The organism is Vibrio tasmaniensis (genome assembly GCF_024347635.1).
In the GTDB taxonomy this organism is placed as follows: domain Bacteria; phylum Pseudomonadota; class Gammaproteobacteria; order Enterobacterales; family Vibrionaceae; genus Vibrio; species Vibrio tasmaniensis.
The window spans coordinates 979,604-1,037,274 of the sequence record NZ_AP025510.1 but is presented as its reverse complement, the minus strand read 5'-3'; the positions used below and the strand labels follow the sequence as shown (position 1 = coordinate 1,037,274).

Below are 57,671 nucleotides of genomic sequence, written 5' to 3'. Positions count from 1 at the left end.
CGGGTAGCGTCCTTTCTCGAGCTCACTCAAAATACCCCAAGCGGTTTGACCACCAACGTAGCCATCAAATTGTTGGAAGAATTTAATGGTCGTCATGCGGTCAGCACTTTCGCCCGGACGCCAAGCTGGCGGCATAGAGATCAAGCTTACGTTGCGTGTCGCACCCATTGGGCGGCGCATTTTAAGCTCAAAGTCTAAAATGATCTTTTTACTCGCACGAGATGAGAACTCAGCATCACCAAAATTTGGGATTGGGTGAACCAAGCGACACTCAAGTGGCGTATTCGCCACCATCTCCCACGTCGACTGTTGAGGAGATGCTCCGTAACGCTTTTCTTGTGCCAATACCGATGACGACATAAGTAGCGAAAATAGCATTGAACCTGTTATGAGTTGTTTCTTCATAAAGTGGAGTATCTCTTAAGCAATTCGTTTAACAATGCAGCCAATTGCCGCATTTTTCTCTCACGTTTGAATATGCAATTATCAAGCCGATATAGGTCGGCTAATTTATGATTTATTGCCCTTCCCTAGTTTTTATCACCGCTATTATCTGCAATAATGCAGCCTTAATCACACATATTTGGGCTAACATGACTGTAGAAAACGAAGCTCTGACCCTAAAAAAACGCTTTCGTGGCTATTTTCCAGTGGTCATCGACGTGGAAACCGCAGGGTTTAACGCTGAAACCGATGCATTATTAGAAATCTGTGCCATTACACTAAGAATGGATGAGAACGGAGATCTGCACCCTGCATCAACGCTTCATTTTCACATTGAGCCTTTTGAAGGCGCAAATATAGAGCAGGCAGCATTAGACTTTAACGGAATTAAAGACCCATTTAGCCCATTACGTGGTGCTGTGTCGGAACAAGAAGCCCTTAAAGAAATCTACAAGCTAGTGAGAAAAGAACAAAAAGCTTCAGATTGTAGTCGTGCAATCATGGTCGCTCACAATGCTACGTTCGATCTAAATTTCGTCAATGCAGCAAGTGAACGTTGTAAGCTTAAACGCGTCCCTTTCCATCCTTTTGCTACTTTTGACACTGCAGCTCTTAGTGGTCTTGCCTACGGCCAAACCGTTTTGGCTAAAGCTTGCCGCACTGCAGGGATGGAATTTGACAACAAAGAAGCACACTCTGCTTTGTATGATACGCAAAAAACCACAGAGTTATTTTGCGGCATTGTAAACAAATGGAAAGCCCTTGGTGGTTGGCCTCTTGTTGACGAAGAATAAAAAATAGAGTCGGTAAACGTTCACTCGTATTGCCGTCATAAAAAACACAACATCCCGAGAATAATATGAACCCTGTTGTAATTTCAGTTTGCATCATGCTTGTTTTAGCTTTGATGCGTGTAAACGTTGTCGTGGCTCTCACGTTCAGTGCAATTATCGGTGGCGTAGCCTCTGGTATGGACTTGAACGATGCTGTCGCGGCTTTCGAAAGTGGATTAGGTGGCGGTGCAACTATCGCACTTAGCTACGCTATGCTTGGTACATTCGCTGTTGCTATCTCTCGTTCTGGTATCACAGACCTACTTGCTCAAAGCGTAATTAAGCGCATTCACGGCAAAGAGAACAGTGCGGCATCTAATGGTCTAAAATACGGCATCCTTGCGTCTTTGATCTTAGTGACCATGTCTTCGCAAAACGTGATTCCTGTGCATATCGCCTTCATCCCAATTTTAATCCCACCTCTATTAGGCGTATTCGCAAAAATGAACCTAGACCGTCGTCTGATTGCGTGTGTACTTACTTTTGGCCTGATTACCCCGTATATGGTTCTACCTATCGGTTTTGGTGGCATCTTCCTAAACAACATCCTGCTTAAAAACCTTCACGACAACGGTCTTGAAAACGTAGTAGCAAGCCAAGTACCAATGGCGATGTTGTTACCGGCTGCAGGCATGATCTTTGGTCTTCTTACGGCAGTATTCTTTACTTACCGTAAGCCTCGCCAATACAAAGAAACGTCTCATACTGTTGTTTCAACCGAAGTGAAAGAGATCAACAAGAAGCACATCCTAGTGGCTGCTGCGGGTATTGTTGCTGCACTAACGGTTCAACTATCGACAGGTTCTATGATCATCGGTGCTTTGGCTGGTTTCATGGTATTCACCTTCGGTGGTGTAATCGCTTGGAAAGAGACACACGATGTCTTCACTAAGGGCGTTCACATGATGGCAATGATCGGTTTCATCATGATTGCAGCGGCAGGTTTTGCAGCGGTAATGAAGCAAACGGGTGGCGTTGAATCTCTGGTTGAAGCGCTTTCAACCAGCATCGGTGACAATAAACCTCTAGCGGCACTGCTTATGCTAATTGTTGGTCTATTGGTAACTATGGGCATTGGTTCTTCGTTCTCTACGATTCCAATCCTTGCAACTATCTACGTTCCTCTAGCGGCAGCATTTGGTTTCTCGCCAATGGCAACAATCGCGCTAGTAGGTACAGCAGCAGCACTTGGTGATGCGGGCTCTCCTGCTTCTGACTCAACATTAGGTCCAACATCGGGTCTTAATGCTGATGGTCAACACGAGCACGTATGGGAAACCGTGGTACCGACGTTCCTACACTACAACATCCCACTGATCGTATTCGGTTGGATTGCAGCTATGGTTCTGTAATTCGATTCTGTCGTAAAGAGCCCTAAGCTATCTATTACAAAGACCGCCTCGTGCGGTCTTTTTTGTATCTGGAATGTCTTCCTCTTCTCTTGTTCTTTAACTCTCAGCCCATGACCACCGCAATAAACTCATTGCATCGAACAAAAGAAAAGGCTTACTCCTACGAATAAGCCTTAGAAATCATTACGCCAATATGAACAGCTTTCACTGAATTACGCAGCGGGAGCGTTATTCACAAGTATCTCGCGAATAGACTTAAGCGTCGCTTCCGTTGAATGGTAATCCAATTCAACTTCACTAAAGATACCGTTCACCTCAAGCATTAAGCTTGGGTAAGAATGCACTCCCATCGCCTCTTTAAAACCTAACTGGTCATCTAACTCGCTTTCCAAAAGTTTACTAGAAAGGTCATTTTCAAACTGTTGTACATTCATCCCTAGCTCTTGAGCTAACTGCAAATGCGTTTCTTGGCTATGAGGCAACATCGCACGAAGGTAGTAAGCGTGTTGGATCGCTTCAAGCATTGCTTCGTAGTGATCCTGAAAACCAGCGGCGATCACGGCACGACACGCAGGGTAAGTACTGCGAACCGGTTGGCATTCAGTCCAAAATTCATGATTAAATTCCGTACCCAGCTTAGCTTCAATCTGCTTCCAAATCGCTTGAAGCTTGCCTTTCATCTCTTCTGACATCGGCTCTTCAGAATCTGGAGCCAAACCACCGACTACGTAGTTAAACTCAATGCTCGCTGGCAATTGTTGTTTTAATAACTCAAGCGTTGGCTTGTAACCCCAACACCAGCTGCACATTGGATCATGCACATAATGAAGTTTTACGTTCATTGTTCATTCCTTATCGAGTCTTTGTTGAACCATTCAAACGAAAAAAGGAGCCTAATTAAGGCCCCTTCCATTCAATATTTAAGCACCAAGGCCTAAAGCTTACTCAGCGTCGTCGCCAGCTACTTTAGCAGCGGCTTCTTTAACGATTGGCTGAAGCTCACCTTTTTGGAACATCTCAAGAATGATATCACAACCACCGATTAGCTCACCTTCAACCCAAAGTTGTGGGAACGTTGGCCATTGTGCGTAAGCTGGAAGCTCTGCACGGATGTCAGGGTTTTGTAGGATATCTACGTAAGCAAATTTCTCACCACATGCCATTAGCGCTTGAGACGCTTGAGAAGAGAAACCACAGCTAGGTAGCTTAGGAGAACCTTTCATGTACAGTAGAATAGTGTTTTCTTCAATTTGCTGTTTGATTTTATCGATAGTTTCCATTGCTTCCTCGTTAATGGATTACGGCTTTCATTGCCTTTATTCTACCCCAAACCAAAAGAATAAAAACCATATAAAAAAAGCGGTTAACAAGTTAGGCTAACAATTCCCACAAAAGTGATGAATTAAGCTTTTAATAAAGTAAAAACTTGCTAAACTATATCGCAAGTCAGCAAATTGACCGTGGTTGGCAATATAGCGAGCCATGAATAATAATATCACTGGAAGCAATCGAAAGAGTTAACTCTTTCATATCAATGGAGAATTGAGCAATGGCATTTGAACTACCGGCTCTTCCTTACGCGAAAGACGCGCTAGAACCACACATCTCAGCAGAAACGCTAGATTTCCACCACGGTAAGCACCACAACACTTACGTTGTTAAGCTAAACGGTCTTATCCCAGGTACTGAGTTTGAAGGCAAAACACTAGAAGAGATCGTTAAGACTTCTACTGGTGGTGTTTTCAATAACGCAGCTCAAATCTGGAACCACACGTTCTACTGGCACTGTCTTGCTCCTAAAGCAGGCGGCGAACCAACAGGCGCTGTTGCAGAAGCTATCAACGCTGCATTCGGTTCTTTCGAAGAATTCAAAGCGAAATTCACTGATTCTGCAATCAACAACTTCGGTTCTTCTTGGACTTGGTTAGTGAAGAAAGCTGACGGTTCTCTAGACATCGTTAACACTTCTAACGCTGCTACTCCTCTAACAGAAGAAGGTGTTACTCCACTTCTAACTGTTGACCTATGGGAACACGCTTACTACATCGATTTCCGCAATGTTCGCCCTGACTACATGGCTGCATTCTGGAACCTAGTAAACTGGTCTTTCGTAGAAGAGAACCTAGCTAAGTAATTATTACTTACGCTGCGCTATTTATAGCGAGTTATCTATTGAAAGCTCATGCCTCGGCGTGAGCTTTTTTGTACCTGTCGTATTCTAATCAATGCCAACATTGCGAAACGAACCAGCAGATCGAGCCTACTTTTCAACCTATTCTTACCTTTATCAATCGCTCTACATAAATTCGTTATTTGCCTGTAATTAAACTCTAAAGTTTGCCGACCCCATGCCGTTAAAGGTGTATCGAATGAGAGGCAACATGCAAATACATACTTTAGACAAAGCAGGAATCATTAACGAACTGAAGTTCGGCATCGGGATCAGCCAAGCGGTTGAGCAAGGTCGCCGTGCAGATTTTGCGTTGCTGTTATCTATGTTTTCTAATGATGTTCGCGATTGTACTCCCATCGACACGATTGACGTCACTGAAACGACTGAAGATCGCCTACGCAAGCAATTTGGCGTAGCAGAGCCGCAACAACTGCGTTCGAATCAATCGTCGTATGAAATTTCAGCGAAACAATCGAATCACTTTCATCAAGCTAGCCTTGCCAGCGCCAAACTAAGCCACTATTTGAAACCTGAAGCACTTGCTTTCATGCCTGAAGATACGGCCGACTTCCCCGAAGAGGTTTACCAAAACCTTTCTGGTCATGACCGGCGTAAACTCGCAAATAAACAGCTGCCTGATTTACCAAATGCGACGCTCTACAACGAGCTATCGACAGCTCAACGTCAGTATCAGATTCAGGCGCAAGTATAGCCGCTGCCTAGCCTTCCTCTTTCTCGCTCAATATTCACGACTACTCTTTGTTCGATCTCGCTTTTTGAATGATTGATGTCGGCAATATGAACCATCACCTTTGGTCATCATCAAACCGAAGATGTCAATTACCACTTGAAGTTACTGCAAAATGTGACGTGCCACAAAGTTCATAAAAAGTTATCAATGGGTACACCTTAGTTTGAGCCAATTCACACCCGATGTATGAAATTTAACCCATTCTTATCCGACACGGACGATTTGTTTAGGTACTGGGATGGAAATAAAAAGCTCAATCATATTGGTAACATCTGCCGGCTCGCGACTGGGAGGGACGATTGCGAACCACTTTGTTAACCTTGGAGCCACTGTCATCCTTTGTGATAAAGACGCGGAAGCACTTCAGGTGACTTATTTACAATGCGCCCGCTTCTCCGACTCTGTTTACCATTACACGCTCGCAGGGAATGACAACCAAGCGATTCTCAGCGTATTTGATTTTATTCAAGCCACCTTCAACACGACACCCGATGTTCTGGTCAATAACTGGATAAGCTCCCCAATGCCTAGTCTAATTGGCGATCAGCCTGTAAGTAGCTTTATCAATGGCCTGTCAGCTATGGCATCGACCCTTTTCTCTTTTGGGCAAATCAGTGCTGAGAGATTACGAGAGCAAGACAAAGAAGGCGTGATTGTGAATGTGATATCTCACGATGACTTTCATGATGTGTCAGGCTTAGAGAGCGCAAACTCCATGATTACCGGCTTTACCCACAGCTGGGCCAAAGAACTGACGCCATTTGGTATTCGAGTCGGCGGCGTTGTTCCTGCCGTCCATAACTCCGAAGGCAAACTCAATGGATGTCACTGGGCACAACTTCAAGACGAACTGACCAGAACAACGGAATACATCGTCTCTAATGATTACTTTAGTGGACGGGTTGTAGCTGCAGAGGTGTAAACGCAAATAGCTGGTGCAATACAACGAGCGCTCATTATATAGTTTTCGATTACACTTACTAAAGAACTTACAACGAGTAAGAAAAGTTACCCAAGCTATCAGGAAACAGACTTTTTTCATGTAAGAAAACACCTACAAACTATCATTTATACTTTATATTCATAGAGTTAACCTTCCAATCAACAACTAATCGATTTTACAGTTCACCACATATTTTCTATCTTTACCGCGAAACTATTCATCACAGGTAAAGGCTTGATCTTATGTTCAACCGTATAAAAAAAATATCCCACAAATTTTTACTTTTAATCGTAATTAACTCTCTTTCTGCGGTTGCAATTGCACTTGTTTCATTCAGCTCTATGAATGATATTCAAGGTAGCTTCTATTCATTTAATGACCTCAACCATGACGCAATCAATGCTTCAGATATCCAAGAGAAGTTACTGATGGCACGCATCAATGCCCTAACCTACCGAATGTCTCAAGATGATACACATATTGATAAAGCAATATCCTTGATCACCTCAACTGAATTGGAAATGAAAACTGCACTTAATAAAATGACTAACCCTCAAGAAAGCGCACAATCATTAGCCATTATTGACAACCTTGATTATTACGAACAATCATTAAAACGAGCGGATGAGCTTATGAGGGTTCAAAATGATTTAGTCAGTAAATTAGTCTCCATTGATCATGCAACAAAACAGATGATAGGAACACTGAAAAGTGAAGCCGCAGAAAATTTGGAATTGTTCAAAGCTATATCGCAAATCGAACACTACTATAGAGATGCTGTCCAGCAATCCACAGAGTATTTACTAACCCACAACTTGGAAGATTATAATAATTATTTAAAATCACACTCTAGCTTGCTCTCTGAAATTACAGATTTTAATATTGGTTTTCCAGAAGTGAAGATATCTCGATTAATCTCCCTTGAAAAAACCATGTTCAGTAAGATGTCTGAAGTAAAAGAAGCTCAAAGCAAAATGAAAGCTCTTTGGAATAATGAATTGAACTTGACGGGAACAGAGATCGCAGAACAACTTCAAACCATAAGTGCGAATGCTTTTTCTCTACAAAAGAATCACGCACTTCAAATACAAGGAGAAATAGATAACTCTATCATCTGGCTAATCACCATCATTAGTGTATCACTTCCTATTGTCTTCATACTTGGCCATTTCATGTCGCAAAGTATTACCCAACCAATTGCATTTGCTCGTAATCACACCCACAGAATGGCTTCTGGTGAATTAATGCAATGGTATGAAGTTGAAGGTTCCGACGAAATATCACAAATGAGTGTGTCACTACGAGATATGGAAGTGAAGTTTTATTGCATAGTTAAAGAGATCACCCAGTGCTCAGAGCAATTAGCCTCAGCATCTAAAGAGCTTTCTGGAATCAACCAGCAAGTTTTAACCGGTTCACAAGAACAACAATTAGAAACTGAGCAAGTTGCTACCGCTATAAATGAAATGTCAGCTGCAATCAATGAGGTAGCAAGTGGTGCAAACATGGCTTCAGAAGAAGCTGAATCTGCTACACAACAAGCAGATGTTGGGCACAGTATCATGGTTAACGCCATGACTAAAGTTTCAGATTTAGTCGTTCAAATGGGTGACTTAAGCATCGAAGTTAGCACTCTGAGAATCGGCACAGAAGAAGTCAGTGACGTAATGGATGTGATTCAAACAATCGCAGAACAGACTAATCTACTCGCATTAAATGCAGCTATTGAGGCAGCAAGAGCTGGTGACCAAGGTCGAGGATTTGCTGTTGTTGCCGACGAAGTAAGACAGCTCGCTCAACAAACTCAAAAAGCGGTCGAGAAAATTGGTGGGCAAATATCCACATTACAAAAGGATACCCATCAAGTGGTCAACTCTATTAATGCAAACCAAACAATGCTGACAGATACCGTGACTGAAGCAAAGTTAGCTAATGAAGCATTCTCTACAATCAAGGAGCAGATTAATCAAACTAATAATCTTAATAGCCAAATTGCAGCGGCAACAGAGGAGCAAAGCACAACCGCTGAGATGATTAACCAAAGTATTATTACCGTTAAAGATCGAGTTGAACAAACGGTATCAATGACCAACGATAACAACCAAGCTTCAAATGAATTAGGTAAAATGTCAGTGACTTTAGCTGACAACATTAGTTTCTTTAAGCTTAAGTGATCCTCCTACTTACCTGACACTAAAGCAGATTTACATAGAATGAGTGCAAACGACCCTCATTCTATGTATTGAAAATGCACCAACTCATGAGCGCTCTTTCTTTCTATTTCGTCAAGTGAGGTGTTCCAAACATTCCTTTATAAATTCGATATATTAACGGTTCCTTGAATTCACAGAGATTAAATATGTCAATCACTCAACCTAAACGTTGCTTAGTCATTGATAGTTTTCCACTTGTTCGTGAGACATTAAGCCAGCATTTATTAAGCATCGATAATGTAACTGAAGTTAAAGAGTCCAGCTCAGTCGCCGATGCCTTATCTCAACTGAAAAAGGAACAGTTCGACCTATTAACAGTGGATGTGGAGTTAGGTAGGGATAATGGTTTTGAGCTAATGAAGCGTGCGAAAGCAACAGGTTATCAAGGAAAGATTCTATTTATCTCAAGGTTCGACTACAGCCTTCATTCTGCACTAGCAAAAAAAAATGGCGCTAATGGGTACATCAGTAAAACAGAACCTACTCTTATTGTACGTGATGCAATGACTCATATTCTTCGCGGATACAACCTGTTCAAACAAGATGATTCTAACGTCGATGTTAAGGCTAAGAACCTATCAAGCAGAGAATTGACAGTGTACCACTACCTAATAGATGGCTATAGCAATAAGCAAATTGCGGAAATACTCTTTCTAAGTGAAAAGACCATAAGCACTTATAAATCACGAGTACTTTCAAAGTTTTCCGCGTCTACTGTCGTAGAATTGATCAAAGTGAGCGAGTTCATGTCGGTGCAGAACAATCACTAAACGACAATATCTTGAATAATATCAATCAAGGTATCGTGCAACGGATGAGTTCTATTAATCAATCGACAACACGTGATAATTGGGATGTCGAAGGCAAACTCACTTGGAACTTCGATACTTTTAAGATCAGAGTGTTCAACTACTCGCTCTAAACTGATCACTGCCATGCCATTTTGATTGACTAGCTGGCATGCGATAGCAATATCGTCCGTTTTAGCTTGGTAATCAAAAAAAATACCCTTTTTGGCACAAGCTTCTGAAAACCAATGCCGCTCATCATTCCAACCCGGAACACGGAAGAAAATGAAAGGAAGTTTGATAGCTTCATCCCATGAACTCACAGGGCTGTCAGAAGCAACAACAACGACGGTTTTGATCTCGGCTAAACGAGACTGATAAAGGGATTTTCTACGTTCTTCATGAAAGAAGTTGATCCCTATTTGTATACGGTTATCTAAAATGTCATTTTCGGTTTGGGATGACCATGTCTCAATAGAAATTAAAGGCTTAGGGAATTTTTTTCTTATGGCATTATAAATTTCTAAGCCATAACGTTCCATAGTCAACGAATGAATAGCAATTCTAATTGTTTCGCCATATTCAGCAGCAACAAATTTCTGGGTTTGACGCAATGATTGATTCAATAATTCTAACCCTTGATTGACACCAGGCATGATGCCGTCAAGAAAATGGGTCGGCTCTAATGAACCTGAAATACGAACAAACAAGGGGTCATCAAAGTGCGTTCTTAAATGAGCTAAACGCTTACTTACTGCACTCTCCGTGACGCCTAGTTTTTTCGCTACAGTCTTCATGCTTCTATGTCGGTATAACAAAGAAAGCTCACGCAGAAGGTTGTAGTTCAAATCATTAATCATACTGAATCCCAAAAATTGAAAAATTCTATTTGGATAGCTTAACTTAGCTTAATAAGCTTCTCCATAGATTGGGAGTTTTATTCATCAAGGTTTTTGTCCTTATAAAGCTCTGAATCGGCTCGGCTTATAGCAGACTCTAGAGTCTCCCCCATCAGTTGCTCAACCACTCCAACGCTGATACTGACTTTTACATGGCTAAAGGCCACACTTGATGAAGAAACGGCACTATTCAATTTTTCAGATAAGATCCCTGCAACCTCAACATCACAGTTAGGTAGTAATGCCAAAAACTCATCTCCTCCGGTTCGAATTAAATAATCACTTTCCCTAAAGATACGGCTCATACAGGCTGCAATATGTTTAATGGCTTCATCACCGACTGCATGCCCATATGTATCATTAATCGACTTTATTTTGTTTCCATCTATAGCAATAATGGATAATGAGCCTATATCAACGGCTTGCTTAAAAGATGCATCTCTAAAAATTGAACGATTATATAGCCCAGTAAGTTCATCACTTGTAGCGATTCTTTCTGCATCTTTTAACTTTTCTTTTTTCATACCTAATTCATTAACTTTCCACAACAGTGTAAATATGAAACAGAAAATAATCCCGTTAATCCAAAACGTATCAATTAATAGTTTTGCAAATGGGATTTTGTAAATCAATATAGAACGATTATCGGTTATAAACTCTAATACATATGAGAAATTTGATAACGGATAATCAAGTTCCTCGATAACTGTCGCTTTATAAACTCCTCTCATCTCTGTACTCAATTCTTTTCCCGATAATAACTCTTCGCCATCTAAATATAGATCAACGATAAATTCCCCGATAATCAAACCATCAGAATATACAGGAGTTGATATACTTAATGTCGTTCTACCGGTCAGTAAATCTGTATATATTGGTGATACAATAATTCTGTCTATGAGTTGGTTTTTAGTAGCGTATAACGTGCAAGTCCCACTTTGTTCACATCTTTTCTTTGAAAAGAAATCACTTGTCACTTCAAGGTTGCTGAACTCTCTTGTAGAAAAGAGACGCTGATTATCTAATGAGCGATAGAGAACAGTGATATTGTTATTGATGCTTTGCGGGACAAGACTAACTACCTTGCTCATCGTTTCATATATAATAACCTCTTGTTCTGATAAGGTTGAGTCAATAGCACTGTATCGATATATCGCGGAAGACCCTTTAAGTACAGGTTCTGCCATTGATGGACTACTTTCTTGATTAATTTTTTGTTCGGTTAGCATACCAATCAATATCAAGTTTGATTTATTACCAATGAGTACGTTTTTTATGGACTGGAATTTCACCGACTCTTTCTCAACAAAATCATTCACTGAAGATAAAACAACAAATACGGAAATAAATAGAGATAACACAACAGAAGTAAGTAAATTATCTCTAAGTCTTTTTAGCACCGTAACCATTTAATATTCACTCGCTTTGATCAGGTCTATAACACTAGTTACTTTATACTTGTCTAAAATTCTTCTTTTATAGGTACTCACTGTTTTTGAACTTATTGACAATACATCCGCGATATATTTATTTGATTTACCTTGGACTAAATAATTAAACACTACCGTCTCTCTTTTAGAGAGTTCACTTTTCCCAATTTTTTCACTTGTATTTCTAAATTTAAAAATTGAATAACCTTTAACAATACTATCAATGGCATCAGCTATTAAATGTAAATTCTCTGACTTGCAGAGATACCCATCTGCTCCCATTTTAAATGCTGTATTAATGTGAATAGAATTATCACTAGATGAAATAAATAAAACTCTACCGGTATACCCATGGGCTTTTGCTCTTCTCAAAAAGTCGAAGCCATCGGAATCACCTAAATTGACATCTAAAACAAGTAAATTGATAGCATTGTTTTTTAATACTTTATGAGCTGTACTACTGCTGTGAACACAGGTTACTGACTTAATATAATCTGTGCTTTTTAATAATGTCTCAATCGCTACACAGACTAAAGGATGGTCGTCTACCACCAAGCAGTTAACTTCCTCGCTATGCATCACAGTTATTGTTCCTTGTCGCTGCACATAATGATGTGATTTCTTCTATCGGAACGGGCTTACCGGTGAAGTACCCTTGACAAATATCGACACCAAACTGATGCACAAGATTCCACGTATTCTGGTCTTCTATTCCTTCTGCCACAGTTTGAATATTTAGCTTTTTTGCTAGGTTCGCAGTTGCTTCAATAATGGTCTTTTTTGTTTCGTCATTGATACAATCTGTCACAAATCCCCTATCAATTTTCATCTCAGTAAAAGGTAAATGAGCTAATTTAATAAGTGACGAGTAACCAGTCCCAAAGTCATCGATAGAAACGCCAACTCGATTTAGACGTAACCTAGCTAAATTTTTGAGTATGTTAATGTTGTCGTTATAAGCATCAGTTTCAGTCAACTCAAGCACCAAATTGGCGGGGTCTACATTAAACTTCAGGCAAGAGTCGAGTATATGATCTGAAAAGTGGCTATCATCAATATTGGCTTGTCCAACATTGATGGATACTGAACAAACAATATAGCCTAGTGAAATATCGGTGAGTACGTTAGACAAAACCGCATCAAACAGCTCTTTATCCATTCCGAACATTTCTATTTGAGAAAGAAATAGACTAGGTGGAATTAAACCTTTTCTAGGATGCTGCCAACGAACTAAAGCTTCCACACCGACAAGCTTACTGCTATTAAAGTCAAATTGAGGTTGATAATGATTAATAAACTGTCCCTTATTGATAGCCTCTTGCAGTTCCAATTGACTAGGCAAATATAGATCTGAAATTGCTCCTTTCTTCGGTCGGCTATTTAAAAAGTCATTGAGTAACGAGTTCAAATCCATAGTTTGGCAAGGTTTGCTTAACTCCTGAACAAAACCGAATTTCAATCTATGGCAAAGGTAACCAACGGTATTTAATACCGACACATCAACTGCACTTAAAATAGCTATCCCGCCGACATAACCAATATTATTTAATTCAACCAGTAGCTCTACACCATCAATGTCAGGCATACTCAGGTCAACAAATATCAAGTCATATTGATTTACCTTACTAAGTTGAATTGCATCTTTCCCAGATAGACAACTGTCTACTTCTGTCATTCCTATATCACGTAAAAGCCATTCCAGTACATGAACCTGCAATGGTTGGTCATCGACAATGAGTATATTTATGTTATCCATTATTTTGACACCACGCTTTAATTCTATTGATTTCAACATTCATTTTTCCCTTTAGCTCTTCCCTGATAGCCTCAATTTCTGAACTAGTCGATGTTTCTAATTCGCCTGCATGTTTTCCTAATTCGTCAACCCCAACAGAGAAGCAACCTCCTTTAATTCGATGTGCGATTGAACGTATTTTCATTTCTGATTCAGCAAGGCTTAACGCCTGGAGATCTTCTTCCATTGACACCTTAAAAATATCGGCGATAGTAATGGCCTCTTGATGGGGGAATGCACCTAACCACTGGATTTCTGGATATAGTTCTTTAAATTTTTTGTTTTTTTTCTTTTGTAAGTGATTTAAAGGCCGATAAAGATCTTCTATTCCGTAAGGCTTATGAAGAAGAACGTCGAATGAGTTTTGTCCATTTTTCTTTTCGGTAAGTCGAGGATCTTCTGCCGTGCAACCTATAATTAACAGATTGGCTAATTTTTCATTGGAGCGAGTAATAAATGCCAATTCATACCCGTTTAATATTGGCATGTGACAATCCGTAATCAGCGCATCAAACTGACTCTCAGGTCGATTCAGTAACGCGTATGCTTCTTGTCCATTGACACATACCACTGGGTCAATCCCCATTTCTTTCAGCTGCATTTTCATCAGATGCCGGTTGATAGCGTTATCTTCTGCAACCAAAACTTTTAGATCTAGAGTTTCAAATTCTCGCTGAGTATCGTCCTCAGCATTCTGTTCAACATTAAGGTTTTTATGCAACTCAGGCTTAGTAACAACACTTACAGGTAAGGTAATTTCAATTAAAGTACCTTGGTTTCTCGCACTTTCAACCATAATTTTTCCGCCCATATTTTTCACAAGTTGATCAACAATACTTAAGCCTAATCCTGTTCCTCCATAACTTCGTTCAATTGAATTATCGGCTTGTGAAAATGGTTTAAACGCATCGGATAACTGCAGTTTTGACATACCAATTCCGGTGTCTTTTATACTGAAATGTAGCGTATCTGCGAAAATATGACTGCGAATATTGATGCTTCCAGTCTTAGTAAACTTAATCGCATTAGAGAGTAGATTATTTACAATTTGGGTGAATCTCACTCCATCAACCATGATGACGCTTGAATCGTTTTGAACAATATTGACAGTAAATTGTAGATCTTTTTCTTGGGCTCGAGATTCAAACGGCTTAGTCGTTTCATTCACCAGCTGTAAGAAATTCAGTTCTGTAGGCTCAATTGAAAGTTCATTCGCATTCAGCTTTGAGAAGTCCAATATTTCATCGACTAATCGGTTCAGGTGCACACAGGATTGCTGAGCTAATGGTGTAATAAGAGCAAGTTTTTCATCTTTATTGAGGCGATCGATCATTTCCAACGAACTGCTTAACGCTGCAATCGGCGTTCTTAATTCATGGCTCATAGTGGCGAGAAACTGCTCACGCATTTTGGTAGCAAGCTCTGATGCTTTTTTCGCTTCAATCAATTGTTCTTCATACTGTTTCTGCTCTGTCACATCATTTAGAACTGAAAGCACATAACCTTTCCCACTGATCGGTGAGTTAAGTTTCTTCCGTGTTCTTTCAACCTGTTCGATACCGATCAAGCAATTCCGAGCTTCGTAGTTATCGGTCAATGATGTGTCACCTTCTATGACCGATTTTGAAGTACGGACAGCACTATTATCACAATCATTTTTGACCAATAGTGAGCAACCGACACACTTATTCGCTAAGTAATATTTGCAATTAGTATGAACAATTTCATTTTGTTCATCTTGAATGAAAATAGTACTAGGTAGCTCTTTAACAATGCTCTTCAACCATTCCTTTTCTGATTCAGCTGACTCTGCAAGTTGCTGTGTAACTCGCATTTTCAACTTCAGGTTTGCGATTACAAAATAGATTAACGTACCCAAGATAAAAATGAAGAACGTGAGGCCGCCACCGATGATGTAGACATCTTGCTTATCAAAACCGTTTATAACTTTAAACTGGCGATATCCATGCTTTAGTTTTTCAATTTCACTGTTATCAATGGTATTCAGAACACTGTTTATTAATGTCTGCAATAACAAGTTACTCTTCTGCATAACAAAAACGAGGTCGAGTTCGATTGCCAGATCAGGGTCAAATAAGAACTCATCATTTTTGTCTTGTATAACTAAAGACTGCGTTATGTCTTGTGGTAGATATGCTACTTCTATCTGGTTATTGGTTAGGTCATCCAGAAGCTTTTGTACATCGTCATATGGAATCACATCCCCCTTTACAATCATTTCTATATATGCAAATTTTTTGGAACTGGAGTTAGTTAATACACCAGCTTTCGCATCCCTATTTGGTGACTTAAATAGCCGAGCGATAATCCCTGGGTTCTTAACTACAGGCCAATAAACCTGAGTAAAAAACGGCTCAGAGGTAATATATTTTTGGTCATCAACGCCAACACCTTTTACTATCGGAAACATTTCAATATCACCTCTATCTAGCTGCTGCCAAGTGACGCCTTGATCTGATTGCTTTAGCGAGAATTGCAAACCTGAACGAGCTTGTAGCAGCTCCATAAAATCATGGAAATATCCATCAACTTGGTTTTTAGAATTTTTGAAAGACAACGGATAAAGATCAAATGGCATTGAGTATTCAATGCCAGTATCAATCTTTCGAGTTTGTTTATAAGCACGAGCAAGCTGTTCACTAAGGTGATATGGGTTTAATGAACGAATAGATGGTTGATTCAAGCCTTGTCTTTCTAGCTTAAGAACTTTATCTATTAATGTTAGAAGTCGTTTTTTATTTTTATTACCAATGGCATGAACAGCATCGGTTTCTAACCAGTCAGGCATTTTGACAGCACCACGAATAACATCATGGTCATTAAGGTAAGAATTGATAGAAACAAAATTTGCTGCAATAGCATCTACCACACCGCTATTCACTAAAGCGATTGCCTGATCAAAATGCTTAACAGAGACAATGTTAGAGATTTTTTTTTCTTCAAGAATTCCACAATAAACCGAACCCTCGACACAACTCCAACTAAGCAATTGCGGTGAAATAAATTGCGCTTTTTTATTACGGTGCCACGTAGCTGCACTGCCTTGGTAAAAAGGGGCTGAAAATATAAATACATCTCCTCTATCTTTTGTGTATCTAATACCTAAGGCAATATCTACGCTGCCTGCATCAACCGCATCCAATAAAGAGACTACAGATGGGTAAGACCGATATTTAAGCTTAACCCCTAGTATTTGAGCAATATTCTGCATGTAGTCATTATTAATGCCAAAAGACACACTTGGCTCATCATCTATAACGTACGGCGCCCAAGCATGTGATAACAAACCAACAGAGATCACTCGGTGTGTTGCTAGAAAATCACGATCTAGTGCACTAAGTGACAATTCTTCGACTTGAGAATATGAAGAAAAAGAGACAAAAACCAGGGATGATAAAAGAATGAAAAAACGCATAGAAACACCGAACTTGACTAAGAAAGTTAGATTACCGCCTGGTTCAGACAAGTCAATTTACCCCAGCTTAGCTGTTAAACTTAAGCTATTGATTGTTAGGAGTTAATTTGTTTTTTGTAGGGCATTTCCTACCCCAAAAGCATCCTCACCCTACAACCTTTATATTTCGACATTTTCAAGTTTACACATTCAAACCACACCTCTTTCAGAGGTCCTACTACCTTGATTTCTCTTTACTACAAGTCACACATAAAAAAAGCCCCAACCTTTCGGTTGGGGCTTTGAATTTCCCGATAGATAAGTATCGTGCTAGCGAAAACCTATCTCAAACTAATGCTTACTTATTATGCGTTAGCTTTTTCTTTTTTAGCTTTTGGTGCTGCTTTTTCTTCAGCTGGCTTTTGGTCAGCTTTCTTCAAAATTACAGTCGTACCTTCAAAAGTTTCACCTTCAACGTATGCTTTACCGAAGTAAGACGTTGTTAGAACTTCTTTAAGCTCAGTGATTAGAGGGTAACGTGGGTTAGCACCTGTACACTGGTCATCGAACGCTTCAACAGCTAGCTCGTCTAGTTTAGCGATGAAGTCAGACTCGTTAACACCCGCAGCTTGGATAGACAGTGGGATGTCTAGGTCAACTTTAAGCTCTTCTAACCAAGTCAGTAGACGTTCAATCTTCTGCGCAGTACGGTCACCAGCTTGGCTTAGGCCTAGGTGGTCAGCAACTTCAGCATAACGACGACGTGCTTGTGGGCGGTCGTACTGAGAGAATGCTGTCTGCTTAGTTGGGTTATCGTTCGCGTTGTAACGAACAACGTTTGAGATAAGTAGTGCGTTTGCAAGACCGTGTGGTAGGTGGAACTCAGCACCAATTTTGTGAGCCATTGAGTGACATACACCCAGGAATGCGTTCGCAAAGGCAATACCAGCAATCGTTGCAGCGTTGTGTACTTTCTCACGAGCGATTGGGTCTGCTGAACCGTTTTTGTAGCTTGATGGTAGGTATTCTTTAAGCATCTTAAGAGCTTGTAGAGCTTGACCATCTGAGTATTCGTTCGCAAGAACTGATACGTAAGCTTCAAGAGCGTGAGTTACTGCATCGTAACCACCGAACGCTGTTAGAGACTTAGGCATGTTCATTACTAAGTTAGCATCAACAACAGCCATGTTTGGCGTGATTTCGTAATCCGCTAGTGGGTACTTAGCACCAGTCTTGTCGTCAGTAACAACTGCGAATGGAGTAACTTCTGAACCCGTACCTGAAGTAGTAGTGATACATACTAGCTCAGCTTTCTGACCCATTTTAGGGAACTTGTAGATACGTTTACGGATGTCCATAAAGCGCATTGCTAGTTCTTCGAAGTGAGTTTCTGGGTGCTCGTACATAACCCACATGATCTTAGCAGCATCCATTGGAGAACCGCCACCTAGAGCAAGGATTACGTCAGGTTGGAAGCTCTTCATTGCTTCAGCGCCTTTCTCAACAACAGACAGTGTTGGATCCGCTTCTACATCGAAGAATACTTGAACTTCAATACCCTGTGCTTTCAGGATTTGTACTACGTCATCTGCGTAACCGTTGTTGAATAGGAAACGGTCAGTTACTAGGAATGCGCGTTTCTTACCTTCTAGGTCGCTCATTGCGATTGGAAGGCTACCACGACGGAAGTAGATAGACTTAGGTAGTTTGTGCCACAACATGTTTTCAGCTCGCTTCGCTACAGTTTTCTTGTTGATAAGGTGCTTAGGACCTACGTTCTCAGAGATAGAGTTACCACCCCATGAACCACAACCTAGAGTTAGAGAAGGTGCAACGTTGAAGTTGTACAGGTCACCGATACCACCGTGAGTAGTAGGGATGTTAATTAGGATACGAGCAGTCTTCATCTTGTCACCGAAGTAACGGATGCGGTCTGCGTTAGTATCTTGGTTAGTGTAAAGACCAGATGTGTGACCGATACCACCGATTTCAACCATAGTTACAGCTTGAGCAACAGCATCTTCGAAGTCGTCTGCACGGAATAGACCTAGAGTAGGAGACAGTTTCTCGTGAGCGAATTCGTCATCGTAAGAAACTTTACCAAGACCTTCACCTACAAGTACTTTTGTATCAGCAGGAACTTTAACACCCGCCATTTCAGCGATTGCTGGAGCAGGTTGACCTACGATTTTAGCGTTTAGGTTGCCGTCGATAAGCAGTACTTTACGTACTTTATCAGCGTCAGCTTTAGATAAAACGTGAGCTTTGTGAGAAGCGAAACGCTCTTTAACTTCGTCATATACTTCGCCAACAACGATTGCTGCTTGCTCAGAAGCACATACAACGCCGTTATCGAATGTTTTAGACATAAGGATAGATGCTACAGCACGTTTGATGTCAGCTGTTTCATCGATAACTACAGGAACGTTACCAGCACCAACACCGATAGCAGGCTTACCAGAAGAGTATGCCGCTTTAACCATGCCTGGACCACCAGTAGCAAGGATAAGTGCAATACCGTCGTGCTTCATAAGCGCGTTAGAAAGTTCTACAGATGGTTGGTCAATCCAACCGATGATGTCTTTTGGAGCGCCCGCTGCTACTGCTGCGTCTAGAACCAGTTTAGCTGCATCGTTCGTTGAGTTCTTTGCACGTGGGTGTGGCGAGAAGATGATGCCGTTACGTGTTTTAAGAGAGATTAGAGATTTGAAGATTGCTGTAGAAGTTGGGTTCGTTGTTGGAACGATACCACAGATGATACCTACAGGCTCAGCGATAGTCATTGTGCCTAGGCTTTCATCTTCATCAAGAATGCCACATGTTTTTTCGTCTTTGTATTTGTTGTAGATAAATTCAGATGCAAAGTGGTTTTTGATAACCTTATCTTCAACAATACCCATTCCAGATTCAGCAACTGCTTGTTGAGCAAGTGGAATACGAGCGTGGTTAGCAGCAAGAGAAGCTGCGCGGAAGATTGCGTCTACTTTCTCTTGAGAGAATGTTGCAAACTCTTCTTGTGCTGCTTTAACGCGTGCTACTAGAGCATCAAGTTCCGCTAAGTTAGTTACAGGCATGGTGGATCTCCTAAAATAATAAATATTAAAAACTTTTTATTAATTTCGCTGCTTGCTTTTAACCTCAAACAACAACGTTCTTAGTAAATTGCTTTCAGGGCTGAGTATATTATTTCACTGTGTGAAAAAAATTGACCCAGATCAGTTACCCAAAAAGAATTAACCAAAAAGTAGTAAGGCAATCGCAAAAACCGACTTAAGATCATGATTTATATAGATTAAAATCACACTTTTAGTTAGTTCAAAAAACAAGCAAACAGACAAATTTTTTCTACATTGCGTAACAAACTGTAAAAAAGTTTCATTTTTAGTCAGTTAAATTACATGTATACAGCTATATTCGTGCTACTGAGAGTATATCCATACCGTTGCACGGGCTAGATTTTGACATAATTTTTATTAAATTCGTGCGATGGTTAACAGTTACTCGATAATAAATTACAAAATGAAACACTAACGACCAACTTGCAACAAGGCCAATACAAAAGCGATATTCAATTAGTTTTTCTAAAAATAATCCCCTATTTCAGGTTAGTTTTTTTCATTCGTGCAAATCCAATTTGTCCCTTACATTACGCGCTCTGACTATTCACAGAATCAAACCTTCAACCTTAAAATTCGCTAACTGGAGATCGCTCTCATGCAAGGCTTAGAACTCGCTATTTTTATGCAATTCTTCCTTGGGCTTGTTGCTGCCGTAAACCCAATCGGCATCATGCCTGTTTTTGTTTCTCTTACTGCACATATGCCACCAGAAGAGAGGAACAGGACAGCCTTACAAGCCAACATTGCTGTTGCCGTTATCCTAATAGTGTCGCTTGTTGCTGGGCAAATGCTGCTTGATATGTTTAGCATATCGCTAGACTCATTCCGAGTTGCAGGTGGGTTGCTATTATTGAGCATCGCATTTTCGATGATGAGCGGTAAGCTCGGTGAAGATAAACAGAACAAACAAGAGAAATCTGAATACATCAGCAAAGAGCAAATAGGAGTCGTTCCTCTTGCTATGCCCTTAATGGCGGGACCTGGGGCAATCAGCTCTACCATTGTTTATGGGTCTCGTTACCCTGCAGCCATTGATACTGTGGGAATTGGTATTAGCATCATCGCGTTTGCAACCTGCTCTTGGCTTCTGTTCCGTTCGGCGCCGGTTATCGTTCGCTTTTTAGGTCAAACAGGTATCAACGTGATCACACGTATCATGGGCTTGATTCTTGGCGCATTGGGCATCGAGTTCATCGCCAATGGCCTACGTAACCTGTTCCCAGGTTTGGCATAACGTTTAACGGCATTCCGGTTGCTCTATAAAGGGCAGCAATATTGAAATATAGATGAGGCGAGTAAAGCGATTGGGCTTTCACTCGCCTCGTTATTATGAAGCTTGTATAATGACTGTTAATACATTTAACAAAAGATGAATCTCTCCTTATGTCACGCAAGCCACTCAAGCATCATTTGTACGTCATTATCTTTGGTACTCACACGCCAGCCGGACGGGCATTTGATATTTCTCTGATCGTTGCAATCTTGGCTTCGCTATTGGTTCTGATCTTAGAGTCCATCCCTAATGTCATGACCGAATGGTCACAACAGCTGCGTTATATCGAATACACCTTTACAGCACTCTTCACTCTTGAATATTTGTTAAGGCTCTATTGTTCTCCGAAACCAAAATCTTACGCCACCAGCTTTTATGGTGTTGTTGACCTCTTAGCGATTCTTCCGACCTACCTAGCGATCATCTTCCCAGGCGCTTCATTTATGGGTGTGGTGAGACTGCTGCGTGTGATGCGTATCTTCCGAATCCTAAAACTGGTTCGCTACCTGCAAGATTCAAACATTCTGTTACGTTCACTGTTAATGGCAAGACGAAAGATACTGATCTTTTTCAGCACAGTGGGCATCTTAGTTGTTATCTTCGGCGCGCTTATCTTTGTTATTGAAGGGCCAGAAAACGGCTTCACAAGCATTCCCCACAGTATTTATTGGGCAATAGTAACCATTACTACGGTTGGCTACGGTGACATGATCCCTCAAACCGCGTTAGGTAAAGCGATCGCATCTCTGACCATGCTACTGGGTTACTCTATTTTAGCGGTACCGACAGGGATTATTACTGCAGAGCTCAGCAACGAGATGAACTCGCACAAAGAGTTGGTAAAGTGTCCAAACTGTAACCGCGCCGGCCATGATTCGGATGCTATGTATTGCAAACACTGTGCGAGTGAATTGGCAGACCCCGACAAGCGTGTCGTCACTGACGAGACAGAATAAAAATAAAAAAAGAGCTCTTTTTAATTTGCGAATCGTAAATATGAAGCAATTAGCAACCGCTGGTTTCTGTCACTACTTTAGCTTCTGCGCCACTGCTGTCTGAAAAAGCATGTATTTCATAACGTGCATAACACTGAGTAGCTTCTATCTCTTCTTTACTTGCATAAGTCGAATTTCCTTCGATTAATTCTGACAAAGTAAAGATCATATACACGGGTGCCGTGTTTCCAGGGCGATAAGTATCGTAAGGCGCCCAAACAAACTCTGTACCGTCAGATATTTTATTCGAAGCATCTAGTTCTATAAAGAGAGGCATCCCTTTGGGTTTAACTGCTGGGAACCCATAGTGATACTGTCTACCGCTGTCATCTTCGGTTGCTTTATCAGCCCACTGATCGCGTTCGAACCCCTCAAGAATCCCCTTCCCATAGCCAATTTCTGAGGCACCCCTCAAAGCTGCTCCAACACCTTCTATAACTGAAGCTCTAGCATCATCCTGAATGTTTAAAAACTTAGGTGCTGCGACAACCGCTAAAACACCTAAAATAACGATAACAACGACTAACTCAATAAGAGTAAAACCTTTTTGGGTTGCTTTCATTTTATGACTCCAATCTTAATCCACACTAAATGTAAGGCTTAAATGTCAGAGCTTTGTTATATGAAACAAAAAAAAGCGCCCAGAGGCGCTTCTTCATTAAATATTCTCAAAAATGAGAGCTACGCTTTCTCAGCAAGGATAATGCGTAAAGTACGGCGTAGTGGTTCTGCAGCACCCCAAAGTAATTGGTCACCTACCGTGAACGCATTTAGGAAATCGTTACCCATCGACATCTTACGCAGACGACCGACTGGTACAGACATTGTGCCTGTTACTTTCGCTGGTGTTAGTTCCTGTGCCGTGATGTCGCGGTCATTAGGAATCACTTTAACCCAATCATTGTGCGTCGCGATGATCTCTTCGATCTCATCCATTGGCACGTCTTGCTTAAGCTTAATAGTTAGTGCTTGAGCGTGACAACGCATTGCACCGATTCGTACACAAGTGCCATCAATTGGGATTGGCTGACCATCTAGACCAAGAATCTTGTTCGCTTCCACGCCGGCTTTCCACTCTTCTTTGCTTTGACCGTTTTCGCGCTTCACATCGATCCAAGGAATCAGTGAGCCCGCAAGCGGAGCACCGAACTGATCGGTTGGAAATGAAGATGAACGAATGGTATCAGCGACTTTCTTATCGATATCAAGAATTGAACTTGAAGGGTTTGCTAGCTCTGAACTTACGCTATCGTTGATCACACCCATTTGTGAGATCAGTTCACGCATGTTCTTAGCGCCCGCACCGGAAGCGGCTTGGTAAGTCATGGCACTCATCCACTCAACCATGCCTTTCTCGTATAGACCACCCAAAGCCATAAGCATTAAGCTCACAGTACAGTTACCGCCAACGAAAGTGTTAGTACCACCGTGGATGCCTTGTTGAATTTGAGCCAAGTTAACAGGATCAAGAGTGATGATTGAATCCGCGTCCATACGTAAAGTAGAAGCCGCATCAATCCAGTAACCTTTCCAACCCGCTTGACGCAGTGCTGGGTATACTTTTGATGTGTAGTCTCCACCTTGACAGGTAATCACCGCATCAAGTTGTTTTAGGCTATCAATATCAAAAGCGTCTTGAAGTAGACCCGCATCTTTACCGCCTAAAACAGGGGCTGGAATGCCAATCTGAGATGTACTGTAATAAACAGGTTCAATCAAGTCGAAGTCTTTCTCTTCAACCATACGTTGCATCAGTACAGAACCAACCATACCGCGCCAACCAACTAGACCTACTCTCATCGCTCACTCTCCATGTATAAATTAAAAATTGCTATCCCCCATCTATAAGTTTTTCAGAAACAGAACTCAAGTGCTTTTTGTCAAAAAGTGTAACTTTTTCGTTTCTTTTAAGTGAACGCAATGATTCATGCAGTTATCTTTGTATCGACATTTAATCTCCACCTCATTGATAAAACGCCCATTATCCTCAAATTCAAACATTTGCATCGTCAAAACAGCTTAATCCCACTCGCGTCACAAACAGTAAATCCCTCTTTTTAACCAATACTATCCAGAATAATACTTCACAAAACGAAAACAACGTGCGACAAGTTTCAACATGTAACAACCATGAATTTAACAATATTTCAGATAATGAAACCACGATTAACTGCGTTAGCAGTCAAATATCACAACTTGGACGTATTTTTTCGATATAATAACCTAATTACTGTAGTGTCCGTTTTGCACCACACACCATAACGAAGCACTATAAATGCTCGAAATCACAAGAGGCTTTTATGAAGCAGAGTAAAACTCGCCTACCGAACCTATTGCAGGTATTCATCGCGTTAGGATTATTTCTATCCCTTGCTTTTTCCTTTACAGCAAAGCTTGACCTTCCAATTCAACTTGCCTTGTATATTGGTTGGTTCATTATCATGGTTCTTGGTATTCGCCTTGGCCACGAATACAAAGACTTAGAAAAAGCAGCACTCAAAGGAATATCCAATGGCTTAGGCGCGGTTTTAATACTTTTAGCCGTTGGCGCTCTTGTTGGTACATGGATCTCAGGCGGGATCGTACCTACTATCATTTACTATGGTCTGAAAGCTATCCACCCTTCTATCTTCCTTTTAGCGACCATGATTATCTGTTCTCTAACCGCGTTAGCTACTGGTACTTCTTGGGGCGCTGCAGGTACGGCCGGTATTGCGATGATGGGTATTGGCCAAGGCCTAGGTGTTCCAGCACCAATTACTGCAGGTGCAGTACTGTCAGGCTGTTACTTCGGCGACAAGATGTCTCCACTTTCTGATTCAGTAATATTGGCTTCTTCAATGTCTGGTGTTGAAGTGGTTGAACACATCAAGGGCATGCTTCCAGTTGCGTTAATCAGCTACATTATTACTGGCATCATGTTTACTGCGTTTGGTTTCCACTACGCAGGTAACGTTGACATGAGCCAAGTAGATTCTGTCATCAAAGCAATGGAAGTTCAGTTCTACATCACACCTTACTCATTTGTCCCAGTGCTGATCGTGCTTGGTCTGTTGGCTTTCCGCATGCCTTCATTCCCGGTAATCAGCTTCGGTTCTCTACTAGGTATTATCTGGGCAGTCATGATCCAAGATATCGATTTCCTAACGGCATTCAATACTGCTTGGGCACCGTTCTCTATCTCCTCTGGCGTAGAGTTTATTGACTCGATTCTTAACCGTGGCGGCATGTCTTCAATGCTGGGTTCGGTAGCGGTGATTGTGTTTGGTTTAGGTTTTGGTGGCTTACTGGATAAAGTGGGCGTATTAGAGACGATTGCTAAGGTGTTCGAGCGCCGAGTAAATAGCGCAGGCTCTCTAGCAACAAGCACGATCGGTACGGCCTTCATGGGTAATGTATTCGGTTCTGCAATGTACGTGTCGTTAATCCTAACGCCAAAAATCTGCGCGAAAAACTACGACCGTTTAGGTTATCAACGTAAAAACTTATCTCGTAACGCTGAGTTCGGTGGCACGTTAACTTCAGGCATGGTTCCTTGGAGTGACAACGGTATCTACATGGCGAGTATTCTTGGTGTCGCAACGCTGTCTTACGCTCCGTTCATGTGGTTGAGCTTCATCTGTATCCTCGTGACTATCGTAACGTCTTACATGGGTTGGTTCGTTGATAAATGTGAACCAACAGCACCAGCGCTTGAATCTGAAGAAGCCGCTGAACTGAGCAAGCAACAAGCTTAAGCTAATGTTTTGATACTTTAAGGCTTTAGTGCGTAAGCACAAAAATGTTGATGATATAAATGCCAAAAGAGCGCCCTAGAGCGCTCTTTTCTTATCTACTGATTTATCTATTTGTTCATTTATGTATGGTTCGCTTGCCCAACCAATAACCTATGCCTAGGGGTGCAAAGAACACCACCAAAATAAACAGGATGAAGTAGATAATCACACCTTTGATTAACTCCATCAGCTTATCTATCGCGAGAACAACCACTTCTTGAGAGACGCGATCAAGGTCTTGCGTAAACAATTCCCTTTCTGAAGTCACAATGCCTGCAATTTCAATGCGCTCTTTCGCAACCATTTCGACCAAAGCTTCTCTTTCACGTATCACCATTTTTTCTAACGCCACACGTTCTTCAGTGAGCATCGCTAATTTTTGATCTGTCTTATCACTCAGGTCGTTGAGTAGAGGCTGCATTTCTGTCGACATAATCGAAGCTAGCGTTTGCATGTACTCAGGGTTATTCTCAATGAAGTCCTGCATGCTTGCTGATGTTTGGCGAAGGCTTTCCAACGTCATCGATAAGTCCTCACCCGTTAGCGAGCTATTCATCGCCACCAACTCAGCTTTCCACGTCATCAATTTTGGCGTTTGATCAGCCATTAGGCTTAAGCGGTCTGATGCATCGCTCATGGCTTCTGGCATAGTACCTAGGCTCTGAACGATTTGAGATTCGTCTTTACCCAGATAAGCCAGCCATTCGCGATAAGCAGGCGTACTTCTGAAGGTAAGATCTTTAAAAGGATTACTCGCGGCAAACTCTGCGACGAATGCTTTGCTGCTCTTGAAATCACTCGAGCTCAATACACCCTTTGCCAGTTTCTCTGCTTCTTGGTCAAGAGAATGAGCAGTCTCTACCGCATTATCCGTCACGAACAGATCCGCGCCATCGCCTTGGCTATAAAACTGATTCATTTGGGCTGTGAAAACCCATGAGTCAATTAATGCTGACATTGGGGAAGTTTGGTAAGCCGCTTGTTGAAGTCCCTGCTCTGCGTGGATCTTCCAAAGCAACACATAAGATTGATGTAAGGTGTCATCAGCAGGGTAAGATTGCGCAATGAGATCGGCCGAGTCTTCTACTCGTGTAAAAAACATCTTGGCGTATTCACGCGTCATGATCCGAGCCTGTAACTCTTGCTGAGTAAGAGGCGTCGTTTGACTATCTAGCTTAACTTCCAAGAGAGAACAACCACTTAGCACAATGCTAAGCACCAACACTATCCAATTTCGACTCGAAACTCGTGACATATAAACCTCTAACAAAGACTAAGGGCGCGGATTGTATGAGCGCTTCGTCAGAGTATTGTCAAAAAATTACAAAAGTTAACCTTGGGTATTTAAATAGTCATGAGCAGAATCCACAGAGGCTTTGATTGCCAGCTCTAGTTCAGCTAAATCGTGCTCGCTGATGGCTCTGGACTGCTTCATTGTCATTTCAATAGTCGCAGCAATGATCGCTAGCCGAGACGCTTTGATGCTGCCAGCCACACCTTTTAAGCTGTGCACAATGCGAGCCGCAGAGGTTTCATCCTTGATGAGTAGAGATTTGAATCTGGTGTAGTCATCAGCGTGATCTTCGACAAAGACCCCGAGCAACAATTCAACAGATTCGGTATCGCCATCGAGAGTCTCTAGCATCTCTTCAATATCAATCGCTGGCTTTGAATCCGTCACACTGGCAATGTGCTTCTCTGGCTCTTGCACCTGTTCTGGTGTTCGCTGAGTTGGGGTTTGCTGAATAGAATTTTTCTGAACCGGAACTTGTGGAATAGGCTCTTGTAAAATAGGTTGTTGTACAATAGATCGCTGGCTTGTCACGCTGGAACTCTGCTGAGGTTGGGCATCAGAATGTTGACTCGCTGGCGTAATATCTAATACGGAAGAGTCATCACTTGGTGGCGTCACCGCAGAAGAAGCAATATCGCTACAAGAAGCTGTAGTGTCGTGAGAAGGCGTATTGTTGCGAGAAGAAGATAGAGCAGCTCCTTTAATGAATTTGGAGGATCTAACGCTCCACAACACTAACGCAATCATTGCCACTAAGCTTAAACCTAGCATGACCAATAAAAGAGTGTACTGACGTCCATGGAACTGATCTTCAAGTTTAATGATCTGTTCGTTTACTGAATTCTTCTTGATTTTATCGACTAAATAATTGAGCTGAGCGTAATCACTCAGTAATGTTGAAGCATCAGCCAGTAACTGTTGAAGTGCATCTTGCTCTTCAGATTTTAATGAGTAAGATTTTTCAAGAATGGAATCGAAGGCGCGATAAGTCGCTGATGAACTTTGGTTATCGGAATACATAGCTTCAAAAACGACGACACCAAATTCGTTGAGTAGAGGCTTTAGCTTAGGGGAAAGTTCAGTATCTGTGCGCAACATTTTAATGTTATCGACGATATCTTGTACCTGGCTCTCTATCGGAATGAATTCATCAAATTTTTCTAGGAATTGATCAGCAACGTAAAGCAGTTGGTTCACATCAGGGCGAAACAAGGCATGTTGAAAATCAGATTCAATCTGCAGTCGGATCGAATAAACTAACTGAGCATCGAGTGCTAAATCATTAATACGGGAGACTCGCAGCGGCTCAGAGAAATAAAGCGATTGCCTCAATTCATTAACGCGAATACCGAGTTCTTCAATTTGAGCGAGCGAGTGAGAGTAAGAACGACTTAGATTAAGGAGAGCCAGTGAAGGAAGTAGCCACAGAGCCAAAAGTGCAACCAAAAAAGTTGCTGGTCTTTTAAAGCGATTGGGCTTTGCTACTGATTGTTCCATCGATATTCCTTGTTCATGCGAACTCTAAACCATTATGTTGCTAAACATAAACAAGCGACAACAACCTGCTGTCGCTTGCTACCTAATCACTTCGAACTATGACTTATTGCGAGTCAGTTGATCACGTAAGTTCGGTGGCGTCCCTTTAATGGTTAGCGTGTCTGTCTCTGGATCGTAGAAGATACGCTCACCTAAAAGCAGACTATCAAAACTAACATTCAAACCGCCACCAGCACCAACAAATTTTGTTAGTTTACGCATAGTTGCGCGGTCTGCTGGGAAACTGTCTTCTAACTCGTAGCCTTGCTCACTAGTATAGTCAAAGAAGCTTGTACCATCTGTGCTTGCTGGCAATTCTCCAGAAAGTTCACGAACTTGAACTTCATCACCCGCTTTAAGCTGTTCGTTACAGTAATCCGCTACTTGTTTTTTATAGCTGATCGCTTCCTCTTTCTCTAACTTAGAGTCAGAAACAAAGTCTTCTACCGCTTGCATCAATACTTGGTTTTGCTGCTTAGCATCCAAGCCTACTTCTGCTTGAAGGAAGTCTAAGAAGAAGTCAGCGACTTTACGACCAACGCGCCCTTTAATATAAGTAAGGTAACGGTTTGACTCTTTGTCTGTGTCGTATGTTGAAAGATCAAGGCGCGCAACAATATCCATCTTCGAGATATCAAGGTAATCCGTCGCACTAATATCTAGCCCTTCAGTTACTTTCAAACTTTGGTTTGAAGGCAGTAGTCCGATGAAAAGGTAGTCTGTCGCCAAAGATTGATACTCAGCCAGTACCAAAGTGCCTTCATCAGCAAAAGGATACTTTGAAAGCTCATCTTTTAGACGTAGCGCACTTTTTTGAGAGAAATCATAAAAACTTTGCTCTCCAGCTCGAAATTCATGCAACGACTTCTGGAACTCGCTGTCGGATTTGAAAGAACCAAATCCTTTACCTGCTTTTGAATTAAAAACTCGGTGAAGTTCAGCGACTAGGTTTTCAGATGCAGTATCGTTTTCTAGGGATTCAGCACGATAGTTAACAATCAGCTCTTCCTGATCGTTCTTGCTTAGCTGGTGTAAAATTACGTTGGAAAGGTGAAGGCTCATAGTGAAAATATTACCGTTCAGGTTTCAGTTGTTGTGCATAGTAGGTTATCATAAGCCGCTTTTACTATCATTATTAGAGTCCTTATGCCGATTATATCTAAATACACAGATGATCAAGTTGAAAAAATCCTAGCTGAAGTAGGTGCTGTACTGACTAAGCACAAAGCTTCACCTGAGCTTTCATTGATGATCGCTGGAAATATCGCAACCAATGTCTTAAATCAGAACGTTGCTGCTTCACAACGCAAAGGAATTGCTGAAAAATTTGCCGAAGCTTTAATTTCTTCTCTTGAAGATAAAAAGTCTCACTAAGTTTGATTGACGGAAAAAGAATTATAAATGGTAGACAGCGCAAACTCATATAGCGATCGTGTATCTCGACTGGTAGGTTGGGGCCACTGGTTTGCATTTTTCAACATCATTGCTGCGATGTTGATTGGTACTCGTTATATTACTCAATCTGCTTGGCCGGAAACCCTATTGGGTCAATTCTATTTGGCTGCATCATGGGTTGGTCATTTTGGATTTTTGGTGTTCGCGCTCTATCTATTAGTGCTGTTCCCACTCACTTTTATTCTTCCGTCGAGGAAGTTATTACGTTTGGTTGCCGTTATCTTCGCAACCATAGGTTTAACTGTCCTACTGATTGATACCCAAACGTATCAAAATATAAACCTCCACCTGACACCTGTCGTGTGGGAGGTTTTATTCAGTGGAGAGGAGTCTGCACTCACTTCTGATTTGCAGCACCTCTTCATTGTAATGCCACTCATCTTCTTATTGCAGCTAGGTCTGTCTGAGTGGGTTTGGCGTAAGCAACGTAAACTGTCTCATAAACACATTGGCCGTCCTATTACCGCCGTCTTCTTCTTGTGTTTCATCAGCAGCCACTTGACCTACATGTGGGCTGATGCGTATTTCTACAACCCAATTACAAGCCAGAAAGCGAACTTCCCACTGTCTTATCCTATGACAGCAAAAAGCTTTATGGAAAAGCATGGTCTATTAGACCGTGAAGAGTATTTACAGCGTTTAGAAGCGAACCAAGAGAACGTAAACTTAGTTAGCTACCCGCTAGAAAAAATTCAATACAACCGCCGCAGTGCTGATCTTAATATTCTACTTGTGAGTGTGAATAATCTTCGCGCTGATGCACTCAATAGCACTGCGATGCCAAGCAGCTATGCCTATGCACAAAAATCAATCAACTTCACCAATCACTACAGTTCAAGTAACGACATGTTTGGTATTTTCGGATTGTTCTATGGCCTTCCTAGCAGCTACGCAAGCAGCATCAAAGCACAAGGTTCGAGTGCGGTACTGCTCGATGTGCTAGATCATCACAATTATACACTTGCCGCTTTTAGCGGTGATGACTTTGACGACGCCCTTTACCCGGAAGTCATCTTCCGAGGCCGTGATGCGCTCCCAGAGCAAGCAACAGATGATGACCAAAGCGCAATACAAGCTTGGTCTGAATGGGTTCAATCACCACAAGCAAAAAGCCCTTGGTTTAACTTTATTGAACTAACAACGCTCGATAACTTCTCTAGTTACGAAACAGATGTAACGTTGCCTACCGCTGAACGTTTTACTGCAGACTACCAAAAATCGACTCAAGCGGCGGATGTTCAGTTAGCGAAAATCTACGCAGAGTTGGAGCGCCTAGATCTTCAAGACAACACTGTGGTTATCATTACCTCTAACCACGGTACTGAATTTAACGAGACGAAAACCAACAGTTGGGGTGCAAACTCCAATTACAGTCGTTACCAACTACAAGTGCCTCTGTTCATCAAGTGGCCAGGTAAATCAGCATCTGAATATACTCACCGTTCTAGTCACCTAGATGTGTCAGTCACGCTAATGCAAGAGCTATTAGGTGTATCTTCGAACCCTACAGATTTCAGTAGTGGCCGTAGCCTGTTTGATGAGCGTAGAAGAAAATGGATTCTTGCAGGAGACTCACGTGAACTTGCTCTTGTTACTGACCAACAAACAACGGTGTTAGATAAGTTTGGTAACTACAAATTGTACGATCAGAATTACAAACGTCTGAAAGATGTAAGCCCTCGCTTGCCAGTGTTGATGCAAGGCCTTACTGAGTTACAGCGGTTCTATACCAAAAATGACTAAATGATCATCAAAAGGAAAAGGGAAGCCAATGGCTTCCCTTTTTTATTACCGTGAATGATTAGAAAACAAGCAACAAAACAAAATTATGAAAATTAAGGGTTTACAAGATCCTCTGCCCCTTATATTATTCACGCCACTGGAGGGATGGCTGAGTGGTCGAAAGCACCGGTCTTGAAAACCGGCAACCGTTAATAGCGGTTCTAGGGTTCAAATCCCTATCCCTCCACCACATTAAAGAAAGCCGCTGAGAAATCAGCGGCTTTTTTGCATCTAGCGTAAAGTTAATCGAAGTTTAAGATCTGATGTCTAACAGTATCCAAAGATCGTATTGTCGATGACTTGGTTGAAATCGGTGACTCACGAGACATCTTCAACCGCACAAGCCTAATACGGCTCTACCGTTGTTTGAATATCATCACCCTATCTCAATGTATGTTCTCTTCCGCATTCCGGCTCTCGATACAAACCTTAACCCACACTTATCTACGCAGCGCGTTCATTCAAGATGACGAAACTGGTGATGCATACCCGTTGGGTTTCATTCTTCGCTAAAAAGTCAGAATCCACTGCAGACTCGAATAGTATTCAGGTTGATTTCAAGCTCGCATCATAAAGCTATAAAAACAAAAAAATCCAGAGGCTTCATCGAAGTCTCTGGATTTTTAAATTTGGCTTGAGTGCAGATCTAATTAAGCGTTTTCTTGCTTAGTCTCTTGCTGCTCTGCTTGTTTTTTTTGTTCAGCTTCATTTGCTTTTTCTTCGTGGTTTGAACCACCACATCCGCCACAACAGCTCATAATTATGCTCTCTTTGATTGTATTTAAGTAACTCATTAAGGTCATAATATTAAAGATGCATTTTAAATGCAACTTTAATATTAGCCAAATTGGCTGCTTGGTGTCTTGAGGTATTTAAGCCCTTGGTTTTATTAAAATTGGTAAGTACAACACAACGAAGCAACTGTAGGCGACAACCCACAGGGCACTGGATAAGGTGATGATAGAGACAATATTATCTATAAAGTATCCACCAAACACTCGAACAATAAAGGCAAAAACAATGGCGATTAACGCCGCAGTCATTATTTTACCAATCGCAATAGTTCGACCAGTATGCCCTAAAGACACACGTGAGATCATGGATAAGATCATCACTCCCATTCCACCAACGGTTAAGGCATGAATCGCTTGTGATTGTGTGACCAATGGAGAAATGATCGAAGCACCATATAAGACCAACCCTAACGAAATGGCCCAATAGCTTAAGTGTAAAGACCACACGAGAGGAGTCTTAAAAGTCACCCATATTTTCCACCTTACAGCCCTAATCGCATTTGCCAAGCCACTGACAATAAACACGGAAGCAACGATATCTTGTGGAACTGGAAGTACCTCGAAGCTCAACACAACGGCGAAAATCGTGCTCACTATGCTCAGCTTTTCGAGCCATGGTAATGCAGGAGTTCGTGGGGTCTGTGTGCCATTCGCGGTAAACATAGGAAAGACTCGTCCACCCATAATGCACATTATTAGAGTCACCAGCAGCACCATGCTTGAGCTCGCTTGTGAAATTAAGATTGGCTGCTGAAATAGAACACCATAGTGCATCGCCGCATTGGCAACAGTCATTAGCAGCAAAATAGGAACGAACAACAGGTTTCGCCAAAGCTTCACACTGACAATATTGTGAGCAAGGTAAATGACAGCGATAGGCAAAAACAGTAAATCGAGCGCAGCCACCAACCAAGGGCTAAACACACTAGGCAGGAACATTGCTATTCTCGCACACAACCAGATAGCCAGAAGTATCATTAGCCCGCGTCCGTTAATACTGCGGACACCCGTCCAGTTTTGTACGGCCGTCAGTAGAAAACCAACCACGACAGTGGCTGCAAAGCCAAATAACATTTCATGAATATGCCACCACATTGCTCCGCCATAAACATTCAGAGTTGCGCTACCATTCCAAAACGCGGCCCAACCAACTAGAGCAGCAATACTAAAAAGTGATGCAAACAAAAAAAACGGTCGAAACGCGATCTCAAAAAATGCCGTCATTGAAACGCCATTGTTAGAGGAGTGATTTAAATCTTTCATCATCGTAAACCTAGTGAGTAAACAAAACTTGCTTGCTTAAATAACGTCAACCGCCAAAAGTTGCCCTAGTTTGTAGCTGTGCCCTTCGCCGAGGAGATCTTGCAAGCTATAAGCGTCTAAGCTTTTGTAAAAACACTCTTGGGCTTCAGCAAAGATAGTTTTTAACTGGCAATTTGGTGTAATGACACAGCTATTACCCTCGCCAAAACACTCAACCAAGTTACGCTTGTCTTCTAACTCTCGAACTAACGTACCTATGTTGATCTGACTTGGATGGCAACTGAGTTTCAAACCACCATTTTTGCCTCTTGTGGCGATCAAGTGTCCTTTGAGGTTGAGTTGCTGAACGATCTTCATTAAATGGTTTTTAGAAATGCCATAACTGTTAGCAATATCGCCAATAGTGCTAAGAGATTGGTTGTTGATCGCTAAATAGATCAGAACGCGTAGGGAATAATCAGTGTAACGTGTGATATGCATGTTGGATATTTCACTCTATAAGATGCATTTATTATGAATCTTATAGACAACAAAGGCAAGTTAACCCTAATGAGGAGTGATGGCTAAGCACCAACAAGCGAAGGCGTCGATCTTAATGACGTTTTTCACATTTGTTGTATGAAACCCTTTTTCCACCTTCCTTTCTCAAACGATATCTATTCCTCTAAATCGAAGCGATCAGGAACATTTTTCGATATATTTTCACTCTGGCCATATAAAAACACACAAACTTGTTCATAAAAAAAGCAGTCAGTTAATAAGGGTATTTACAAGCGAATCGCCCCACTATATTATTCGCAGCACTGGAGGGATGGCTGAGTGGTCGAAAGCACCGGTCTTGAAAACCGGCAACCGTTAATAGCGGTTCTAGGGTTCAAATCCCTATCCCTCCACCACATTAAAGAAAGCCGCTGAGAAATCAGCGGCTTTTTTGTATCTGGAGATCGCACAAGTTCACCGTTCAACTGCTGACAGCAAATGCCGCCTTCAATAACTGCATATGAATCGGCACCAGATCTTGGTGCTGAGTACGATACCCACCGCCCACTACGCACGCCATTGGAATAGACTCTGATTTCGCTAATTCAATCATGAAACAATCGCGTTTAAATATCCCTTGCGTTGAAACATTCAAATAACCCAGTTCGTCATCTTGATGGATATCGATCCCCGCATCATAAATAATCAGATCAGGTTGATGGTGAGCAATCGCTAACTTAGTGACTTGTTCAAAACAACGCTGAAATTCTTTATCTTCTGTTTCACGGCTTAGTGGCACATCTAAATCAGATAGAGGTTTACGCGCAGGGAAGTTCTTATCGCAGTGGAAAGAAAGAGTAATGATGTCGTCCTTCTCTTGGCAAAGAGTTGCTGTGCCGTCACCATGATGAACATCGCTGTCGACGATAAGCACTTTATCGATATGTTCAAAGGTCAGCGCATGTTTTGCCGCTAAAACCAGATCGTTCAACAAGCAAAAGCCGCTACCAAAATCATGGTGTGCGTGATGATAACCACCACTCAAATGAATCGCCAAACCACTCTCGATGGCCATTTCTGCAGCCAAGCAGGTTCCACCACTTGAATAGAGTGTTCTTTCTATAAGCTGTTCGCTCCACGGAAAACCGATACGTCTCATTTTTGCTGCAGGCAAATTTCCAGAAACCAGCAAATCGACATATTCACCATCGTGCACCTGCTTTACTTGTTCTACCGAAACAGGCATTGGCTGGAACATTTCGAATGCATTACCCCATTGTGGATCGCTATCCATTAGCGCCTCAACAGCACTGTGTAACAACTGATATTTGTTGATTGGGTAACGATGACCTTCTGGTAAAGGTAACTGCGAATAGATTGGGTGGTAAATTAAAGGAATCATAATCAAGTAAATTGCGTATCTTTCTCAAAATCATAACAGTCTCAGACTTGGCGACAACCTTAATTAATGATAATAATTATCATTACCTTCAATTAATTCCAGAGACAACAATGAAAAACGTAATACTCATCTGTGGTGTGATCTGCGGCTCAACAGCAGCAGTAATGATTTTTGTAGGAATGCTAATAGCCAGTTGGTGGAGCGTTGATTTTCTCGTGTTAAGCCATCAAACTTAACTAATTGAACTGAAAAGGACTCACCATGAGCGTTATTTTTATTACTGGAGCGAACCGCGGCATAGGCTTAAGTCTGACTCAACAATACTTGAAAGGTAATCACAAGGTGTACGCAACGTATCGTGACGCCTCTTCAGCAACAGAACTGCTCTCACTCGCAGAGCACAGTAGCAACCTGACCTGCATTCAATTAGAAATAACCGATTATCAAGCAGTAGAACAACTCCCCTCGCAAATAGAGTCGATTGATATCTTGATCAACAACGCTGGCTACTATGGCCCTAAAGGTTACGGTCTGGGTAATACCGATGTCGAAGAGTGGCGTCGTGTATTTGAAATCAACACAATTGCCCCATTGAAGCTTGTCGAGACTCTATTACCTCTTATAGAAAGTAGTGACGTCAAAAAGATCGCCTGTCTTTCGTCTAGAGTGGGTAGCATGTCTGAAAACACATCAGGCGGAGGCTACATCTATCGTTCATCTAAAGCCGCTTTAAACTCCGTTGTGAAGAGCTTAAGTAACGACTTGACCGATAATGGCTTCACTGTATTAGCTCTGCATCCAGGCTGGGTACAGACGGAAATGGGCGGACCTAATGCTCTTATTGATACAGAGACTTCAGCTAAAGGCCTTGTGACTGTAATAGAGTCATCGAATACTGAAGTGAGTGGTCACTTCTTTAATTTCGATGGTAGCGAAATAGACTGGTAGCCGTCACATGGGTCGTCGCGTTATCTCAAGCTTGCTCGTACGTTCAACACTTTTGTGTCTAACAATGGTGCTAGCTGGATGTTTCGATGACAGCCCACAGAACTACTTCGACGACTATCAGGCCAAAATAGCCAACGTGCAAGATGCTGACGAGATACAGGAAGACTGGGATCTCGACAGCTTACCGAGAAAGCGAGAACTGTTTATTGAAGTTCCTTCGCTCTCTATCGGGCTTATCGACAGCTATCAACTTCGACAATGCGGATTATTCAACCTGATTGCAGAAAGAAACTCCGTACTTGGAAAAGTCGCCGACGAGTTCCGAAATTACGATTATCAAGTCGCTCTACTGGAAGGTGTTGGTCAATGTTTATCTAATAACGAATTAGATCCTGAGATTGTAGAATTACTCAGAGAAATCGAGCAACAAAAACTCGCACAATTTCCACTGCACCAATGGAATCTCATCTATGCCAGTGAAGCCATGCAGTCGCAAATGCGTGGTAGCCAGTGGTTACGTGCCGATATTGGCGAACAAGTACGACAGACAAGTGACGCGCTAGAGCACATAAATCAAGCGTTAAACACACCGCTCGTTTCCGGCAAGACTACTGAGGTTCAAGAAATATTAGAGAAGAGTTCAACCCTTGGGGATTTGTACTACTCACTATCTCGTGCTTCGGCCGAACTGGATACCATCACCCAACAACTCACAACTTTTGATGCCAGCATCATCTGTGGCAAACAGCGAGACACGACCAAGTTTAGATATCTCAACAATGTGTTTGAGCTGCAATACATTGGCAAGGTTCAGCCTTACATGGCACAATTGGATGGCTATTATCAACAGTTAGCCCCGCAACTTGGTATGTTTGACGCGCAACCTGAACTACACAGCTATTACTTTCCTATCCAAGATGCACATCAAGCCTTTCGAGCATCAACCCGTCGCCATGTTGATTACTGGCAGACGTTGTTTAAGCGCTGCGGACGCAAGGTAGGTCGTTAATCTTGATTCCCAATATCAATAATGGGTGTTGTTAGCTTTCAGTTTCTAACTGATTAACTTTTAGCGCCTTTCTTCGCGTAAGTCTTCTTCCTTGTCCCACCAGCTTTGCGACGTTTAAAGGCAGGTCTTTCAACTTTAGGAAGATGACGCAGGGATTCAGGAACTTCACCCGTTTTTACCTTGCCCATCAAGCCGTCGATCTTGCTTTCTAATTCTTGCATGAAGGGCTGATACGCTTGGTTTCGTTCAGCCATACCTTGTAACTGATGCTCCCAGTGAGCGGTCATATCGGGAAAGGTCGAGTCCTCAGGCAAGGCATTAATCAAACCTCTCCCCGCAGGGCTGCTATGAATGCTTTTACCTTGTCGAGTTAGTAGCTGTCTTTTGAACAAAGTATCTAGAATGCCCGCACGAGTTGCCTCTGTTCCAAGGCCATCGGTCTCTTTCAAAATAGCTTTAAGGTCTTTGTTTGCCACAAAGCGCGCAATACCGGTCATAGCTTGTAACAAGGTCGCTTCGGTAAAGTGTTTTGGTGGCTCGGTTTTCTTATCGCCAATAATACCTTCACGACACGTCAGCACCGTTCCTTTATCCAGCGGAGGAACCGTATCTGTGCCATCGCCTTTCTCTTCGGTGTCCGTTTTTCCCATCAACACCTTCCAACCTGGGTTGATAAGCTGACGCCCTTTCGCGATGAACACACCACCAGCGATATCAAAAACCAACTTAGCATCCGCAAAAACAGCAGGTGGGTAGAACTGCATCAGATATTGGCGGGCGATTTGCTGATAGATTTTCATCTCATTGGCAGATAGGCCATTCACCGCTGATTTCTTCGGCGTTGGGATTATCGCGTGGTGAGCATCGACCTTACTGTCGTTCCATGCTTTGGATTTAAGAGAAAGATCCGCGCCTTGCGCACCACTTTGCAGCTCTTTCGCATTATTGGCGATAGCATCCACGACTGACTCTCGTTGCGAATAATGATCTTTAGGTAGATAGCGGCTATCAGAACGTGGGTAAGTGATGAGTTTGTGTTTCTCATACAATGACTGACAAGTGTCGAGTACCTGTTGAGCGCTCATACCAAAACGCTTAGACGCATCAATCTGCAGAGCTGACAGCGAATAAGGGAGTGGTGCCGCTTGTTTGCTTTGCTTTTGCTCTGATTCCGTCACCGTTGCAGGCTGATTAGCAATTCGGTTAGCAACATTCTCAACCAGCTTTCGATTGAGCACGCGGCCTTCTTCATCTTGCCATGGTTTACATGCTTCGCTTGGTTTCCAACGCGCGCGAATATCAAAGCTCTGGCCGTTGTTTTGATAAGGGATCAAAGCGTGCAGAGTGAAGTAATCTTTAGGAATGAAGTTTTCGATCTCTTCATCACGCCTTACGACCAAACCAAGTACAGGCGTTTGCACTCGCCCTACCGACAACACGCCTTGGTAACCCGCCTTTTGACCAAGCAAGGTGTAAGCTCGGGTCATATTCATGCCATACAGCCAATCGGCTCTAGAGCGTGCTAAAGCGGAAATAGACAGTGGGATAAAATCGCGGTTACTGCGCATTTGAGAGAGCGCACGCTTTACCGCTGGCAAGTTCAAATCACTGATCAGCAGCCTGTCCATCGACTCTTTCTTGGTCTTAGATACCTTGCAGTAGTCGATCACTTCATCGACTAGCAGTTGCCCTTCTCTATCCGGGTCTCCTGCATGAACAATTTGTGTCGCGTCTTTCAATAGCTTTCGGATCACCGTGAGCTGTTTGCTTGACGTCTTACGAGGTCTTAGTTGCCATTGCTCTGGCACAATAGGAAGATCGGCTAAGTTCCACTTCTTATAACGGTCGTCATAAGCGTCTGGCTCAACCTGCTCCAATAAGTGTCCAATACACCAAGTCACCACATCCCCATTGCCACATTTGATAAACCCTTGGTCTTTCTTCTGTGGATTCGGTAGTGCAGCGGCGATCGCGCGGCCTAGGCTTGGTTTTTCAGCAATAATAAGACGAGACATGTTTTTCCAGGTGCTACAAACAATTAGGGCCACATTATCTAATGTGGCCCTAATAAATCAAGGAAAACTGGTTGTTTATACAGTTAGCATTCCACTATTCAAGCTTCAACTTTCTCTATAAGAACTCGACGAACTTTGAGAAGTCACGTTCTGGCGCTTTCATTGGCGTACAGCCCGGAGTGCCTAGGTATAGGAAACCAACAATTTCATCGTCGCCTTCTAGGCCAAACGCTTGGTGTACTTCTGGGTGGAACATCCACTTACCTGAACGCCAAAAACCTTGGAAACCTTGCGCGACAGCCGCCATTTGCATCGCCTGTGCAGCGCAACCCGCAGATAGGTGTTGTTCGAATGCAGGCACTTTCTCGTGCTCGATTACCTTTGCGATGATAGTAATCACCATAGGAGCTCGAAACGGCGCTTTTTTAACTTTCTCGATAACCGCTTCTTCGCTCTCGTCAGCTTGTGCCGCACGAACCAAAATATCAGAGAGCTTCTGTAACCCTGAGCCTTGCGCGATAACAAAGCGCCATGGTGTTAGAGCTCCGTGGTCTGGAGCTCGTAAGCCCGCTTTGATGATGTTTTCTAACGCTACACCTTCAGGTGCTGGATCAGAGAGTTTTGCGATTGAGCGTCTGTTGAGCAATAGATCCAAAGCATCCATTTGAAGTCCTTACTAATTTTTATTGTTTGTATAGTTGAACTGTAGCACAAAACACAAACGATAATAAATCTCAACAGCTGTCCATTTGAAGCCATATTTGAAACGACACTGGAAACAATAAAGGCTCCTAAATCTATGACTTAGGAGCCTTGTTTAATAGTCTAGTTCAACGGATTGAACGAGCGTGTCTATCGATATAATTACAGTTTAATCGCTGACTCTATAACTTGATCGCCAGCTCAACACCTTGTCGAATCGCACGCACGGCATCCAGTTCACCTGCATAATCGGCACCGCCTATCACGTGCAGTTTGCCACCAAACTCTTGCCACATATCTTCAAACGGACGAACTGAAACCTGACCCGCACACACGATAACGGAATCGGCATCGAGTAACTGATCTTTCTTACCAACGCTGATATGCAGACCTTGGTCGTCAATCTTGTTGTAGCTCACACCACCAAGTAAGTTCACACCACGTTTTTCTAATGTGCGTTTATGAATCCAACCTGTGGTTTTACCTGGGCCTTTACCGACACGCCCGACTTTACGCTGCATCACCCAAACCGTTTTATCACTGAACGAATCAGGGTAAGGATAAAGTCCCCCTGGGTGTTCCATATTCTTATCAATGCCCCATTCATGCAGCCAGTCATCCAAGCTGTGAGAAGTCGGCTCTGTCAGCATAGTTGCCACATCAATACCAATACCACCCGCACCAACAATCGCGACTTTTTCGCCTACTGGTGTCTTTTCGCGAATCAAGGTTTGATAGTCGACGACGTTTTCTTGATCTATCCCTTCAATATCAAGCTTTCTGGGTTCAACACCAGCAGCCATCACGACTTCATCGTACTTCAACAACATCTCAAACGTCGCTTCAGTATCCAGTTTTAAGTTCACGCCTGATGCATCTATTTGGTTAGCAAAGTAACGAATCGTTTCTCTGAACTCTTCTTTACCCGGAATCTGCATTGCCAATCTAAATTGTCCGCCGATACGGTCATTTTTCTCAATCAGATCAACATTATGACCACGCTGTGCCAACGTAGTCGCACAGGCTAAACCAGCAGGCCCAGCGCCAACAACAGCAATAGTTTTGGTCGCTTCGGCAGGTTGAACAACAATTTCAGTCTCGTAACAAGCTCGAGGGTTAACCAAACAACTCGCTCTTTTGCCTTTGAATACGTTATCAAGACAAGCTTGGTTACAACCGATACAGGTGTTAATGAACTGAGCTTGGTCTTGAGCCGCTTTATTAACGAAATCAGGGTCAGCCAAGAATGGACGAGCCATTGATACCATGTCGGCCTGTCCTGAACTGAGAATACGTTCGGCCTCTTCAGGCGTGTTGATTCGGTTACATGTCACCACTGGGATCGACACGTATGGTTTTACTTTTTCCGTCACCCAAGAGAATGCCCCTCTTGGTACTTGCGTCGCGATAGTCGGAACACGAGCTTCATGCCAACCAATGCCGGTATTGATGATAGTCACGCCCGCTTCTTCTAACTTCTGAGCCAGAAGTACAACATCTTCAAACGTGCTGCCTTGCTCAACCAAATCCAGCATCGATAAGCGGAAAATAATGATGAAATCTTTACCCACCGCTTCGCGAATCGATTTAACGATCTCTAATGGGAAACGCATGCGCTTCTCATAAGAACCGCCCCATTCGTCATAACGCATGTTAGTACGTTTACAGATAAATTGGTTAATCAAGTAGCCTTCAGAGCCCATGATCTCTATGCCGTCATAGCCAGCAACCTGAGCGAGTTCTGCACTGTTGGCAAAGGCACCGATGGTCTTTTTGATTTGACGAGGGCTCATCTCACTCGGTGCAAACTTAGCGATTGGCGCTTTGATGCCCGAAGCACTTTGCGCGAATGGGTGCATTGCATAGCGGCCAGCATGTAGCAACTGAAGGGCAATTTTACCGCCATGCTTATGCACGGCCTCGGTAACAACTTGGTGAGCTTTTGCGTGCTTAACTTTACTGAACTCAGCACTAAATGGGGTCAATCTGCCACGTAAATTAGGAGAGAAACCACCGGTAACAATAAGGCCAACGCCTCCTTTTGCTCGCTCTTCGTAAAACGCGGCAAGCTTGTGGAGGCCTTCTTTATTTTCTTCTAAACCCGTGTGCATTGATCCCATCAATACACGGTTACGTAACTGAGTAAATCCAAGATCGAGTGGTTCGAGTAAATGTGGGTACATGGCAGACATCACTTCTATTATTATATCCTTGTGGTCAGACCACAATATAACTCAATCACCAAAAGTTCAAACAACCGTTTACATTTTTGTAACACCGATCATAATGCAGGACGCATTAATCGTTCAGAAACCCCTAATTTGACTACACTTAATGAGAATATAAATCGATTAACACTTCTTGGTATAGTTTGAGCTTAGGAATTATCGTAGGATATTAAGCAGTTCATATTATTGAGATTAATAGTACTGCTGCTTATTAAAGCAACATGATCTCACTGCGGAGACAGAATGAAAAAAATATTCAAATTTATAGGCATGATCTTTAAAGGGATTTGGAAGCTCATCACGTTTGTACGTCTTGCGCTGGTAAACCTTTTCTTTTTACTCAGTATCGCCATCATCTACTTTGTGTACTTCCACTCAGACACAACTCAGCCGACTGTTCCACAGGAATCGGCTTTAGTACTTAACCTGTCTGGTCCTATCGTAGAGCAAAGTCGCTATATCAATCCGATGGATTCGGTCACGGGTTCACTGCTTGGCAAAGACCTTCCAAAAGAGAACGTCCTGTTTGATATTGTTGAAACGATTCGCTACGCCAAAGACGATGACAAGGTTACTGGTATCGTTTTAGCACTCAAAGAACTGCCAGAAACCAATCTGACCAAGCTTCGCTACATTGCTAAAGCACTCAACGAGTTCAAAGCAACTGGCAAACCGATTTATGCGGTGGGTGACTTTTACAACCAAAGCCAATACTACCTAGCCAGCTACGCAACTAAAGTCTTCCTATCACCAGATGGTGGGGTTCTTCTTAAAGGTTACAGCGCCTACTCGCTTTACTACAAAACGTTATTAGAGAAGCTAGACGTCAACACGCACGTGTTCCGTGTGGGTACTTACAAGTCAGCTATCGAGCCTTTCATTCGTGACGACATGTCAGATGCAGCGAAAGAATCTGCTTCTCGTTGGTTAAGCCAACTGTGGGGCGCGTACGTTGATGACGTAAGCAACAACCGTCAAATCGACGCGAAAACGCTGAACCCAAGCATGGACTCTTTCTTAAAAGATCTTGAGTCGGTTGATGGCGATATCGCAAAACTGGCTGAGAAACTCGGCTTAGTGGATGAGTTAGCAACACGCCAACAAGTTCGCCTAGAGCTCGCAGACGTCTTCGGCAGTGATGGCCAAGACAGCTATAACGCGTTGGGGTACTACGAGTACCGTACAACCATGCTTCCTGACCTAACAAGTGAATCGCACGATGTTGCTGTGATTGTTGCTAGTGGAGCAATTATGGATGGTAAGCAGCCACGCGGCACCGTTGGTGGTGATACCACAGCAGCCCTACTTCGCCAAGCTCGTAATGACGATCAAGTAAAAGCCGTTGTACTTCGTGTAGACAGCCCGGGCGGCAGTGCCTTTGCTTCAGAAGTGATTCGCAACGAAGTCGAAGCGCTTAAAGAAGCCGGCAAACCGGTTGTGGTTTCCATGTCTAGCCTTGCTGCTTCTGGTGGTTACTGGATCTCGATGGGTGCGGACAAGATCCTAGCTCAACCAACAACCTTAACCGGTTCGATTGGTATCTTCAGTGTTATCACAACCTTCGAAAAGGGGTTGAACGATATTGGTATTTACACTGATGGCGTTGGTACGTCACCTTTCTCTGGTCTTGGTATTACGACTGGGCTTAGCGACGGCGCGAAAGATGCGTTCCAAATGGGCATTGAAAATGGTTACCGCCGTTTCATCAGCCTAGTTGGAGCGAATCGCGGCATGGAAGTCGATGCCGTCGACAAGATCGCTCAAGGCCGAGTATGGACTGGCCAAGATGCAATCCAGAAAGGTCTAGTCGATGAAATTGGTGATTTTGATGATGCGATTGCAGCAGCGGCTTCACTTGCAGAGCTTGAAACCTACAACATCTACTGGGTAGAAGAGCCACTTTCAACGACTGAACAATTTATTCAAGAATTTATGAATCAAGTTCAGATGTCGATAGGCTTTGATATTCAATCAATGATTCCAAGTAGTTTACAGCCTGTTACTCAGCAGTTAGCTCAAGATAGCCAGCTGTTAGGTAACTTTAACGACCCACAAGGCCGATACGCTTTTTGCTTAAACTGCCAAGTTCAATAAGATAATCTCAACGCTTTGTTATCAAGAGGCGCCTCTGTGTGAGGCGCCTCTTTTTATTGCATGATAATTCGCTATAATCGCCCCCCTGTTCCCTATATCACACTAAGTATTAATCGCCATGGAAAGAAAACACATCTATATCGCGTATACCGGCGGCACAATTGGCATGCAGAAGTCTTTGGACCACGGCTATGTCCCAGTCGCAGGTTTTATGGATAAGCAGCTAGCTGGCATGCCTGAATTCCATCGCCCAGAAATGCCTGAGTACACCATTCATGAATACTCTCCATTAATGGACTCTTCAGATATGACGCCACTTGATTGGCAGACTATCGCTGATGATATTCGCGCGAACTACGATAAGTACGATGGTTTCGTTATCCTGCACGGTACAGACACTATGGCTTACACCGCCTCAGCTCTGTCATTCATGTTAGAAAACCTCGGCAAACCTGTGATTGTTACGGGCTCTCAGATCCCATTGGCAGAGCTACGTTCAGACGGACAAGCAAACCTGCTTAATGCTCTGCACATTGCAGCGAACTACCCGATCAACGAAGTGACACTGTTTTTCAACAACAAGTTGATGCGTGGTAACCGCAGCACAAAATCACACGCAGATGGCTTCAATGCGTTTACCTCTCCAAACCTAACCCCATTGCTAGAAGCGGGTATCAATATCCAGATCAGCAATAACGTTAAGGTAAACGAACAACCTGAAGGTGCTTTCAAGGTTCATAACATTACTCCGCAACCCATCGGCGTAATCACTATGTACCCAGGCATCTCACATGAAGTGATTCGCAACACGCTACTACAACCTGTAAATGCAATGATCCTGCTTACTTTTGGGGTTGGTAACGCACCACAAAATCAAGAGCTACTTCAGCACTTAAAAGATGCCTCTGAACGAGGTGTGATTGTAGTGAACCTAACTCAGTGTTTGGCGGGTAAAGTCAATATGGGTGGTTACGCGACGGGTTGTGCACTAGCAGAATCAGGCGTTATCAGTGGTTACGATATGACACCAGAAGCGGCACTGGCGAAGTTACATTATCTATTGAGCCAAGATTTAAGCTACGAAGAAGTGAAGGCTCAAATGCAACAAGTGCTGCGCGGTGAGATGAGCTTATAAGCCTAACCAGCGATTCGTTTAGCCGAGGAATTGCCGTTAATCAGCCCCTCACATAAACCTGAACTAAATCGCATTTTTGTTTATAAATAAATGGCTTAACAGTAAAAAAGGGGTGGCACAGTGCCACCCCTTTGCTGTAATTTAAGCCTAATGATTAGGATTAACTCTAACAATATCTTCTTGGTCGGACTTAAACTGCTTCTTTAGTTCAGACTTTGATTTGAAGCTAATTTCTCCGCCGGCTGCAATTGTCATATGTTGAGCTTCAGAGTTATGTTTCGATTGATATAACATAACCGCCTGCATACACGAGTCGCGCTGCTCTTTAGAGAGCGCTGTTCCTTCTGGCCATTTACCCGTTTCAACTGCGTAGGTTAAACGTTCGTAGACCTCGGGGGTCATTGCGCTAAGAAGTTGTTCTGCATCCATGGTAAGGCCTTAGTTTTAACAATTTTCACCAGAAAATAACCCGTATCAGAATTGAGTCAAGAACCTGACTGAAAATAAGTGTATTTGATCACAAGTGAAGGAATATGAAAATTATGAAATGGTTGGTACTAAGCCTATTGCCCTTCACTCTGGTTGGGTGCTTTGACGGCAACAAAAATACCGGTCAATTGTGCGAAAGCAACCCGTGGCTTCAGTGTGAAAAACTAAACATGAACGACGGACAGTGCCGTGTCGCACGTACCGACCTTGTCTGGCATAAATTTGAAGCAAAAGAGAACCCTAGCGATACCAATAAGATTAAAGAGTTCGAATTAGTCTCTGTCTACAAAAAGTGTCTAGAGCTTGCTGCACAGATCGAAACGATCGATCAATCCAAACTTCAAGAACGCCGCTTCACCTCGTTAATGAATAGTATCGAGGATTCTGAACGTATTGTTGATGAACTCTCGCGATCAAATACCCCTGAAACGCTTTATTTTATGTGGTCACAAACTGGGGATACCAACGCAAGACGCAGCTTCCTGCAATTAGAAGGGACAGAAGCATTAAACACAGCAGAGATGCAATATGCGCTAGCCACTTTCTATACTACCCGTGACCATGAAAAGACGCTTAAGCTACTCAATAATGCGTTAACGCTTTCTAATGGTTCGAAGGTCAACACCGAGATCTTCAAATCAATGGCGAGTATCAACCACAGCCTTGGTCACATGAAAAAAGCGTACGTCTGGGCAATGGTTGCCAAAAACTTTGATGTGCCTATTGCTTCGGAAGCAGAACTTACCGTGTTGTACCGTTTCGATGAGTCAACATACGAACAACTGAATCAAGACGCGGACAATATAGTCGAAGCTATTGAAGATGAGGTTTACAGCCCTTCAATCGTACCTCGTTACTGATCGCACGGTTCTCGTTTTCTAGTCCAAACGTCCTATTCACAAGCTTTCAAAAAAACAGCTACCATCATGGTAGCTGTTTTTGTTTGACTAGATTTAACTAGGAAATACCTAAGTTTTAGACCGTTCAGTACCACTCAATCAACAAATACAACCTGTAAGGATTAGACAATTGTGACAAGTTATTTCGTACTTTCGTCATTTTTGTTGAAAACTAACGACACGGAATTCACACAGAACCGTTCACCTGTTGTCTTGGGACCATCAGGAAAAACGTGACCTAAATGGCTATCACAAGCGGTACAACGGATCTCGACACGCTTCATTCCGTGACTTAGATCTTCTATATAGCGCACTGCTTGATCATTCACTGGGGCATCAAAGCTTGGCCAACCGCACCCAGAGTCATATTTGTTATCCGACAGAAACAAAGGGCTTTCGCAGCATGTGCAGCTATAGACACCCGTCTTATGGTTGTGCAGTAACTTACCGCTATAAGGGGCTTCAGTACCACGCTGACGACACACAGAAAATTCGTCATCCGTTAGGTGCTCACGCCAGTATTCATCAGGCTTTATCATATCTCCTCCCTTTTGAACCACGTTAATATATCTCCACATTCTCAGTTATTATATTTACTTTTTTCTATAAAGGCTTGCATATGGGTCGTTTTGTAGCACATACTTTCTCACCAGGAAACATTGTACATATACACTCATAAGTGAATCATCATTTAGAGGTATTTTACCCAACTGGAAGGGTACAGAGCCACTCGCAATGGTCAATTTTCAACCACTTACACCCAATTGTTAAGAAAAGCGTCGCTTTTTTTTGACATTAAACAAGTTAAGTCGGATTATCTATTGCAGATGTATACTGGATTCTGTAATTTTACTACCAGTTATCTTTAATCAGAAATTAAGTTGTGGAGCAACTACAATGACTATCAAAGTAGGTATTAACGGTTTTGGCCGTATCGGCCGTTTCGTATTCCGCGCAGCTCAAGAGCGTGCAGACATCGAAGTAGTAGGTATTAACGATCTAATCGACGTAGAGTACATGGCATACATGCTTAAGTACGACTCAACTCACGGCCGTTTCAACGGTACTGTTGAAGTTGAAGGCGGTAACCTAATCGTTAACGGTAAAACTGTACGTGTTACAGCTGAGCGTAACCCAGAAGATCTTAAGTGGGATGCTATCGAAGTAGACGTAGTTGCTGAAGCAACTGGTCTTTTCCTAACTGACGAGACTGCACGTAAGCACATCACAGCTGGCGCTAAGAAAGTAGTTCTTACTGGTCCTTCTAAAGATGCAACTCCAATGTTCGTAATGGGCGTTAACCAAGCATCTTACGCTGGTCAAGACATCGTTTCTAACGCTTCTTGTACTACTAACTGTCTTGCACCTATCGCTAAAGTACTTAACGATAAGTGGGGCATTGAGTCTGGTCTTATGACTACAGTTCACGCTACTACAGCAACTCAAAAAACTGTAGATGGCCCTTCTGCTAAAGACTGGCGCGGTGGCCGTGGTGCTTCTCAAAACATCATCCCATCTTCAACTGGTGCTGCTAAAGCAGTAGGCGTTGTTCTTCCAGAACTAAACGGCCTTCTAACTGGTATGGCTTTCCGTGTACCAACTGCTAACGTATCTGTAGTTGACCTAACTGTTAACCTAAAAGCATCTGCATCTTACGAAGAAATTTGTGCTGCAATGAAAGAAGCTTCTGAAGGCGAAATGGCTGGCGTTCTTGGTTACACTGAAGACCAAGTAGTATCACAAGATTTCATCGGTGAAGTTCAAACTTCAGTATTCGATGCTAAAGCTGGTGTTGCTCTAACTGACAAATTCGTTAAAGTTGTATCTTGGTACGACAACGAAATCGGTTACTCAAACAAAGTTCTTGACCTAATCGCTCACATCTCTAAGTAATTTCTTTTTAGAAATCGCTTTAGATAAGCATTAGCAAAGACTGTTTTGAGCAGACTTTGAAAAAGGCGACCTTAGTGTCGCCTTTTTAATACCTGCTATCTTTTAAACAGCTCCCGACTTCAATCCCAATCACCAAAACACTGAAATTCAATTCCAATACTGGCTCTGCTTGTCACTCATAAAATCACAAGCACTGTTCTAGCCAGCATTTGAATTCAATTTCCTTAGAAGGATCATGTAATGGATTTATCTACTCTACCGGCACTGACTGTACTTTCTGATAACGTGACTATCGTTGAACACGAAGGTGTAAAATTGGTTCGCGTTATCCACGATAAAGCAAACGCAGCCATTTCATTGTTTGGCGGCCATGTGGTGTCATTCCAGCCGCAAGGTCAGGAAGACTTAATTTGGATGAGTCAGCAAGCTAAGTTCGATGGAAAGACAGCTTTGCGCGGTGGTATTCCAGTATGTTGGCCTTGGTTTGGTCGTATTGCAGCACCGGCACATGGTTTTGCTCGTTCAAGTGAATGGCAATTAGTTGAGCACCGTGAAAGCGAAGCAGGCGTAATCGTTAGCTTAGGTTTAAAACCAAACGAAGAAACGCTAACAGTATGGCCGCATCAGTTCGATGCTCGACTGAATGTTGAGATTGGTGATCAACTGAAAGTAACTTTGGATGTGAAGAACACAGATTCACAACCATGGACTTTCTCTGGAGCCCTACACACTTACCTAAACGTTGGTGATATTCACAACACTACCACAACCGGTATGGGTGCTGAGTACATTGATAGCCTGCAAGGTGGCAAGATCTGCCAAGGTGGTGCTGAGTTAGTGCTGACTGACACGATTGACCGCGTTTACACGCAACCAGAAGCGAAAATATTTGTAGCTGACAAAAAGCTGGATCGCACACTAACGGTTGAAAACCACGGTCATAACTCTGCAGTATTGTGGAACCCGTGGGCGGAAGGCGCAGCAGCGATGGGCGATATGCAAGACGACGGTTACCTAACCATGATGTGTGTAGAGTCAACACTGCACGCCCCGAGCCTAGAAGCAGGTAAAACGCTACAGCCTGGCGAAAGCCACCAACTGATTACGGTGCTAGCTTCGAAATAAGCTTAAAGCAACGCCAATTAGAAACGAAAATGCAGCCATGAGCTGCATTTTTATTGCCCCTAATCTTCTATATTCCCATAACCATGACCATGACCAACTTGTCATTTAACTCTCAGTAAAGTCTATCTACTCTGATTCAGATACATTCCAAATTACGTTTCATTGATCCGCTTCAGTCCCACTGGACACGCCATAATTTATAAACATAACCATCAATTCATTAATTATTATCAATTACTGCCGATAAATAAGTACTTATGATAGGAGGCTCAATAACAAGCTTACCTAAAACTACTAAACAACACCTCAATGAAGACAGGATAATGAATTCATGTTCGAGAAATACAAAAATCAAAGTGTTGGCTTCCAACTTAAGTTGGTCATTTTGCTGTGCTTACTTATCGCCTTTGGCTCCATCGCAACGCTCGTGTATCGCAATGCGTCACAAGTATTATTAGACAACACGTTAAGGGAACACCAATCCAAAGTAGAAGCGATGGCCAAAACAATATCTGGCCAATTCGATGCCTACCTGCATACCGCCAAAGTTTTAGAATCCACCTTTCGTAACGGTTACCTAGCAGGTGTTTATGTTGAGAACTACGACGTTGAGTTCAACGGTCATTCCATTCCTAACATGACTCAATATGGTGAGAGCCTAATCAACGACACTAAACTCGTTGATAGCTTTACTCGCGACACCGGCGCTGTAGCAACCCTATTTGCCCCATTTGGCGATGACTTTATTCGCGTGTCTACTTCTCTTAAAAAACCGTCAGGGGAACGTGTTGTTGCCACAACGTTAGGCAAGGATCATCCTGGCTATAACAAACTCAAAAATGGCCAAGCTTATTACGCGCAAGTGAAGCTGTTCGGCCAACGCTACATTACCTACTACGCACCTCTAACGAATGCACAAGGCAAAGTTAACGGTGTCTCTTTCATTGGTCTACCCGTAGAAGAGGCGACACAAAACCTGTTCGAGTCATTGCGTTCTGTCTCGTGGGGCGATACTGGCTATACCATCATCGTTGATAATGAAAAAGATCATCAAGGCCAGTACTTACTACACCCTACTAATGCTGGAGGTGATAAATCGATTGTGGATGTTGCTGACTACGACGGTAACAAACCTTTCTATCAGCTCTTTGAACAGCCATCCGGCTTGATTCTCTACCCTTTTGAATATCAAGAAACAGTGGGCGAAAAATACCTCGTCTATACCGAAGTTCCGGGGTGGAATTGGAAGCTACTTGGCGGCACATTTATTAGTGAAGTCACTAAAGGCAGCGACGAACTGCTGAAACTTATCGCGATAATCGCGACCTTGATTGCCGCCGCGACTATCGTCGTGTTAACGCTCGTATTGAACCGTACCTTGACGCCGTTAACGACTTTAAACGAATACATGATGCGCTTAGGAAAAGGCGAAGTCAGCTTACATATTCCAAACAACGGCAAACAGACTAAGAATGAAATCAGCAACCTAAATACCGGCGTTGCGAACATGGCTGCTCAATTGAACACACTCGTTGGAGAAATTCGAACGACCAGTGATCAAGTACAAAGCAGCTCTAGCAGCGTGTCACAGGATGCCAGCCACAACTTGAGCCAAGCTGATCGCCAGCAAGCACAGGTTGAGCAAGTCGTTACCGCCATTGAAGAGATGGCCACCTCGGCAGAATCTGTCGCGCAGCAAGTAAACAGCATTGCTGAAAATGTTCGCCTTGCTAATGAAGATAGCCAGAAAGGTTTAGAAGTCGTTGAGGGTGTATGTATTGATGTTGCCCAGCTCAATGACCAATTAGACAAATCAGCATCAGCTATCGAGCAAGTGAGTTCTGATAGCGAAAGCATTCAAACCGTTACCAAGATGATTGATGACATCGCAGAGCAAACCAACTTACTTGCGTTGAACGCTGCAATAGAAGCTGCGCGTGCAGGTGATCAAGGTCGTGGTTTTGCCGTGGTCGCTGACGAAGTAAGAACGTTGGCCCATCGTACACAAACGTCAGTACAAGACGTCGTGAGCATCATCGAGAAGTTGAAATCTTCAACTAACAATGCCGTAAACCTGATGACACAAAGCCAATCGAATGCCAATCAAGTTCTTGATAAAGCTCAAGAAGCAGGCACAGCTCTAGAGTCGATTGCCTCTCAAGTTGAATCAATTGCATCTCAAGCCGAAACCATAGCTGCAACATCAGAAGAGCAAGCTCAGGTTTCTCAAGAAATCGCCGCAAACGCACATGCGATCAGCGATTTGAATCAGCAAAGCCGTGAAACCAGCGCTAAGACTTCTCACAGTGCTGATGAGCTTCAAAAACAAGCGGAGTCGTTGAAAAACCAAGTTAACTTCTTTAGCTAGAAGCCGAGTTCACTGTTTTATCAGTGATTCGCTCATAACCAATAGAGCCAACCATGTGTTGGCTCTATCTCTTCACTGACTGCCTCTATCTATTTACTAGTTGATTAACCAAGACAGCTGCGTTTATTCTAGCGCCCCACTATGCTTCCTGTTAAAATTTTGGACTTGAAATTTCTACCTCGAGTTCGCAATGACTTACCAATGCCCTTTGTGTCACCAACCTTTATCTCAAAACGATCGTACGTTTAAGTGTGAAAAGAACCATCAGTTCGACCTAGCGAAAGAAGGCTATGTCAATTTGATGCCAGCACACCACAAACGCTCAAAAGATCCAGGTGACAACAAAGAGATGATGCAGGCTCGTCGCCGCTTCCTTGAAGGCAACCACTACAATCCAATGCGCCAAGCCGTTGTTGGTTTATGCGCTAGCTATCTGCCAGCAACCGCCCCTAGCCTATTGGATATCGGTTGTGGTGAAGGTTATTACACCAATGAAATTGCGGTAAACCTTCAAGAAAAGAGTGGCGCTACTTTTGGCCTAGACATTTCTAAGATTGCTATCAAATACGCCGCTAAACGCTACCCTGCTGTCGACTTCTCAGTCGCTTCTAGCCATCGTCTACCCTTTGCGGAAAACAGCTTAGACGGCATTCTACGCATTTACGCGCCTTGCAAGGCTGAAGAACTGCAGCGCACCATCAAAGACAATGGCGTGGTAATCACCGTGACACCGGCTAGCCGACACCTGTATCAGCTGCGTGATGCGATTTATGATGGCGTTCGCTTGCACGACGAAGATCCAGAAATGATTGAAGGTTTTACTCTTGAGCACCAAGAGCAACTAAACTATATGATGGAACTATCGGGGTCAGACGCATTCGACCTGCTACAGATGACGCCGTTTGCTTGGAAGGCGAGTGAAGAGTTCAAACAACAACTCACTGATGCTGAGCAATTCAACTGTGAAGCGGACTTTATGCTGCGAGTGTACCGCAAACAAATTTAATTGATATTGATTATCGTTTGCATTGAAATCTCATCTTGCCTCCTTTAGTATGCGTGTTCTTCAAGGAGGCATTTCATGCAACGTATTATTCTTATCGGATTAGCTACCCTGCTCACGGCTTGTGCTAATCAACCTTCAAATAGCACTTCTCAACAAGTGGCTAACACGCAAACGGAAACCGTTTCCACATTCTATGACTACCAGTTTGCTTCTCCACAAGGCGAAACGCTTTCTCTCAATGCATTACCTAAACAGCTGATTGACGCTGATGTGGTTCTTATTGGCGAATGGCACACTCACTCTGCAATCCATCGCTTCCAAACCGATTTCTTAAAAGCGCGCCGCAACGCCACATCAAACATCGCGCTTTCAATGGAACAATTCACTCGAGAACATCAAGACACATTAAACCAATATCTCAATGATGAAATTGGCGAACAAGTTCTTATGTCTCAAGCGGCTGCTTGGCCAAACTACGAAAGTGATTATCGCGCACTGGTTGAGTTTGCTAAAGCCAATGACGTCGATATCATTGCGGCAAACGCACCAAAACCCTTCGTACAATGCATTGGCCGTAAGGGATTGCCTTATCTAGATCAGCTAACGACGGAACAACGTCAATGGATTGCTTCAGAAGTGGATACTGGCGATAGCCCTTACAAAGAAAAATTCATGGCTTCGATGCATCACGGTACGCCAGAGCAAACAGAAAAGCAGTTTGCCGCTCAAGTAACATGGGATGAGACCATGGCGGAGTCGATTGTCGGTTACCTAACATCAAACCCAGATCAGCAAGTGATTCATGTTGCTGGCAAGTTCCACACAGAAGATGGTTTAGGCACAGCTGCATCGATTCTACGTCGTAATCCCGATCTGAAAATTGCGATTATCAGCCCAGTTAAGGAAATCTCTTCAGATAGCAGTGACTACCAGCTAAAAGTGCTTTCTCCACCCGCTCGCTTTGTTAAAAAAGAGAACAGAATGAAGGCATACAAACACCTATCTAAACGCGGCGCTAGCCTAGAGTGCGACTAAACCATTCTTATAAGAGAACGAAACGATGGGCTAATTCTAGATAACTAGCCCATCGACAGAGCTTCATTGGCTCCTATCATCCACTCTAACTCTATATAACATTCAAGTTCCTTATCGGCACAAGATTTGCTTAATAACTAGACGGTTTGACTAAGCAGACGAAAAAACAATGTGCGAATAAAAAAACATCACCACGGTGATTAAATGCACAAGTTTTTCACACCTCTGCCGATACTATATTTAAGGATAGGTAAGGAGAGCGATATGACACCAGTAGGAACGAGTAATACTCAGCTGTATTCACCTGCGAAAATGAACGCACAGAATAAAAGCACCGAAGCTGAAAAGCCTGCTCCACTCAAGGTGGAACAAAATACTGTTAAGCTTTCCGATGAAGGGAAAGCGCTATTATTTGCTCTTAAACAAATCGACAACGAAGCGAAGAAAGTCGAGGCGGAAAATGCAACCGTTACCGATAAAGTTGAGTCGTTCGCTCACGGCGCACTAGGTATGGACCACCCAGACAAGGTGGAAGAAGAGAACGATGGCTCATATTCAGCGGGGCAATTCTTGTCCGCAGCGTTGACCGTAGGTGGCATCCTTATCGCTTTGGTTTAACTTTTTACTTTAACCTAATTTCGCTTTAACCTAACTTTACAGCTCTGCTTCTCTAATCTTTCATTACCTACCTTTTATTGAATAGAAGCAATTTGTCGTCACGACAACAGACCCGATTTGGTCTAAAAAACGAGTTCATTCCATAATTCCGCTCTCATTTTAATGGAATAATACTCGTGAAAAACACTTTTGAGCTTATTGATAAGCCTACCTTCTTTGGTGCTATTGCACTCCTACTCACGATAGTTTTCCCGCTCATTTTGTTCCCGGCTCAGGGCGCAGACTGGATTGCGGTTGCGAAAACGTTCATGACGGATCAACTTGGATTTCTATATCTTGCTCTAGGCCTCGCTGCTTGTGCCTTCATGGTTTACGTTGTATTCAGTGACATGGGACAAATTAAACTGGGTGAAGCAGACGAAGAACCTGAGTTCAAAACTGCATCATGGGCAGCAATGCTTTTCTGTGGTGGTATCGGCGCAAGTATCTTGTACTGGGGCTGTATTGAGTGGGCTTACTACTACCAATCACCTCCTTTCCAACTAGAACCCGGCAGTGAAGAAGCGGTTCGTTGGGCGGCAACTTATGGTTTGTTCCACTGGGGACCAATCGCTTGGTCTATCTACCTGATCCCAGCAATTCCTATCGCCTACTTCTTTTATGTGCGTAAACAGCCAGTGCTTAAGATTTCTAGTGCGTTAATGCCTGTTCTTGGTGAACACCGCAGTAAAGGCGTACCTGGAAAAATCGTCGATATCCTATTCATTTTCGGTCTACTGGGTGGCGCTGCGACAACACTAGGTTTAGCAGCACCTCTCATCACTGAAGGCCTGAACCACCTATTCGGCCTACCTAAAAATAACCTAACTCAAGTTATGGTACTTTTAGTTTGTACAGCAATTTTTGCTTACTCTTCTTATGCTGGCTTGGAAAAAGGCATCAAGATCCTGAGTAACATCAATTTCTGGGGTGCCATGGGTCTACTGACTTTCGTTCTGATTGCTGGCCCGACAATCTTCATGCTAGAAACAGGTTTAGACTCGATTGGTCGTCTACTGTCTAACTTCTTCGTGATGGCAACGTGGGCTGAACCATTCGGTGGTTACGGTACCTTTGAGAACACGCACTTCCCACAAGACTGGACGATTTTCTACTGGGCATGGTGGCTAGTATTTGCACCAAGTATGGGCCTGTTTGTTGCGCGTATTTCTCGCGGCAGAACCATCAAACAAATGGTGTCAGGTTCTATTTTCTTTGGCTCTCTAGGTTGTTTCTTGTTCTTCATGATCTTAGGTAACTACGGTTTATCCCTACAGTTATCTGGTGAACTGGATGTCGTCGCAATTCTAAACGAGGAAGGCGCAACCAAAGCTATCTTCTCGATGCTTGCGCAGCTGCCAATGAGCACATTAGTGATCGCTGTGTTCACCTTGCTGTGTATTATTTTCACTGCAACTACATTTGACTCAATCTCATACATCCTAGCGTCTGTTGTGCAAAACAACGTGACCGAAGAGCCAATGCGTTGGAACCGTATGTTCTGGGCGTTTACTCTGTCATTCTTGCCAACGATTCTGATGTTCTTGGGTGGTCTAAGTACGCTACAAACAGCAGCGATAGTTGGTGGCTTACCGCTACTGGTGATCTCTGTGATGCTGATGATTTCAGCCGTTCGTGCAACTAGCCTCGACCTACGCCACCAAGACACGTACATCGAGCCAACGATAAACATCGAAGAACTACCAGATATGGACCCTTGGTCTGCAGAAGGTATGGCGCTGGCTCAATTTGAGAAAGAGAAAGATGCTGCGCAAGAGGCCGCAGAACTTGAGCGAGTTGCTTACACAGAACTTGCTGCAGTGAAAAAAGAAATTCGCGCTTATGTGTTAGAACAAGGTTCAC

46 protein-coding genes, 2 tRNA genes and 2 pseudogenes (2 of these 50 running past the window's edge) are annotated in these 57,671 nt (G+C 42.8%); 26 read left to right on the top strand and 24 right to left on the bottom strand.

Annotated features, from left to right (window positions below; translation table 11 throughout):
* Nucleotides 1-405 carry the start of a flagellar protein MotY gene (gene motY / locus OCV44_RS04945; RefSeq protein ID WP_086049043.1) on the bottom strand. The gene continues 477 nt to the left of window position 1, outside the view, so the window shows 405 of its 882 coding nt (coding positions 1-405); it begins with the start codon at nt 403-405; the stop codon falls past the left edge of the window.
* A 188-nt stretch (nt 406-593) separates the two neighbouring features.
* On the opposite strand from motY, the gene rnt reads away from it, so the two are divergent.
* Nucleotides 594-1,238, top strand: coding sequence for a ribonuclease T (gene rnt, locus OCV44_RS04940; RefSeq protein ID WP_029222960.1), 645 nt, complete (start codon nt 594-596; stop codon nt 1,236-1,238).
* 65 nt (nt 1,239-1,303) lie between these two features.
* Complete coding sequence (locus OCV44_RS04935) at nt 1,304-2,629, top strand: Na+/H+ antiporter family protein (RefSeq protein ID WP_139685358.1); 1,326 nt, start codon at nt 1,304-1,306, stop codon at nt 2,627-2,629.
* 212 nt (nt 2,630-2,841) lie between these two features.
* Here OCV44_RS04935 and OCV44_RS04930 read toward each other — a convergent pair whose 3' ends face one another.
* Both OCV44_RS04930 and OCV44_RS04925 read right to left on the bottom strand, forming a co-directional pair.
* On the bottom strand, nt 2,842-3,471 hold the full coding sequence (locus OCV44_RS04930) for a DsbA family protein (RefSeq protein WP_139685359.1): 630 nt from the start codon (nt 3,469-3,471) through the stop codon (nt 2,842-2,844).
* 99 nt (nt 3,472-3,570) lie between these two features.
* The gene (locus tag OCV44_RS04925) at nt 3,571-3,909 is read right to left on the bottom strand and encodes a Grx4 family monothiol glutaredoxin (protein WP_009848715.1); all 339 of its coding nucleotides are present in this window, start codon (nt 3,907-3,909) and stop codon (nt 3,571-3,573) included.
* Between the two features lie 269 nt (nt 3,910-4,178).
* On the opposite strand from OCV44_RS04925, the gene sodB reads away from it, so the two are divergent.
* From sodB to OCV44_RS04900, 5 genes are all read left to right on the top strand, one after another.
* On the top strand, nt 4,179-4,763 hold the full coding sequence (gene sodB / locus OCV44_RS04920) for a superoxide dismutase [Fe] (protein ID WP_004734050.1): 585 nt from the start codon (nt 4,179-4,181) through the stop codon (nt 4,761-4,763).
* Nucleotides 4,764-5,010: 247 nt separating this feature from the next.
* On the top strand, nt 5,011-5,514 hold the full coding sequence (locus OCV44_RS04915; protein ID WP_261340866.1) for a VC2046/SO_2500 family protein: 504 nt from the start codon (nt 5,011-5,013) through the stop codon (nt 5,512-5,514).
* Nucleotides 5,515-5,791: 277 nt separating this feature from the next.
* Nucleotides 5,792-6,475 (top strand): SDR family oxidoreductase, encoded by a 684-nt coding sequence (locus OCV44_RS04910; protein ID WP_139685360.1) that lies wholly within the window; start codon nt 5,792-5,794, stop codon nt 6,473-6,475.
* Between the two features lie 263 nt (nt 6,476-6,738).
* Complete coding sequence (locus OCV44_RS04905; protein WP_139685361.1) at nt 6,739-8,670, top strand: methyl-accepting chemotaxis protein; 1,932 nt, start codon at nt 6,739-6,741, stop codon at nt 8,668-8,670.
* 185 nt (nt 8,671-8,855) lie between these two features.
* A complete protein-coding gene (locus tag OCV44_RS04900) occupies nt 8,856-9,479 on the top strand; it encodes a response regulator transcription factor (RefSeq protein ID WP_139685362.1) in 624 nt (207 codons plus the stop codon).
* Here the strand turns inward: OCV44_RS04900 and OCV44_RS04895 are convergent.
* The 6 genes from OCV44_RS04895 to adhE form a co-directional block, all read right to left on the bottom strand.
* A complete protein-coding gene (locus OCV44_RS04895) occupies nt 9,476-10,357 on the bottom strand; it encodes a LysR family transcriptional regulator (protein WP_139685363.1) in 882 nt (293 codons plus the stop codon). The two genes, OCV44_RS04900 and OCV44_RS04895, sit on opposite strands and share 4 nt — an antisense overlap.
* Before the next feature lie 77 nt (nt 10,358-10,434).
* Entirely contained in the window at nt 10,435-11,805 is a 1,371-nt protein-coding gene (locus OCV44_RS04890) for a GGDEF domain-containing protein (protein ID WP_139685364.1), read from the bottom strand.
* The gene (locus tag OCV44_RS04885; RefSeq protein WP_170213735.1) at nt 11,806-12,405 is read right to left on the bottom strand and encodes a response regulator transcription factor; all 600 of its coding nucleotides are present in this window, start codon (nt 12,403-12,405) and stop codon (nt 11,806-11,808) included. It abuts the gene before it with no gap.
* On the bottom strand, nt 12,398-13,621 hold the full coding sequence (locus OCV44_RS04880) for an EAL domain-containing response regulator (protein WP_139685366.1): 1,224 nt from the start codon (nt 13,619-13,621) through the stop codon (nt 12,398-12,400). Before OCV44_RS04880 ends, OCV44_RS04885 begins: the two co-directional genes overlap by 8 nt.
* The gene (locus OCV44_RS04875) at nt 13,575-17,108 is read right to left on the bottom strand and encodes an ATP-binding protein (RefSeq protein ID WP_139685367.1); all 3,534 of its coding nucleotides are present in this window, start codon (nt 17,106-17,108) and stop codon (nt 13,575-13,577) included. The genes OCV44_RS04880 and OCV44_RS04875 overlap by 47 nt, the downstream gene beginning before the upstream one ends.
* Before the next feature lie 293 nt (nt 17,109-17,401).
* On the bottom strand, nt 17,402-20,110 hold the full coding sequence (adhE, locus tag OCV44_RS04870) for a bifunctional acetaldehyde-CoA/alcohol dehydrogenase (protein WP_139685368.1): 2,709 nt from the start codon (nt 20,108-20,110) through the stop codon (nt 17,402-17,404).
* A 640-nt stretch (nt 20,111-20,750) separates the two neighbouring features.
* Here adhE and OCV44_RS04865 point away from each other — a divergent pair.
* Nucleotides 20,751-21,389, top strand: a complete 639-nt coding sequence (locus OCV44_RS04865) for a YchE family NAAT transporter (protein ID WP_004734056.1) — start codon at nt 20,751-20,753, stop codon at nt 21,387-21,389.
* Nucleotides 21,390-21,538: 149 nt separating this feature from the next.
* Nucleotides 21,539-22,384, top strand: coding sequence for an ion transporter (locus OCV44_RS04860; RefSeq protein ID WP_029224605.1), 846 nt, complete (start codon nt 21,539-21,541; stop codon nt 22,382-22,384).
* Between the two features lie 49 nt (nt 22,385-22,433).
* Here the strand turns inward: OCV44_RS04860 and OCV44_RS22240 are convergent, their stop codons facing one another.
* Together OCV44_RS22240 and asd are read right to left on the bottom strand one after the other, a co-directional pair.
* Nucleotides 22,434-22,985: a prepilin-type N-terminal cleavage/methylation domain-containing protein gene (locus OCV44_RS22240; protein ID WP_139685369.1), complete on the bottom strand. Its 552-nt coding sequence runs from the start codon at nt 22,983-22,985 to the stop codon at nt 22,434-22,436.
* A gap of 119 nt (nt 22,986-23,104) precedes the next feature.
* The gene (asd, locus tag OCV44_RS04850; RefSeq protein ID WP_012603520.1) at nt 23,105-24,223 is read right to left on the bottom strand and encodes an aspartate-semialdehyde dehydrogenase; all 1,119 of its coding nucleotides are present in this window, start codon (nt 24,221-24,223) and stop codon (nt 23,105-23,107) included.
* A 500-nt stretch (nt 24,224-24,723) separates the two neighbouring features.
* Between asd and nhaC the strand changes: the two genes are divergently transcribed.
* A complete protein-coding gene (gene nhaC, locus OCV44_RS04845) occupies nt 24,724-26,160 on the top strand; it encodes a Na+/H+ antiporter NhaC (protein WP_139685370.1) in 1,437 nt (478 codons plus the stop codon).
* Nucleotides 26,161-26,275: 115 nt separating this feature from the next.
* On the opposite strand, the gene OCV44_RS04840 is transcribed toward nhaC, so the two are convergent.
* The 4 genes and pseudogenes from OCV44_RS04840 to yejK form a co-directional block, all read right to left on the bottom strand.
* Complete coding sequence (locus OCV44_RS04840; protein ID WP_139685371.1) at nt 26,276-27,454, bottom strand: chemotaxis protein; 1,179 nt, start codon at nt 27,452-27,454, stop codon at nt 26,276-26,278.
* Between the two features lie 75 nt (nt 27,455-27,529).
* Nucleotides 27,530-28,057 (bottom strand): annotated as a pseudogene (locus OCV44_RS22280) (Hpt domain-containing protein); the annotation flags it as partial.
* Nucleotides 28,058-28,203: 146 nt separating this feature from the next.
* Nucleotides 28,204-28,990 (bottom strand): annotated as a pseudogene (locus tag OCV44_RS22275) (Hpt domain-containing protein); the annotation flags it as partial.
* Nucleotides 28,991-29,086: 96 nt separating this feature from the next.
* On the bottom strand, nt 29,087-30,091 hold the full coding sequence (yejK, locus tag OCV44_RS04830) for a nucleoid-associated protein YejK (protein ID WP_139685373.1): 1,005 nt from the start codon (nt 30,089-30,091) through the stop codon (nt 29,087-29,089).
* An 84-nt stretch (nt 30,092-30,175) separates the two neighbouring features.
* On the opposite strand from yejK, the gene OCV44_RS04825 reads away from it, so the two are divergent.
* The 3 genes from OCV44_RS04825 (at nt 30,176) to OCV44_RS04815 (ending at nt 32,456) form a co-directional block, all read left to right on the top strand.
* The gene (locus OCV44_RS04825) at nt 30,176-30,403 is read left to right on the top strand and encodes a YejL family protein (RefSeq protein ID WP_004734063.1); all 228 of its coding nucleotides are present in this window, start codon (nt 30,176-30,178) and stop codon (nt 30,401-30,403) included.
* Nucleotides 30,404-30,430: 27 nt separating this feature from the next.
* A complete protein-coding gene (locus OCV44_RS04820; protein ID WP_139685374.1) occupies nt 30,431-32,227 on the top strand; it encodes a DUF3413 domain-containing protein in 1,797 nt (598 codons plus the stop codon).
* Between the two features lie 138 nt (nt 32,228-32,365).
* A tRNA-Ser gene (locus OCV44_RS04815) sits at nt 32,366-32,456 on the top strand.
* A gap of 460 nt (nt 32,457-32,916) precedes the next feature.
* Here the strand turns inward: OCV44_RS04815 and OCV44_RS04810 are convergent.
* From OCV44_RS04810 to OCV44_RS04800, 3 genes are all read right to left on the bottom strand, one after another.
* The gene (locus OCV44_RS04810) at nt 32,917-33,060 is read right to left on the bottom strand and encodes a hypothetical protein (RefSeq protein ID WP_261900930.1); all 144 of its coding nucleotides are present in this window, start codon (nt 33,058-33,060) and stop codon (nt 32,917-32,919) included.
* Nucleotides 33,061-33,138: 78 nt separating this feature from the next.
* Complete coding sequence (locus tag OCV44_RS04805) at nt 33,139-34,323, bottom strand: NnrS family protein (RefSeq protein ID WP_139685401.1); 1,185 nt, start codon at nt 34,321-34,323, stop codon at nt 33,139-33,141.
* A 36-nt stretch (nt 34,324-34,359) separates the two neighbouring features.
* Nucleotides 34,360-34,803 (bottom strand): RrF2 family transcriptional regulator, encoded by a 444-nt coding sequence (locus OCV44_RS04800; RefSeq protein ID WP_139685376.1) that lies wholly within the window; start codon nt 34,801-34,803, stop codon nt 34,360-34,362.
* A 325-nt stretch (nt 34,804-35,128) separates the two neighbouring features.
* Here OCV44_RS04800 and OCV44_RS04795 point away from each other — a divergent pair.
* Nucleotides 35,129-35,219, top strand: a tRNA-Ser gene (locus OCV44_RS04795).
* Between the two features lie 65 nt (nt 35,220-35,284).
* Here OCV44_RS04795 and OCV44_RS04790 read toward each other — a convergent pair.
* Nucleotides 35,285-36,205 (bottom strand): histone deacetylase family protein, encoded by a 921-nt coding sequence (locus OCV44_RS04790; RefSeq protein WP_139685377.1) that lies wholly within the window; start codon nt 36,203-36,205, stop codon nt 35,285-35,287.
* A gap of 261 nt (nt 36,206-36,466) precedes the next feature.
* Here OCV44_RS04790 and OCV44_RS04785 point away from each other — a divergent pair, with 261 nt between their 5' ends.
* Nucleotides 36,467-37,153, top strand: a complete 687-nt coding sequence (locus tag OCV44_RS04785) for an SDR family oxidoreductase (RefSeq protein WP_139685378.1) — start codon at nt 36,467-36,469, stop codon at nt 37,151-37,153.
* 7 nt (nt 37,154-37,160) lie between these two features.
* Nucleotides 37,161-38,162, top strand: coding sequence for a DUF3080 domain-containing protein (locus OCV44_RS04780; RefSeq protein ID WP_139685379.1), 1,002 nt, complete (start codon nt 37,161-37,163; stop codon nt 38,160-38,162).
* Nucleotides 38,163-38,215: 53 nt separating this feature from the next.
* Here the strand turns inward: OCV44_RS04780 and OCV44_RS04775 are convergent, their stop codons facing one another.
* The 3 genes from OCV44_RS04775 to OCV44_RS04765 form a co-directional block, all read right to left on the bottom strand.
* Entirely contained in the window at nt 38,216-40,177 is a 1,962-nt protein-coding gene (locus OCV44_RS04775; RefSeq protein WP_139685380.1) for a DNA topoisomerase III, read from the bottom strand.
* Nucleotides 40,178-40,292: 115 nt separating this feature from the next.
* Nucleotides 40,293-40,841, bottom strand: a complete 549-nt coding sequence (locus OCV44_RS04770; RefSeq protein WP_139685381.1) for an NAD(P)H nitroreductase — start codon at nt 40,839-40,841, stop codon at nt 40,293-40,295.
* A 220-nt stretch (nt 40,842-41,061) separates the two neighbouring features.
* Nucleotides 41,062-43,071: an NADPH-dependent 2,4-dienoyl-CoA reductase gene (locus OCV44_RS04765; RefSeq protein ID WP_170213734.1), complete on the bottom strand. Its 2,010-nt coding sequence runs from the start codon at nt 43,069-43,071 to the stop codon at nt 41,062-41,064.
* Nucleotides 43,072-43,350: 279 nt separating this feature from the next.
* Here OCV44_RS04765 and sppA point away from each other — a divergent pair, with 279 nt between their 5' ends.
* Both sppA and ansA read left to right on the top strand, forming a co-directional pair.
* On the top strand, nt 43,351-45,201 hold the full coding sequence (gene sppA, locus OCV44_RS04760; RefSeq protein WP_139685382.1) for a signal peptide peptidase SppA: 1,851 nt from the start codon (nt 43,351-43,353) through the stop codon (nt 45,199-45,201).
* 118 nt (nt 45,202-45,319) lie between these two features.
* Entirely contained in the window at nt 45,320-46,336 is a 1,017-nt protein-coding gene (gene ansA / locus OCV44_RS04755) for an asparaginase (protein WP_012603507.1), read from the top strand.
* 147 nt (nt 46,337-46,483) lie between these two features.
* Here ansA and OCV44_RS04750 read toward each other — a convergent pair whose 3' ends face one another.
* Nucleotides 46,484-46,765: a YeaC family protein gene (locus OCV44_RS04750; RefSeq protein ID WP_010437067.1), complete on the bottom strand. Its 282-nt coding sequence runs from the start codon at nt 46,763-46,765 to the stop codon at nt 46,484-46,486.
* 113 nt (nt 46,766-46,878) lie between these two features.
* Here OCV44_RS04750 and OCV44_RS04745 point away from each other — a divergent pair, with 113 nt between their 5' ends.
* Nucleotides 46,879-47,685 carry a DUF2989 domain-containing protein gene (locus tag OCV44_RS04745; RefSeq protein ID WP_139685383.1) on the top strand — a complete coding sequence of 269 codons (807 nt, stop codon included), beginning with the start codon at nt 46,879-46,881 and terminating at the stop codon, nt 47,683-47,685.
* A gap of 179 nt (nt 47,686-47,864) precedes the next feature.
* On the opposite strand, the gene msrB is transcribed toward OCV44_RS04745, so the two are convergent.
* A complete protein-coding gene (gene msrB / locus OCV44_RS04740) occupies nt 47,865-48,302 on the bottom strand; it encodes a peptide-methionine (R)-S-oxide reductase MsrB (RefSeq protein ID WP_139685384.1) in 438 nt (145 codons plus the stop codon).
* Between the two features lie 319 nt (nt 48,303-48,621).
* Here msrB and gap point away from each other — a divergent pair, with 319 nt between their 5' ends.
* From gap to OCV44_RS04705, 7 genes are all read left to right on the top strand, one after another.
* A complete protein-coding gene (gene gap, locus OCV44_RS04735; protein WP_026012234.1) occupies nt 48,622-49,617 on the top strand; it encodes a type I glyceraldehyde-3-phosphate dehydrogenase in 996 nt (331 codons plus the stop codon).
* 240 nt (nt 49,618-49,857) lie between these two features.
* Nucleotides 49,858-50,742, top strand: a complete 885-nt coding sequence (locus OCV44_RS04730) for a D-hexose-6-phosphate mutarotase (RefSeq protein ID WP_139685385.1) — start codon at nt 49,858-49,860, stop codon at nt 50,740-50,742.
* 331 nt (nt 50,743-51,073) lie between these two features.
* Nucleotides 51,074-53,110 (top strand): methyl-accepting chemotaxis protein, encoded by a 2,037-nt coding sequence (locus OCV44_RS04725; RefSeq protein ID WP_139685386.1) that lies wholly within the window; start codon nt 51,074-51,076, stop codon nt 53,108-53,110.
* 190 nt (nt 53,111-53,300) lie between these two features.
* The gene (gene rlmA, locus OCV44_RS04720; RefSeq protein ID WP_139685387.1) at nt 53,301-54,116 is read left to right on the top strand and encodes a 23S rRNA (guanine(745)-N(1))-methyltransferase; all 816 of its coding nucleotides are present in this window, start codon (nt 53,301-53,303) and stop codon (nt 54,114-54,116) included.
* A 75-nt stretch (nt 54,117-54,191) separates the two neighbouring features.
* Entirely contained in the window at nt 54,192-55,151 is a 960-nt protein-coding gene (locus tag OCV44_RS04715) for a ChaN family lipoprotein (protein ID WP_139685388.1), read from the top strand.
* 264 nt (nt 55,152-55,415) lie between these two features.
* Nucleotides 55,416-55,769: a hypothetical protein gene (locus OCV44_RS04710; RefSeq protein ID WP_139685389.1), complete on the top strand. Its 354-nt coding sequence runs from the start codon at nt 55,416-55,418 to the stop codon at nt 55,767-55,769.
* Nucleotides 55,770-55,945: 176 nt separating this feature from the next.
* Nucleotides 55,946-57,671, top strand: the 5' portion of a protein-coding gene (locus OCV44_RS04705; RefSeq protein WP_139685390.1) for a BCCT family transporter. Its footprint extends 161 nt past the window's final position; 1,726 of the gene's 1,887 nt are visible here — the first part of the coding sequence; its start codon is at nt 55,946-55,948; its stop codon lies beyond the right edge, outside the window.

What these genes read in the sequence shown, in the direction of transcription:
- OCV44_RS04895 (WP_139685363.1), bottom strand. Translation starts at nt 10,357, where the DNA reads ATGATTAATGATTTGAACTACAACCTTCTGCGTGAGCTTTCTTTGTTA.
- OCV44_RS04765 (WP_170213734.1), bottom strand. Translation starts at nt 43,071, where the DNA reads ATGTCTGCCATGTACCCACATTTACTCGAACCACTCGATCTTGGATTT.
- msrB (WP_139685384.1), bottom strand. Translation starts at nt 48,302, where the DNA reads ATGTGGAGATATATTAACGTGGTTCAAAAGGGAGGAGATATGATAAAG.
- OCV44_RS04710 (WP_139685389.1), top strand. Translation starts at nt 55,416, where the DNA reads ATGACACCAGTAGGAACGAGTAATACTCAGCTGTATTCACCTGCGAAA.
- OCV44_RS04750 (WP_010437067.1), bottom strand. Translation starts at nt 46,765, where the DNA reads ATGGATGCAGAACAACTTCTTAGCGCAATGACCCCCGAGGTCTACGAA.
- OCV44_RS04930 (WP_139685359.1), bottom strand. Translation starts at nt 3,471, where the DNA reads ATGAACGTAAAACTTCATTATGTGCATGATCCAATGTGCAGCTGGTGT.
- sppA (WP_139685382.1), top strand. Translation starts at nt 43,351, where the DNA reads ATGAAAAAAATATTCAAATTTATAGGCATGATCTTTAAAGGGATTTGG.
- sodB (WP_004734050.1), top strand. Translation starts at nt 4,179, where the DNA reads ATGGCATTTGAACTACCGGCTCTTCCTTACGCGAAAGACGCGCTAGAA.
- OCV44_RS04810 (WP_261900930.1), bottom strand. Translation starts at nt 33,060, where the DNA reads ATGAGTTACTTAAATACAATCAAAGAGAGCATAATTATGAGCTGTTGT.
- rlmA (WP_139685387.1), top strand. Translation starts at nt 53,301, where the DNA reads ATGACTTACCAATGCCCTTTGTGTCACCAACCTTTATCTCAAAACGAT.
- OCV44_RS04800 (WP_139685376.1), bottom strand. Translation starts at nt 34,803, where the DNA reads ATGCATATCACACGTTACACTGATTATTCCCTACGCGTTCTGATCTAT.
- OCV44_RS04790 (WP_139685377.1), bottom strand. Translation starts at nt 36,205, where the DNA reads ATGATTCCTTTAATTTACCACCCAATCTATTCGCAGTTACCTTTACCA.
- OCV44_RS04890 (WP_139685364.1), bottom strand. Translation starts at nt 11,805, where the DNA reads ATGGTTACGGTGCTAAAAAGACTTAGAGATAATTTACTTACTTCTGTT.
- OCV44_RS04860 (WP_029224605.1), top strand. Translation starts at nt 21,539, where the DNA reads ATGTCACGCAAGCCACTCAAGCATCATTTGTACGTCATTATCTTTGGT.
- OCV44_RS04730 (WP_139685385.1), top strand. Translation starts at nt 49,858, where the DNA reads ATGGATTTATCTACTCTACCGGCACTGACTGTACTTTCTGATAACGTG.
- OCV44_RS04935 (WP_139685358.1), top strand. Translation starts at nt 1,304, where the DNA reads ATGAACCCTGTTGTAATTTCAGTTTGCATCATGCTTGTTTTAGCTTTG.
- OCV44_RS04900 (WP_139685362.1), top strand. Translation starts at nt 8,856, where the DNA reads ATGTCAATCACTCAACCTAAACGTTGCTTAGTCATTGATAGTTTTCCA.
- OCV44_RS04910 (WP_139685360.1), top strand. Translation starts at nt 5,792, where the DNA reads ATGGAAATAAAAAGCTCAATCATATTGGTAACATCTGCCGGCTCGCGA.
- asd (WP_012603520.1), bottom strand. Translation starts at nt 24,223, where the DNA reads ATGAGAGTAGGTCTAGTTGGTTGGCGCGGTATGGTTGGTTCTGTACTG.
- OCV44_RS04880 (WP_139685366.1), bottom strand. Translation starts at nt 13,621, where the DNA reads ATGTTGAAATCAATAGAATTAAAGCGTGGTGTCAAAATAATGGATAAC.
- OCV44_RS04725 (WP_139685386.1), top strand. Translation starts at nt 51,074, where the DNA reads ATGTTCGAGAAATACAAAAATCAAAGTGTTGGCTTCCAACTTAAGTTG.
- gap (WP_026012234.1), top strand. Translation starts at nt 48,622, where the DNA reads ATGACTATCAAAGTAGGTATTAACGGTTTTGGCCGTATCGGCCGTTTC.
- OCV44_RS04715 (WP_139685388.1), top strand. Translation starts at nt 54,192, where the DNA reads ATGCAACGTATTATTCTTATCGGATTAGCTACCCTGCTCACGGCTTGT.
- OCV44_RS04775 (WP_139685380.1), bottom strand. Translation starts at nt 40,177, where the DNA reads ATGTCTCGTCTTATTATTGCTGAAAAACCAAGCCTAGGCCGCGCGATC.
- OCV44_RS04820 (WP_139685374.1), top strand. Translation starts at nt 30,431, where the DNA reads ATGGTAGACAGCGCAAACTCATATAGCGATCGTGTATCTCGACTGGTA.
- OCV44_RS04780 (WP_139685379.1), top strand. Translation starts at nt 37,161, where the DNA reads ATGGGTCGTCGCGTTATCTCAAGCTTGCTCGTACGTTCAACACTTTTG.
- OCV44_RS04805 (WP_139685401.1), bottom strand. Translation starts at nt 34,323, where the DNA reads ATGAAAGATTTAAATCACTCCTCTAACAATGGCGTTTCAATGACGGCA.
- nhaC (WP_139685370.1), top strand. Translation starts at nt 24,724, where the DNA reads ATGAAGCAGAGTAAAACTCGCCTACCGAACCTATTGCAGGTATTCATC.
- OCV44_RS04905 (WP_139685361.1), top strand. Translation starts at nt 6,739, where the DNA reads ATGTTCAACCGTATAAAAAAAATATCCCACAAATTTTTACTTTTAATC.
- OCV44_RS04770 (WP_139685381.1), bottom strand. Translation starts at nt 40,841, where the DNA reads ATGGATGCTTTGGATCTATTGCTCAACAGACGCTCAATCGCAAAACTC.
- OCV44_RS04925 (WP_009848715.1), bottom strand. Translation starts at nt 3,909, where the DNA reads ATGGAAACTATCGATAAAATCAAACAGCAAATTGAAGAAAACACTATT.
- ansA (WP_012603507.1), top strand. Translation starts at nt 45,320, where the DNA reads ATGGAAAGAAAACACATCTATATCGCGTATACCGGCGGCACAATTGGC.
- OCV44_RS04745 (WP_139685383.1), top strand. Translation starts at nt 46,879, where the DNA reads ATGAAATGGTTGGTACTAAGCCTATTGCCCTTCACTCTGGTTGGGTGC.
- rnt (WP_029222960.1), top strand. Translation starts at nt 594, where the DNA reads ATGACTGTAGAAAACGAAGCTCTGACCCTAAAAAAACGCTTTCGTGGC.
- OCV44_RS04865 (WP_004734056.1), top strand. Translation starts at nt 20,751, where the DNA reads ATGCAAGGCTTAGAACTCGCTATTTTTATGCAATTCTTCCTTGGGCTT.
- OCV44_RS04840 (WP_139685371.1), bottom strand. Translation starts at nt 27,454, where the DNA reads ATGTCACGAGTTTCGAGTCGAAATTGGATAGTGTTGGTGCTTAGCATT.
- yejK (WP_139685373.1), bottom strand. Translation starts at nt 30,091, where the DNA reads ATGAGCCTTCACCTTTCCAACGTAATTTTACACCAGCTAAGCAAGAAC.
- OCV44_RS04885 (WP_170213735.1), bottom strand. Translation starts at nt 12,405, where the DNA reads ATGCATAGCGAGGAAGTTAACTGCTTGGTGGTAGACGACCATCCTTTA.
- OCV44_RS04825 (WP_004734063.1), top strand. Translation starts at nt 30,176, where the DNA reads ATGCCGATTATATCTAAATACACAGATGATCAAGTTGAAAAAATCCTA.
- OCV44_RS22240 (WP_139685369.1), bottom strand. Translation starts at nt 22,985, where the DNA reads ATGAAAGCAACCCAAAAAGGTTTTACTCTTATTGAGTTAGTCGTTGTT.
- OCV44_RS04785 (WP_139685378.1), top strand. Translation starts at nt 36,467, where the DNA reads ATGAGCGTTATTTTTATTACTGGAGCGAACCGCGGCATAGGCTTAAGT.
- OCV44_RS04915 (WP_261340866.1), top strand. Translation starts at nt 5,011, where the DNA reads ATGCAAATACATACTTTAGACAAAGCAGGAATCATTAACGAACTGAAG.
- adhE (WP_139685368.1), bottom strand. Translation starts at nt 20,110, where the DNA reads ATGCCTGTAACTAACTTAGCGGAACTTGATGCTCTAGTAGCACGCGTT.